The sequence below is a fragment of the Rubrobacter tropicus genome, assembly GCF_011492945.1.
GTDB lineage: Bacteria > Actinomycetota > Rubrobacteria > Rubrobacterales > Rubrobacteraceae > Rubrobacter_D > Rubrobacter_D tropicus.
In genome coordinates, this window is the sequence record NZ_CP045119.1 from 800,954 (window position 1) to 857,837 (window position 56,884).

At 66.4% G+C, this 56,884-nt stretch carries 55 protein-coding genes and 1 tRNA gene (2 of these 56 cut by a window edge); 37 read left to right on the plus strand and 19 right to left on the minus strand.

Annotated features, from left to right (window positions below; genetic code table 11):
- The 6 genes from GBA63_RS03750 to GBA63_RS03775 all read left to right on the plus strand — a co-directional run.
- Nucleotides 1-577: the 3' portion of a M20 family metallopeptidase gene (locus GBA63_RS03750; protein ID WP_207957064.1), read on the plus strand. It extends 659 nt beyond the left edge of the window; 577 of the gene's 1,236 nt are visible here — the last part of the coding sequence; the start codon falls outside the window, past its left edge; the stop codon is at nucleotides 575-577.
- Between the two features lie 2 nt (nucleotides 578-579).
- Complete coding sequence (locus tag GBA63_RS03755) at nucleotides 580-1,362, plus strand: SDR family NAD(P)-dependent oxidoreductase (protein ID WP_166173609.1); 783 nt, start codon at nucleotides 580-582, stop codon at nucleotides 1,360-1,362.
- A gap of 283 nt (nucleotides 1,363-1,645) precedes the next feature.
- Nucleotides 1,646-2,260 carry an ECF transporter S component gene (locus GBA63_RS03760; protein WP_228282298.1) on the plus strand — a complete coding sequence of 205 codons (615 nt, stop codon included), beginning with the start codon at nucleotides 1,646-1,648 and terminating at the stop codon, nucleotides 2,258-2,260.
- 18 nt (nucleotides 2,261-2,278) lie between these two features.
- A complete protein-coding gene (locus GBA63_RS03765) occupies nucleotides 2,279-3,139 on the plus strand; it encodes an ATP-binding cassette domain-containing protein (RefSeq protein ID WP_166173610.1) in 861 nt (286 codons plus the stop codon).
- Nucleotides 3,136-4,014, plus strand: coding sequence for an ATP-binding cassette domain-containing protein (locus GBA63_RS03770; RefSeq protein WP_166173611.1), 879 nt, complete (start codon nucleotides 3,136-3,138; stop codon nucleotides 4,012-4,014). Before GBA63_RS03765 ends, GBA63_RS03770 begins: the two co-directional genes overlap by 4 nt.
- A complete protein-coding gene (locus GBA63_RS03775) occupies nucleotides 4,014-4,820 on the plus strand; it encodes an energy-coupling factor transporter transmembrane component T family protein (protein WP_166173612.1) in 807 nt (268 codons plus the stop codon). Before GBA63_RS03770 ends, GBA63_RS03775 begins: the two co-directional genes overlap by 1 nt.
- A 153-nt stretch (nucleotides 4,821-4,973) precedes the next feature.
- On the opposite strand, the gene GBA63_RS03780 is transcribed toward GBA63_RS03775, so the two are convergent.
- The gene (locus GBA63_RS03780) at nucleotides 4,974-6,080 is read right to left on the minus strand and encodes a Glu/Leu/Phe/Val family dehydrogenase (protein ID WP_166173613.1); all 1,107 of its coding nucleotides are present in this window, start codon (nucleotides 6,078-6,080) and stop codon (nucleotides 4,974-4,976) included.
- 167 nt (nucleotides 6,081-6,247) lie between these two features.
- Between GBA63_RS03780 and GBA63_RS03785 the strand changes: the two genes are divergently transcribed.
- From GBA63_RS03785 to GBA63_RS03820, 8 genes are all read left to right on the plus strand, one after another.
- Nucleotides 6,248-7,336, plus strand: a complete 1,089-nt coding sequence (locus GBA63_RS03785; RefSeq protein WP_166173614.1) for a DUF3644 domain-containing protein — start codon at nucleotides 6,248-6,250, stop codon at nucleotides 7,334-7,336.
- Between the two features lie 99 nt (nucleotides 7,337-7,435).
- Nucleotides 7,436-9,010, plus strand: a complete 1,575-nt coding sequence (locus tag GBA63_RS03790; protein WP_166173615.1) for an acyl-CoA carboxylase subunit beta — start codon at nucleotides 7,436-7,438, stop codon at nucleotides 9,008-9,010.
- An 83-nt stretch (nucleotides 9,011-9,093) separates the two neighbouring features.
- A complete protein-coding gene (locus tag GBA63_RS03795) occupies nucleotides 9,094-9,573 on the plus strand; it encodes a hypothetical protein (protein WP_166173616.1) in 480 nt (159 codons plus the stop codon).
- Nucleotides 9,570-9,791: a hypothetical protein gene (locus GBA63_RS03800; RefSeq protein ID WP_166173618.1), complete on the plus strand. Its 222-nt coding sequence runs from the start codon at nucleotides 9,570-9,572 to the stop codon at nucleotides 9,789-9,791. Before GBA63_RS03795 ends, GBA63_RS03800 begins: the two co-directional genes overlap by 4 nt.
- The gene (locus GBA63_RS03805) at nucleotides 9,792-11,528 is read left to right on the plus strand and encodes an acetyl-CoA carboxylase biotin carboxylase subunit (RefSeq protein WP_166173619.1); all 1,737 of its coding nucleotides are present in this window, start codon (nucleotides 9,792-9,794) and stop codon (nucleotides 11,526-11,528) included.
- Nucleotides 11,529-11,540: 12 nt separating this feature from the next.
- The gene (locus GBA63_RS03810; RefSeq protein WP_166173620.1) at nucleotides 11,541-12,641 is read left to right on the plus strand and encodes a hypothetical protein; all 1,101 of its coding nucleotides are present in this window, start codon (nucleotides 11,541-11,543) and stop codon (nucleotides 12,639-12,641) included.
- Nucleotides 12,642-12,643: 2 nt separating this feature from the next.
- Nucleotides 12,644-12,922 (plus strand): hypothetical protein, encoded by a 279-nt coding sequence (locus GBA63_RS03815; RefSeq protein ID WP_166173621.1) that lies wholly within the window; start codon nucleotides 12,644-12,646, stop codon nucleotides 12,920-12,922.
- Complete coding sequence (locus GBA63_RS03820) at nucleotides 12,912-13,178, plus strand: DUF5654 family protein (protein WP_207957065.1); 267 nt, start codon at nucleotides 12,912-12,914, stop codon at nucleotides 13,176-13,178. The genes GBA63_RS03815 and GBA63_RS03820 overlap by 11 nt, the downstream gene beginning before the upstream one ends.
- Nucleotides 13,179-13,319: 141 nt before the next feature.
- Here the strand turns inward: GBA63_RS03820 and GBA63_RS03825 are convergent, their stop codons facing one another.
- A complete protein-coding gene (locus GBA63_RS03825) occupies nucleotides 13,320-13,826 on the minus strand; it encodes a bifunctional nuclease family protein (protein WP_166173623.1) in 507 nt (168 codons plus the stop codon).
- Between the two features lie 158 nt (nucleotides 13,827-13,984).
- Here GBA63_RS03825 and GBA63_RS03830 point away from each other — a divergent pair.
- The 3 genes from GBA63_RS03830 (at nucleotide 13,985) to GBA63_RS03840 (ending at nucleotide 16,735) form a co-directional block, all read left to right on the plus strand.
- A tRNA-Ile gene (locus GBA63_RS03830) sits at nucleotides 13,985-14,061 on the plus strand.
- Nucleotides 14,062-14,530: 469 nt separating this feature from the next.
- Nucleotides 14,531-16,180 (plus strand): BCCT family transporter, encoded by a 1,650-nt coding sequence (locus GBA63_RS03835; RefSeq protein ID WP_166173624.1) that lies wholly within the window; start codon nucleotides 14,531-14,533, stop codon nucleotides 16,178-16,180.
- Between the two features lie 93 nt (nucleotides 16,181-16,273).
- Complete coding sequence (locus GBA63_RS03840) at nucleotides 16,274-16,735, plus strand: Hsp20/alpha crystallin family protein (RefSeq protein ID WP_166173625.1); 462 nt, start codon at nucleotides 16,274-16,276, stop codon at nucleotides 16,733-16,735.
- A gap of 189 nt (nucleotides 16,736-16,924) precedes the next feature.
- Here GBA63_RS03840 and GBA63_RS03845 read toward each other — a convergent pair whose 3' ends face one another.
- The 3 genes from GBA63_RS03845 to GBA63_RS03855 are packed head-to-tail and all read right to left on the minus strand — an operon-like array spanning nucleotide 16,925 to nucleotide 18,027.
- Entirely contained in the window at nucleotides 16,925-17,398 is a 474-nt protein-coding gene (locus tag GBA63_RS03845) for a DUF1772 domain-containing protein (protein ID WP_166173627.1), read from the minus strand.
- 13 nt (nucleotides 17,399-17,411) lie between these two features.
- The gene (locus GBA63_RS03850; RefSeq protein ID WP_166173629.1) at nucleotides 17,412-17,699 is read right to left on the minus strand and encodes a hypothetical protein; all 288 of its coding nucleotides are present in this window, start codon (nucleotides 17,697-17,699) and stop codon (nucleotides 17,412-17,414) included.
- The gene (locus GBA63_RS03855) at nucleotides 17,686-18,027 is read right to left on the minus strand and encodes a MarR family winged helix-turn-helix transcriptional regulator (RefSeq protein ID WP_166173631.1); all 342 of its coding nucleotides are present in this window, start codon (nucleotides 18,025-18,027) and stop codon (nucleotides 17,686-17,688) included. Before GBA63_RS03855 ends, GBA63_RS03850 begins: the two co-directional genes overlap by 14 nt.
- Before the next feature lie 833 nt (nucleotides 18,028-18,860).
- On the opposite strand from GBA63_RS03855, the gene GBA63_RS03860 reads away from it, so the two are divergent.
- From GBA63_RS03860 to GBA63_RS03895, 8 genes are all read left to right on the plus strand, one after another.
- Nucleotides 18,861-21,305 carry a GcvT family protein gene (locus GBA63_RS03860; protein WP_207957066.1) on the plus strand — a complete coding sequence of 815 codons (2,445 nt, stop codon included), beginning with the start codon at nucleotides 18,861-18,863 and terminating at the stop codon, nucleotides 21,303-21,305.
- 185 nt (nucleotides 21,306-21,490) lie between these two features.
- The gene (locus GBA63_RS03865) at nucleotides 21,491-22,690 is read left to right on the plus strand and encodes a glycine cleavage T C-terminal barrel domain-containing protein (protein WP_166173635.1); all 1,200 of its coding nucleotides are present in this window, start codon (nucleotides 21,491-21,493) and stop codon (nucleotides 22,688-22,690) included.
- Nucleotides 22,691-22,749: 59 nt separating this feature from the next.
- Nucleotides 22,750-23,622, plus strand: coding sequence for a methylenetetrahydrofolate reductase (locus GBA63_RS03870; protein ID WP_166173637.1), 873 nt, complete (start codon nucleotides 22,750-22,752; stop codon nucleotides 23,620-23,622).
- On the plus strand, nucleotides 23,619-25,334 hold the full coding sequence (locus GBA63_RS03875; RefSeq protein ID WP_166173639.1) for a formate--tetrahydrofolate ligase: 1,716 nt from the start codon (nucleotides 23,619-23,621) through the stop codon (nucleotides 25,332-25,334). Before GBA63_RS03870 ends, GBA63_RS03875 begins: the two co-directional genes overlap by 4 nt.
- 82 nt (nucleotides 25,335-25,416) lie before the next feature.
- Complete coding sequence (locus GBA63_RS03880) at nucleotides 25,417-26,712, plus strand: aminomethyltransferase family protein (protein ID WP_166173641.1); 1,296 nt, start codon at nucleotides 25,417-25,419, stop codon at nucleotides 26,710-26,712.
- A complete protein-coding gene (gene solA / locus GBA63_RS03885; RefSeq protein ID WP_228282299.1) occupies nucleotides 26,709-27,962 on the plus strand; it encodes an N-methyl-L-tryptophan oxidase in 1,254 nt (417 codons plus the stop codon). Before GBA63_RS03880 ends, solA begins: the two co-directional genes overlap by 4 nt.
- 55 nt (nucleotides 27,963-28,017) lie before the next feature.
- Nucleotides 28,018-28,857: a hypothetical protein gene (locus GBA63_RS03890; RefSeq protein WP_166173643.1), complete on the plus strand. Its 840-nt coding sequence runs from the start codon at nucleotides 28,018-28,020 to the stop codon at nucleotides 28,855-28,857.
- Between the two features lie 70 nt (nucleotides 28,858-28,927).
- Nucleotides 28,928-29,701, plus strand: coding sequence for an IclR family transcriptional regulator (locus tag GBA63_RS03895; RefSeq protein ID WP_166173645.1), 774 nt, complete (start codon nucleotides 28,928-28,930; stop codon nucleotides 29,699-29,701).
- A 95-nt stretch (nucleotides 29,702-29,796) separates the two neighbouring features.
- Here GBA63_RS03895 and GBA63_RS03900 read toward each other — a convergent pair whose 3' ends face one another.
- The 5 genes from GBA63_RS03900 to GBA63_RS03920 form a co-directional block, all read right to left on the minus strand.
- Nucleotides 29,797-31,254, minus strand: coding sequence for an aldehyde dehydrogenase family protein (locus GBA63_RS03900; protein ID WP_166173647.1), 1,458 nt, complete (start codon nucleotides 31,252-31,254; stop codon nucleotides 29,797-29,799).
- The gene (locus tag GBA63_RS03905) at nucleotides 31,254-32,423 is read right to left on the minus strand and encodes an iron-containing alcohol dehydrogenase (RefSeq protein ID WP_166173649.1); all 1,170 of its coding nucleotides are present in this window, start codon (nucleotides 32,421-32,423) and stop codon (nucleotides 31,254-31,256) included. The genes GBA63_RS03900 and GBA63_RS03905 overlap by 1 nt, the downstream gene beginning before the upstream one ends.
- On the minus strand, nucleotides 32,420-33,919 hold the full coding sequence (locus GBA63_RS03910; protein WP_166173651.1) for a sulfatase: 1,500 nt from the start codon (nucleotides 33,917-33,919) through the stop codon (nucleotides 32,420-32,422). Before GBA63_RS03910 ends, GBA63_RS03905 begins: the two co-directional genes overlap by 4 nt.
- A 939-nt stretch (nucleotides 33,920-34,858) precedes the next feature.
- Nucleotides 34,859-35,158, minus strand: coding sequence for a hypothetical protein (locus tag GBA63_RS03915; protein WP_166173653.1), 300 nt, complete (start codon nucleotides 35,156-35,158; stop codon nucleotides 34,859-34,861).
- Between the two features lie 97 nt (nucleotides 35,159-35,255).
- Nucleotides 35,256-36,059 carry a FadR/GntR family transcriptional regulator gene (locus GBA63_RS03920; protein WP_166173655.1) on the minus strand — a complete coding sequence of 268 codons (804 nt, stop codon included), beginning with the start codon at nucleotides 36,057-36,059 and terminating at the stop codon, nucleotides 35,256-35,258.
- A 360-nt stretch (nucleotides 36,060-36,419) separates the two neighbouring features.
- On the opposite strand from GBA63_RS03920, the gene GBA63_RS03925 reads away from it, so the two are divergent.
- From GBA63_RS03925 to GBA63_RS03935, 3 genes are all read left to right on the plus strand, one after another.
- Nucleotides 36,420-37,823, plus strand: coding sequence for an MFS transporter (locus tag GBA63_RS03925; protein ID WP_166173657.1), 1,404 nt, complete (start codon nucleotides 36,420-36,422; stop codon nucleotides 37,821-37,823).
- An 89-nt stretch (nucleotides 37,824-37,912) separates the two neighbouring features.
- Nucleotides 37,913-38,659: a 3-oxoacyl-ACP reductase family protein gene (locus GBA63_RS03930; protein ID WP_166173659.1), complete on the plus strand. Its 747-nt coding sequence runs from the start codon at nucleotides 37,913-37,915 to the stop codon at nucleotides 38,657-38,659.
- Nucleotides 38,660-38,697: 38 nt separating this feature from the next.
- Nucleotides 38,698-39,465 (plus strand): SDR family NAD(P)-dependent oxidoreductase, encoded by a 768-nt coding sequence (locus tag GBA63_RS03935; protein ID WP_166173661.1) that lies wholly within the window; start codon nucleotides 38,698-38,700, stop codon nucleotides 39,463-39,465.
- 80 nt (nucleotides 39,466-39,545) lie between these two features.
- Here GBA63_RS03935 and GBA63_RS03940 read toward each other — a convergent pair whose 3' ends face one another.
- The 5 genes from GBA63_RS03940 to GBA63_RS03960 form a co-directional block, all read right to left on the minus strand.
- Complete coding sequence (locus tag GBA63_RS03940; RefSeq protein WP_166173663.1) at nucleotides 39,546-40,232, minus strand: class I SAM-dependent methyltransferase; 687 nt, start codon at nucleotides 40,230-40,232, stop codon at nucleotides 39,546-39,548.
- A 119-nt stretch (nucleotides 40,233-40,351) separates the two neighbouring features.
- A complete protein-coding gene (locus GBA63_RS03945; protein WP_166173665.1) occupies nucleotides 40,352-41,365 on the minus strand; it encodes an ornithine cyclodeaminase family protein in 1,014 nt (337 codons plus the stop codon).
- Nucleotides 41,366-41,390: 25 nt separating this feature from the next.
- Complete coding sequence (locus GBA63_RS03950; protein ID WP_166173667.1) at nucleotides 41,391-42,041, minus strand: isochorismatase family protein; 651 nt, start codon at nucleotides 42,039-42,041, stop codon at nucleotides 41,391-41,393.
- 106 nt (nucleotides 42,042-42,147) lie between these two features.
- A complete protein-coding gene (locus GBA63_RS03955; RefSeq protein ID WP_166173669.1) occupies nucleotides 42,148-43,413 on the minus strand; it encodes a Zn-dependent hydrolase in 1,266 nt (421 codons plus the stop codon).
- Nucleotides 43,414-43,466: 53 nt separating this feature from the next.
- Complete coding sequence (locus GBA63_RS03960) at nucleotides 43,467-44,459, minus strand: asparaginase (protein ID WP_166173671.1); 993 nt, start codon at nucleotides 44,457-44,459, stop codon at nucleotides 43,467-43,469.
- 182 nt (nucleotides 44,460-44,641) lie between these two features.
- On the opposite strand from GBA63_RS03960, the gene GBA63_RS03965 reads away from it, so the two are divergent.
- From GBA63_RS03965 to GBA63_RS03980, 4 genes are all read left to right on the plus strand, one after another.
- Complete coding sequence (locus GBA63_RS03965) at nucleotides 44,642-45,592, plus strand: polysaccharide deacetylase family protein (protein ID WP_166173673.1); 951 nt, start codon at nucleotides 44,642-44,644, stop codon at nucleotides 45,590-45,592.
- Between the two features lie 11 nt (nucleotides 45,593-45,603).
- Nucleotides 45,604-45,975, plus strand: a complete 372-nt coding sequence (locus GBA63_RS03970; protein WP_166173675.1) for a hypothetical protein — start codon at nucleotides 45,604-45,606, stop codon at nucleotides 45,973-45,975.
- Nucleotides 45,976-45,979: 4 nt separating this feature from the next.
- Complete coding sequence (locus GBA63_RS03975) at nucleotides 45,980-46,999, plus strand: CobW family GTP-binding protein (RefSeq protein WP_166173677.1); 1,020 nt, start codon at nucleotides 45,980-45,982, stop codon at nucleotides 46,997-46,999.
- 78 nt (nucleotides 47,000-47,077) lie between these two features.
- Nucleotides 47,078-47,596 carry a MaoC family dehydratase gene (locus GBA63_RS03980; protein WP_166173679.1) on the plus strand — a complete coding sequence of 173 codons (519 nt, stop codon included), beginning with the start codon at nucleotides 47,078-47,080 and terminating at the stop codon, nucleotides 47,594-47,596.
- 174 nt (nucleotides 47,597-47,770) lie between these two features.
- Here the strand turns inward: GBA63_RS03980 and GBA63_RS03985 are convergent, their stop codons facing one another.
- The 4 genes from GBA63_RS03985 to GBA63_RS04000 all read right to left on the minus strand — a co-directional run bounded on the left by GBA63_RS03985 (nucleotide 47,771) and on the right by GBA63_RS04000 (nucleotide 51,558).
- Entirely contained in the window at nucleotides 47,771-48,535 is a 765-nt protein-coding gene (locus GBA63_RS03985; protein ID WP_166173681.1) for a GntR family transcriptional regulator, read from the minus strand.
- A 70-nt stretch (nucleotides 48,536-48,605) separates the two neighbouring features.
- The gene (locus tag GBA63_RS03990) at nucleotides 48,606-50,117 is read right to left on the minus strand and encodes an aldehyde dehydrogenase (protein WP_166173683.1); all 1,512 of its coding nucleotides are present in this window, start codon (nucleotides 50,115-50,117) and stop codon (nucleotides 48,606-48,608) included.
- 139 nt (nucleotides 50,118-50,256) lie between these two features.
- A complete protein-coding gene (locus GBA63_RS03995) occupies nucleotides 50,257-51,120 on the minus strand; it encodes an alpha/beta fold hydrolase (protein WP_166173684.1) in 864 nt (287 codons plus the stop codon).
- 15 nt (nucleotides 51,121-51,135) lie between these two features.
- Nucleotides 51,136-51,558, minus strand: coding sequence for a hypothetical protein (locus tag GBA63_RS04000; protein ID WP_166173685.1), 423 nt, complete (start codon nucleotides 51,556-51,558; stop codon nucleotides 51,136-51,138).
- A 499-nt stretch (nucleotides 51,559-52,057) separates the two neighbouring features.
- Here GBA63_RS04000 and GBA63_RS04005 point away from each other — a divergent pair, with 499 nt between their 5' ends.
- From GBA63_RS04005 to GBA63_RS04025, 5 genes are all read left to right on the plus strand, one after another.
- Nucleotides 52,058-53,443 (plus strand): MmgE/PrpD family protein, encoded by a 1,386-nt coding sequence (locus GBA63_RS04005; RefSeq protein WP_166173686.1) that lies wholly within the window; start codon nucleotides 52,058-52,060, stop codon nucleotides 53,441-53,443.
- The gene (locus GBA63_RS04010; protein ID WP_166173687.1) at nucleotides 53,440-54,603 is read left to right on the plus strand and encodes an acyl-CoA dehydrogenase family protein; all 1,164 of its coding nucleotides are present in this window, start codon (nucleotides 53,440-53,442) and stop codon (nucleotides 54,601-54,603) included. The genes GBA63_RS04005 and GBA63_RS04010 overlap by 4 nt, the downstream gene beginning before the upstream one ends.
- A gap of 1 nt (nucleotide 54,604) precedes the next feature.
- Nucleotides 54,605-55,783 carry a CaiB/BaiF CoA transferase family protein gene (locus GBA63_RS04015; protein WP_166173688.1) on the plus strand — a complete coding sequence of 393 codons (1,179 nt, stop codon included), beginning with the start codon at nucleotides 54,605-54,607 and terminating at the stop codon, nucleotides 55,781-55,783.
- A gap of 88 nt (nucleotides 55,784-55,871) precedes the next feature.
- Nucleotides 55,872-56,591: a haloacid dehalogenase type II gene (locus GBA63_RS04020; RefSeq protein ID WP_166173689.1), complete on the plus strand. Its 720-nt coding sequence runs from the start codon at nucleotides 55,872-55,874 to the stop codon at nucleotides 56,589-56,591.
- Between the two features lie 204 nt (nucleotides 56,592-56,795).
- Nucleotides 56,796-56,884, plus strand: the beginning of a protein-coding gene (locus tag GBA63_RS04025; RefSeq protein WP_166173690.1) for a lipase family protein. 811 nt of this gene lie beyond the right edge of the window; 89 of the gene's 900 nt are visible here — the first part of the coding sequence; it begins with the start codon at nucleotides 56,796-56,798; its stop codon lies off the right edge, out of view.

Below are 56,884 nucleotides of genomic sequence, written 5' to 3' on the forward strand. Positions count from 1 at the left end.
GGTGACGCGGGCCGCCCGGTTCGTGGTGGCGGTCGAGGAGTTGGAGCGGGAGGAGATCGGGCGCTGCGGCGAAGATCCGTTCGTCGGCTACCCTAGCCTGACGCCGACGATCCTGATGGGCCCCGAGTTCGGGGAGCCCCAGATCAACGTGGTCCCCGCTAGCGCCTACGTCGCCCTCGACATCCGCACCACCCCCGCCCAGTCGCACGGGGAGTTGGTCGGCAAGCTCGAAGGGATCTTGAAGCGCCTCGCCGACGAGGACCCGGACTTCGACGCGACGCTTGAGGTGATCGAGGAGCGCCCGCCCACCGAAACCCCAAAGGACGAGCCCCTCGTCCGGGCCACGGCCGCCGCCTACCGGAGGCTGACCGGCGCGGAACCCCGCTACAACGGCGTGCCGGGCGCGACAGACGGCACGTTTCTGCACGCGTGGGCCGGCATTCCCATAATCACGACGGGGGCCGGAGACCGCGAGATCCCGCACCACAAGGACGAATGGGTGGACGAGGAGGAGCTCTTCACGGCCTGCAAGCTCTACGCCGCCACCGCCATGTACTACGCCTACGGAGAGGACTGAAGATGTTCGACTACCGCTCGATGTTCGATTTGACGGGAAAGACGGCGCTCGTCGTCGGGGCCGGCAGCGGCATAGGGGAGGCGAGCGCCCAGGGGCTCGCCGCCTTCGGGGCCGAGGTGTACGCGGCCGACGTGAATGCCGAGGCGGCCGAGGCTACTGCCGACGGCATCATGGAAAACGGTGGGAAGGCCATAGCCATCGGGCTGGACATGCTCGATTCCAAGAGCGTCGCGGCGGTGGCGGAAGGTATAGGGACGCCCGACGTGCTCGTCAGCACGCCGAGCGTCAACGTCAGGAAGCCGGTGTTGGAGATCACGGACGAAGAGTTCGACAGGATAGTGGACCTGAACCTCAAGGGCACTTTCCGGCTCGTACGGCAGTTCGGGCGGGGCATGGCGGAGCGCGGCTCGGGCAGCATCATCGCGTTCTCGAGCATCCGGGCGCAGGTCGTCGAGCCGGGGCAGGGCGTCTACGCGGCCACGAAGTCGGGGACGGTCCAGATGCTGCGGGCCCTGGCAGCCGAGCTCGGGCCCAGCGGGGTGCGGGTCAACGCGATAGCCCCCGGTGTGGTCGAGACGCCGCTCACGGCCCAGATCAAGGACAGCCCCGACTGGTACGGCTCGTACGCCGAAAAGAGCATCCTCGGCCGGTGGGCCCAGCCGCACGAGATGGTCGGCATGGTCGTCTACCTGGCCTCCGAGGCCGCCTCCTACGTCACCGGCGGCTTCATGCTCGTCGACGGCGGCTGGACCGCCGCAGACGGGCGCTTCACGCCACCGCTGTAGCGGTTCGCTTCGCGAACCGCGCTTTCAGCTTTTGGCTATCAGCGGTCAGCTTCTTTGTTGCTGGAGAGGCTTGGTTTCGTCAGAGAACCGGACAAACGTGGTGGCTCCGCGGGGCGACGTGGGCGTTTGTCCAGTCTCTCCACCTCAGGAGGAAGCCGAAAGCCGACCGCTGATAGCTGACGGCGCGCCGAAGGCGCCACCCGTTTGACAGCGAAAGCACGGGTGCGGATACTTCGGCCGATGATGACATCCGGCCGAAGCCCGGAGAAGGAGAAGGTGATCGGTGGCGAGCCCCGGCAGAGATAGAGGCAGTTCCATATTCGACTTCAGCACGCGGGAGATCGTGATATCCGGGATCATCGGCGGCGTCGCCCTCTTCCTGGGCGCGACCCGGCTTGGCCTGATACCCGTTCCTATACCCTTCGTCGGGAACGCCACCCTGCTTCACATACCGGCCGTCCTCGGGGGGGCGCTGGAAGGCCCCGTAGTCGGCCTGCTCGCCGGCGCGATATTCGGCGCTTTCTCCTTCTTGTACGCCGAAGTGCCCCTGTTCAGGGACCCCATCGTCGCCTTCGTGCCCCGGCTGCTTATCGGCGTCGTGGCCTGGATGGTCTTCGCCAGCCTGAGGCGGTGGAACATAGACTTCGCCTCCGTCGCCGCCGGGCTCGCCGGATCGCTGACCAATTCCATAGGCGTATTGGGATTGGGGCTCATACTGCCAATAGGCCCCGAGGCCTACCTGCCGGTAGAGGCGGTGGTTGCGAGCCTGCCGCAGGTGATCATCGAGGCGATCCTCGCGGCCATCGTCACGGTCGTGGTCGTACGCGGCGTCCTGCTCGTCCGCAGCGGCCGGACGACGGCGTCTGAGACGGGTTCCGACGAAGAGCGGCGCTATTAGAGGGACGTTCGCGACGCCGTGATCGAGATCGAGGGCGTCTCCTTCTCCTACCGCACGGGCGAGGAAGACGCGGTCAGGGCCCTGCGGGATCTGGACCTGCGAATCGAGCCGGGGCAGTTCGTCACCATCATCGGGCACAACGGCTCCGGGAAGAGCACGCTCGTCAAGCTTCTGACCGCGATCCAGTACCCGACCGAGGGCGAGATCCGGATAGACGGCGTCCCCGTGGACGAGGCGAACCGGTGGGAGATCCGCCGCAAGGTCTCCGTGGTCTTCCAGGACCCCGACGACCAGCTCGTGATGAACCGCGTCGAGGACGACGTGGCGTTCGGGCCAGAGAACCTGGGGCTGCCCAGGGGGGAGATTGCGGAGAGGGTCGAGGCCTCGCTCGGGGCTCTCGGGTTGGAGGAGATCCGGGGGCGCCTGATCGAGGACCTCTCCTCGGGACAGAAGCAGCGGGTCGCGATAGCGGGGGCGCTTGCGATGAGGCCGCGCTTTTTGATCCTGGACGAGCCGACCTCGCTCCTCCCCGTCCCCGTCGCGATGCGCCTGGTCGCCACGATCCGGGACCTGAACCGCCGCGAGAACATGGGCGTCTTGCACGTCACCCACTCGATGTACGAGGCCGCCCTCTTCGACCGGGTCGTGGTGATGGACTCGGGGCGCATGGTCCTGGACGGACCCCCGAAGGAGGTCTTCCGCCACGTCGAGCGCCTGCGCGAAGTAGGCCTCGACGTCCCCCTCGCCGCCAGCCTCGCCCACCGCCTCCGCGCCCGCGGCATCCCCCTGAACGGCGACGTCCTGAACGAAGAGGACCTTCGCACCGCCATAGCGGGACTCGGGGATGCGAGCCGTCGCGCCGCCGGATCGTCGGGATGACGCGCTCTGACGGAGACCGCCCGATCCTGGAGTTGCGGAACTTCGGCCACACGTACCTGGAGGGGACGCCGCGGGCGAGCGAGGCCGTCAGGGACGTGTCGTTCGAGGTCGGGCGCGGCGAGCGGGTCGGGATCGTGGGCGCAACCCAGTCGGGCAAGTCGACGATCGTCGACTCCTTCGCCCACCTCTTGCGCGTGAAGCCCGGGCAGGTCTTCTACGAGGGGGAGGACGTCGCGGCCCCCGGCTACGACCGGGCGCGGCTCAGGCGGGAGGTCGGCATCGTCTTCCAGCGGCCCGACTCCCAGATCATAGAAGACGTGGTCGGCGCCGACGTGGCCTTCGGACCGACCGCGGCCGGGCTCCCGGCCGCCGAGACCCGCGGGCGCGTCGAGGAGAGCCTGAACACTTTAGGGCTCCCGTACCCGGAGTACCGGCTGCGCTACGTCCACGCCCTCTCGGGCGGCCAGCGCCGGCGGGTCGCCATAGCGGGCGTCCTCGCCATGCGCACCCCGGTTTTGGTCCTCGACGAGCCGATGGCCGGCCTCGACCCGCGCGGCAGGCGCGAGCTGCTGGAGCTCCTGGTCCGGCTGCAGGAGGACAGGGACCTGACCCTCATCGTCTGCTCCGCCAGCCTCACGGACGCGAGCCTCCTCTGCGACCGCCTCGTCGTCCTGGACGCTGGCACGGTCGCCATGGACGGTCCGGTGCGCGAGGTCTTGCGCGAGGCCGACCGCCTGGCTGAACTCGACGTAACGCTGCCCGAGCCCGTCGTCGGGGCGCGGGAGATGAAGAAACTGTTCCCGGATTTCCCCACGGACGTCCTGACGGAGGACGAGCTTGAGGCGGAGCTCGTGAAGAGGCTCGGTGTGGCGTAGTGCTGGAGTTGCAGCGCAACGTCATCTTCGGCCAGTACGTGGACACGGGCTCGTTCGTCCACCGGATGGACGCGCGGGTAAAGCTCGTCATCACGTTCATCTTTATAGTGGCGTCGTTCTTTGTCGACGACTTTCTCGGTTTCGGGTTGGCGTTCTTGCTTCTCGGCGTGTTCCAGGTATCTTCGCGCATCCCCGCTGGTTACCTGTTGCGCGGGTCCGCGTTCTTCTTCGGCTTCCTGCTCTTTATCCTCGTCTTCCAGGTCCTCTTCTACCCCGGTGAGTCGTCGGGATATCTGTGGCGGTGGGGCATACTCTCCGTCTCGACCGAGGGGCTCTACGCCGCCGGCATCCTGGGCCTGCGCGTGGTCTTCCTGTACTACGTCACCACGATGCTGATGCTGACGACCTCCCTCGTCGACCTCACCAACGGCCTGGAGCTTCTCTTCCGTCCCCTGCAACGGCTCCGCTTGCCCGTCAACGAGCTGGTGCTGGTTTTCGTGATCGCCATAAAGTTCGTCCCGATCTTCATAGAAGAGGTCGAACGCCTCGCCAGGGCCCAGACCGCCCGCGGCGTCCCCTTCGACGAGGGCGGCGCCGTAACCCGCGCCCGCCGCATCGGACGCCTCCTCGTCCCCATCTTTATCAGCGGCTTCGCCCGCGCCGACACGCTAACCACGGCCATGAATACGCGCTCCTACCGCGGCGGCCAGAACCGCACCAAGTTCCGCGTGATGAAGGCCACCGCGGGCGACTGGGCGATTCTGGTTCTCGTCACCGCCTGGATGGTCGCCGCATGGACTTTGTAGCTGTCAGCTTTCGGCCATCAGCTTTCAGCAATAACATTGTCGGTGTGCCACCCTGGTGCGGGAGGGCAGTCTCTCAATACCGAGCAAAGCATCCGCGGTGAACCCTGGTGTCATACCGAGAAGCTGAAAGCTGACCGCTGATGGCCGAAAGCTCTAGATCGTCTCCCGCCGGCGCTGTAGTTGGCCGTACGGGTGGCCCGTGTGCAACCGCTCCATCGAGCTTATGGCCGCTATGCGTTCGAGGGCTAAGGTGTCGGCGGCGACGTTGGTCGGGACGCCGTCGCGTTTGGAGATGGCGATGATCTTGCGGATGCGGTCCTCTATGCGCATAACCCTCTTGGTGGCTCGGCGTTCGTTGTAGCCTTCTAACTCGTCGGCGACGTTTATGAGGCCGCCGGCGTTTATTACGTAGTCGGGTGCGTAGAGGATGCCGCGCTCTGCCAAAGCTTCGCCGTGACGCGCCTCGTGCAAGACGTTGTTGGCGCTGCCGGCGACGATCCGGCACCCGAGTCTCGGAATAGTATCGTCGTTCACCGTGGCGCCGAGGGCGCAGGGTGCGTAGACGTCGCAGGCCAAGGCCAGGATCTCATCCGGCTCCACGGCCTTCGCGCCGAACATCCGCACCACCCGCTCGACGGCCGAGGCGTTCACGTCTGTGACGATCAGGCGCGCACCGGCCTCGTGGAGCAGCCGGCAAAGGTGATACCCCACGTGCCCCACGCCCTGCACGGCCACCGTCCGGCCGGCGAGCGAGTCGTCGCCGAAGACCTCCTCCACGCACGCCCGCATCCCCTGCAAAACGCCGAGCGCCGTGAAGGGCGATGGGTCCCCCGATCCCCCGCGCGTAACGTCCACCCCGACGACGTGCCCGGTCTCGACCCGGATAAAGTTGGCGTCCTCCGTCGAAGTGCCGACGTCCTCGGCGACGATGTAGCGGCCGCCGAGCGTCTCGATGTACCGGCCGAAGGAGCGGAAGAGCGCCTCGGTCTTGTCCGTGCGCGGGTCGCCGATTATTACCGACTTGCCGCCCCCGAGGTTGAGCCCGCTGGCCGCGGCCTTGTAGGTCATCCCCCTCGCCAGGCGCAGCACGTCTACTATGGCCTCATCCTCCGAAGCATAGGGGTACATGCGGCAGCCGCCCAGCGCCGGACCAAGCGTGGTGTCGTGGACGGCTATGATGGCGCGCAGCCCCGTCGCCTTGTCGTGGCAGAAGACCAGCTGCTCGTAACGGTACTCCGCTAGCTTCTCGAAAATTTGCATGTCCTCTCCCTCTCAAGCCGGTGCGATGAGCCGGAACCACATATTACTATGCAGTGCGTCTACCTCTAATACCGAAATCCTTCAGCTTGCTGCAGGAAAAGGCAGAGATTATGATACGGAAACTCGGATAACCGTTTTCCTTGAATCCATGTACGTGCGAGGTGTAGGTGCGGCTTCGAAAAGGAAAAACTAAGACTACTCTTCAATCAGCAATCGACGCAGCGCTATTAGCTGTAGAGATCTACAACAAGCCAAGGACAACATTCAGGAGCGAAGCCTATATTGCAATGATGGTCATCGCATGGACAAGGCTCTTTCACGCACACTTCAACGTCACCATCGGGGACCGTTACTACTATAAAGATAAGAATGGCGCCAGGTATCAAAAAATTGACGGAGAAAAGAAAGCTTGGGAGCTCGCGACGTGTATGTCCGAGTATGGCAGTCTAAGTGAGCCAGTCACGAAGAACTTGCAATTCTTTATCAAGTTGCGCAATAAGATTGAACATCGCCACATCGATAAGAGAGAAGTTGACACCTTGATCTTCGGAGAGTGCCAAGCACTACTCTACAATTTCGAGACTACGTTAATACAACTGTTTGGTAAGGAGTATGCACTCAACGAGGCCTTAGTCTATAGCCTTCAACTATCGCATCTGCGCACTTCCGAGCAAGAGGCAGCCAGCAAAGCGGCTTTATCTAAAGATCTGAAGAACATCGTTAACTATGTGAATCAATATCGTTCGACTCTTTCTGATGAAATATTTCAGTCACAAGAGTACAGTATTAGGCTGTTGCAGATCCCGAAAATTTCGAACACTAATCGGTCTGACCTAGCTGTAGAGTTCGTCCGTTGGGATAAGTTATCTGAGGGAGATAGAGAGGCCTTCGAGAAGATCACCGCAATAATCAAAGACAAGAGCCTAAGATTAGAAGGCATCAATGTAGGCAAGCTCAAACCGAGCGAGGTAGTTGGTCGCGTTAAGAACGCGCTTCCAGCAACCAGTTTTACGATGCACACTCATACTTGTTTGCACCAATTGCTGGGTATAAGACCTGCACCCGATGCCGATGACCCCTTCGACACTAACACAGCCTACTGTCATTATGACGAAGCACACGGTGACTATTTGTACCAAGACGAGTGGCCTGACCTGATTGTCGACTTACTGCAGTCAGGAAGGCTAGTAGTTGAAGATGTACATAACGCTAAACGAAATGGCGAACAGTGGGATATCAACGCGTACGTTGGTTGAGGGCGTCTTCGTATCAAAAAATCTAGCCGTTCCACATAGATCAGAGCCTGGCGCTGTGCGACGGAATTCGCAACTTTCTGCGTGCTAGAATGCCGAACCATGCAGGGTGAGAGGCTTGGCGAGGACACGACCGCCGGAAAACTGGAGGGGCTCGAGAAGCTGCGCGAGCGTGCGGCCCATCCCGCCCCCGAGCAGGCCGTCGAGCGGCAGCGCGAGAAGGGCAAGCTCACGGCGCGCGAGCGGATCGATATCCTGCTCGACGAGGGGACCTTCGTCGAGCTGGACCGCTACAGGGTGCACCGCTCGAACAATTTTGGGCTGGAGCAGAACAAGCCTTTAGGCGACGGGGTGGTTACCGGCTACGGTGAGGTGATGGGGCGGAAGGTCTGCGTCTTCTCGCAGGACTTCACGGTCTTCGGCGGTTCTCTGGGCGAGGTGTACGCCCAGAAGATCTGCAAGGTCATGGACCTGGCGCTCAGCACGGGATGCCCCATCGTCGGGATCAACGACTCGGGCGGGGCGAGGATTCAGGAGGGCGTCGTCTCTTTAGCCGGGTACGCCGACATCTTCCACAGGAACGTTCTGGCCTCCGGTGTTGTGCCCCAGATCTCGGTGGTCATGGGCCCTTGCGCCGGGGGGGCCGTCTACTCGCCGGCGATCACGGACTTCGTCTTCATGGTCGAGGGGACGAGCCACATGTTCATCACGGGCCCCGACGTCATAAAGAGCGTGACGGGCGAGGAGGTCACCCAGGAGGACCTCGGGGGGGCCGCCACCCACAACACCAAGAGCGGCGTCGCCCACTTCTCCTCCCCCGACGAGGAGACTTGCCTCGAAGACGTGCGGTTCCTCCTCTCGTTTCTACCGGAGAACAACCTCGAAACCGCCCCGTACTATCCGCCCGACGACGACCCGGGACGGATGGAGGAGGAGCTCGCCTCGCTCGTGCCGGACTCGCCGCGCCAGCCCTACGACATAAGGGAGGCCGTCTCCCTGGTCGTCGACGACGGGGAGTTCTTCGAGGTGCAGGAGGGGTGGGCCCAGAACCTCGTGGTCGGGTTCGCCAGGATGGACGGCCACGCCATCGGCGTGGTCGGGAACCAGCCGATGGTGCTCGCGGGTACTTTAGATATAGACGCGAGCGTCAAGGGGGCGCGGTTCGTGAGGTTCTGCGACGCCTTCAACATCCCTCTGCTCACGTTCGTGGACGTGCCGGGGTTCATGCCCGGGACGGGGCAGGAGTGGGGTGGGATCATCCGCCACGGCGCCAAGCTTCTCTACGCCTTCTCCGAGGCCACGGTCCCCAAGATGACCGTTATAACCAGAAAAGCCTACGGCGGCGCCTACGACGTCATGAACTCCAAGCACATAGGCGCCGATGTGAACGTCGCCTGGCCGACGGGCGAGGTCGCGGTGATGGGGGCCTCGGCGGCCGTCGGCATCATCCACCGCAGGCGCATCGCGGAGGCGGAGGACCCGGAGGCCGAGCGGGAGTCGCTCATCGCGGACTACGAGGAGAAGTTCAACAACCCGATGGTGGCCGCCGAGATGGGTTTCATAGACGACATCATCGACCCGCGGGAGACGAGGCCCTACCTCGTAAAGGCCCTCTCGATGGTAAGGACCAGGCGCCCCGAGCGCCCGCCGCGCAAGCACGGGAACATCCCCCTCTGAGCACCATGGTCGCAAGGGGCGCCACCGCTCTACGCAGGCTCTGGCCGAGGACGCGCCGGGGCCGGGTTCTCGCGGCGGTCTGCGTGCTGGTCTTCTTCGTCCTCAACGTGCTCGTGCTGCGGGGATCGGAGCTCGCGCTGGACCTCTTGATCTTCCTCTCGGGCATGGTCGTTGGCTTCATCGCGGCCCGCCTAGCGACGTACCCTTTCAGGAAGATCGGCGGCCCCGGCATCGAGAGGACCGTCGGGCTCTTCGTGGGGTTGGCCCTGGTATTCGTGATCATCTTCGGCGGCACGGCGCTCGCCGGCATCCCGCCGTATCCGACCGCCGAAGGCGGCAACGTTGGCAACATGATCTACGGTCTCGCCCTCGGGTTTCTCGTCGGCCTGCCCGGCGGCCTGGTCTCGGACGAGGCCGGATCCCACCTGCCCCTGCCGGGCTCGAACCTCAAGGTGGTAGCCGTGATCCTGGGAACCGTCGCCGCGTTGTTCGGGCTTCTCTTCGTGCTCTTCCTGCTGCTCGAGTACGCGCTCGTGCCCCTGATCCGGGCGTTCGCGGGATGACCGGCGCGCGGCGGACCAGGATAGACCCCCCGCCGTCGCCGGAGGAGGCCGCGGCGATCGTGGCCGCGCTGGGGGTGCTGCGGGAGGAGAGCCCCGAGGCCGGGGTTCCGGCCAGGAGCCGGTGGAGGTTGGCGGGGTTGCTCGGGCACCCCGTGCCGCCCGGGATGGGGCTCGACGGGTCGTTGTGGTCTTACTCCAGTTGGGAGGGTGGTTTCTAGGTGTTCGGGAAGATCCTTATCGCGAACAGGGGTGAGATCTCCGTCCGCATAGCCCGCGCCTGCCGGGAGTTGGGCATCGCGAGCGTCGCCGTCTACTCGGACATAGACAGGGGCGCCCTCCACACGGTCGTCGCAGACGAGGCCTACCATATAGGTCCAACACCTGCCACCGAGAGCTACCTGAACATCGAGAAGTTGATCGAGGTGGCGAAAGAGAGCGGCGCCGAGGCCGTCCACCCGGGGTATGGCTTTCTGGCCGAGAGCGCGCCTTTCGCGAGGGCCGTGACGGAAGCCGGGCTCGTCTGGATCGGGCCCCACCCCGAAGCAATAGTGGCGATGGGCTCGAAGGTCGAGTCGAGGCGCATCATGGCGGCTGCGGGCGTCCCGATCACACCGGGCACCGAAGGCCCCGTCGATTCACCCGACGCCGTCCTGGAGTTCGCCGCTGAGCACGGCTTTCCGGTCGCCGTGAAGGCGTCGGCCGGCGGGGGCGGCAAGGGCTTCGCGGTCGCCAACGACAAGACCGAGGCCGAGGCGGCCTACTCGCGGGCTTCCCGGGAGGGCGAGGCTTACTTCGGGGACGGGTCGGTGTACCTGGAGAAGTACTTGCCGGCGCCCAGGCACGTCGAGATCCAGGTCTTCCGAGACAAGCACGGCAACGCCGTCCACCTCGGCGAACGCGACTGCTCTATCCAGCGCCGCCACCAGAAGCTCGTCGAGGAATGCCCGAGCCCGGCCCTCGACCCCGAAACCCGCGACGCGATGGGCCGCGCGGCCGTCGCCGCCGCCGACGCCGTGGGCTACGACTCGGCCGGCACCGTCGAGTTCCTGCTTCAGGACGACGATTTCTTTTTCCTCGAGATGAACACGAGGGTCCAGGTCGAGCACCCCGTAACGGAGGAGGTCACGGGCGTGGACGTCGTCCAGACCGGCATCCGCCTCGCCGCCGGGGAGCCGATGCCGATAAGCCAGGAGGAGGTCTCCTGGCGGGGCCACGCCATCGAGGTCCGCGTCAACGCCGAGGACGCCGCGCGCGACTTCGTCCCGAGCCCCGGCGCCGTTACCGCCTACGGGGAGCCCGGTGGGCCCGGGGTGCGGGTAGACTCGTCGCTGCGGGGGCCGGGGTCCGTGCCCGAGTCCTACGATCCGCTCTTCGCCAAGCTGATCGTGCGCGCTTCGGACCGCGGGGCGGCCCTCGCCCGGCTGCGGCGCGCGCTCTCCGAGTTCCGCGTCGAAGGTATTGCGACGACGCTGCCGTTCTTCCGCGCTATCCTGGACGACGAGGTCTTCGTCTCCGGCGACTACACGACGGGCTTCGTGGCGGAGAGAATGGAGGGCCTCGTCATAGAAGCCACCCAGCCGGCCGGCGGGGCGGCGGAGGACGAGAAGGCGCCGCGCGAGGTGGAGGTCGAGGTAAACGGCAGGCTTTTCAGGGTTCGGGTCTTCGGCGACGAGGCCGGGGCGGGCGGCCGGGCAACCCCGCCGCGGCGCAGCGGGAGGACGACGCGGCGGGCGGCGGGCGGCGAGGGGGCCGTCGCCTCCCCGATGCAGGGGACCATAGTGAAGGTGCTCGTCGAGGAGGGCCAGGAGGTCGCCGCGGACGAGGCCGTCTGCGTGCTCGAGGCCATGAAGATGGAGAGCGAGGTCAGGGCGCAGAAGGCCGGCCGCGTCTCCGAGGTACTCGTCGAGGCCGGCAAGACCGTCCGCTCCGGCGAGCCTTTGGTCGTCCTGGAATAGGACCGGGACGCCGTGGTGGAGCAGGCAGAGGAGTACGGGTGGAGCGGCGAGGGCGAGGGGGCCGAGATCCTCGTCTACGCCCCCGACGAAGAGACGGCCGAGAGGGCATTCCAACGAGCCCTACCTGCCGCCCTCCTCCCCAACGTCCAGAGCCCCGTCTTCGCCGCGGCCTCCGGGAACGATGTCGGTTACGTCGCCGCCTCGACGACGCATGTGGCCCCTGACCTGATCTCACCCCCATCCCGCAACCTCTTCCTGGTCGCCGACGCGACCGCCGAAAACCTCGGGATGCCCCCCCGAGACGTGCGCGACTTCGTCCTGCGCGGCCTCGCGGAAGCGGGGCCATCGCTGCCATCGCCGAACGAGGCCGGGATACGGAGGTTCTGCGAAGCGGGGGCGGCCGCGGCGGCCGAAGACGGCCTTATCGAGGAAGAAGATTTGGCATACCTCGCCCCCGTCGAGGGCGACCCGGACGCGCTCGGGCGGCGGGCGCTATCCGCCGGCGCGCGGGACTGGGAAGGCCGGTTCGGGCTCGACGTGGCCGTGGTCGGAGAGGTGCTAGACACGGACGGGGCCGAGACACTCGATCTCCGAGCAGGGATGCTCGCGCTCGTGGTCCGGGTTGGCGGCGGGGACCTCGGGCGGCTCGCGGTGTCCCTTCACCGGGACCGGATCTTCACCCGCATAAGGGCCGGCACGGACCTCGGCGCCGGAGACGACCTTCCCGCCGCGCCCGAGGGTTCCGAGGAGGCCTCCGACCTCCAGGCCGCCGTCCGGGCCGCCTCGAACCTCGCCGACGCCAGGGCCGCCGGGGCCGTGTACGCCCTGCGGCGGGTTCTACGGGATCTTGCCGGCGGCCTGGACCCGCGCGCCTCGTGGAAGGTCGGCGGCGTGGAGGCGCGCGACGGGTTCCTGGCCCACCGCAAGGACCTCGCCTCGGCGGGGGAGGGGGAGGCGCTGATCTCGGGTGGTATCGTGGTGGCCGGGACGGGTAATATGTGGCGGAGCGCGCCCCCGTTCGGCGCGCCCGGGGACGAAGGCCGCTGGCCCTGGGAAGAGGCGGGCCTGCTGGGCCGGTGGGCGGTCCTCGATCCAACCGGAGGAGAGAGCTAGCGTTGGACTTGCTGATGGTCAGGGACCGGGCGACGGGCCGGTTCCTGTACGCCGAGCGCCTGGAGCGCCGCCAGGGGGAAACCTCCTGGGAGTACGTCCGCCGCAGCGTCCGCCGGGAAGCCCACATCCGGGACCGCTTCTCGTCCGAGACCCAGCAGGTAATAATGGGCTGGGGAGCAGGCTCCGTCGAAGACTTCCTGAAGTCCTACCCCGAATACGGCCCGACCGACGGCGAGGCCGATGGCAGATCCGAACCCGAAGGAGAGACTATTGACCGCTGAAGTCCTCGACAAGTTCTCGACCCTCATAACCACGGCCTTAGGCCTCGTGGCCGCCCTCGCCTGGAACACGGCCATACAAACGTTGTTCACGGAGATATTCGGGGAAGCAGGCAGCAAACTGGCGGGCCAGTTCTTCTACGCCATCCTCGTAACCCTGGTCGTCATCTTCGCCACCATCTACGTCGGCCGCGCCGCCGAACGCGCCAAAAAAGCCGAAGAAGAGAAAGGCGGCCTTTTTAGCAGGTCAAAGGAATAGAGCCGTCAGCTGTCAGCCAAAACACCGAAGGACCGCCCCCGCACGCTGGTATCACCCGAAGGAAGGTCGGATCAACCGGGACCAACCTGCTCGGACCAAAAGCTGAAAGCTGACAGCTAAAAGCGCGGCCCAAAGGGCCGCCTACTTAAAATCTTCCGGCGAGACGCGGTTCATCCAGTCCTTGAACTTGTCGACGACCTCGTCTTCTGGGGCGTCCTCCATCGCTTCTGCCTCTTCGAACTCGACGCCGGCCTCCTGGATGACCTCGTCGGAGGCGAAGATCTCGGCTCCGGAGCGGATGGCTAGCGCTATGGCGTCTGACGGGCGGGAGTCTACTTCCACGGTCTTGCCGTCTATGTCCAGGCGGATGGTGGCGAAGAAGGTCTGGTCCCTGAGGGCGGTGACCGTGATCCTCTCCATAGAGGCGCCGAGCTCGTTGACGAGGTTCAGGGCCAGATCGTGGGTAAGGGGGCGGACGAATTCCTGGTTCTGGAGCTTCATGAGGATCGAACGGGCCTCGGGCTGGCCGATCCAGATGGGCAAATAGCGGTTCTCGTCCTCCACCTTGAGGATGACGATCGGGCTAGAGGAAAAGAGGTCCATGTTCATGCCGTAGATGGACATCTTGGTGAAGCCGTCGGCGCTCACTGGCTGTACGCTCCTCTCACTCCGCGAATCACTCGCGGCTGATATTCAGAGTTTGGCCGATTTTACTTCCCGCCCACCTGACCTGCAATCGGGTTGTCAGGGACGTGGGCGTGTTGTACATTATTCCGGCGGCGCGCGTCTGTCGCGTCGATTACTCCGGGCCTGTAGCTCAGGTGGTTAGAGCGCTTCTCTGATAAGGAAGAGGTCCCTGGTTCGAGTCCAGGCAGGCCCACCACGAAGACCGCCCGTTTGCAGACAAGCTGCAGAATCGCAAGAGGTTCTTGGGGTTGTTCCTGAGGGACCTTCGAGACTAACGCGGCGGAACCATACATCTTGTCGGCACCCGCATCCGGCGCGTGGCGCCCGCAGTGCCCAACCGGGGCTCGCTCCTCGTACGGGATCGGGTCGCGCCCCTCGTGAACGCCCGGCATCACTGACCGACGGAGTTCCTGTTCCTCCCGGAAGCCTGTTCGGAGGGCGTGGGAGTGGCTCTCGGAGAAGGCGCGCGAACCCGGGCTCTCCGTTACGCCCCGTGGCACGGGGACGGCTTCGACGGGGGAGCGACCCCTATCGTATCACCCCGGATAACCATCAATGACATTATTGAAGCAAGTTGCGCTATGCGCTACAGTGCCCGCAACGTTCTCGGGGGGGCAGGAGAAAGCGGCGTCCGAAAACCGAAGATAGGGAAGGGGTAGATAGGTATGCAAAGACCGGCGAATCCGAGGATCGACCCCGCGGTGTTTTGGATCGCGGCGTTCGCATCGGCTGCGTTCGTGGCGTGGGGGATCCTGGGTACGGAGAGCTTGGCCGCCGTCTTCGAGGCGGTCCTGTGGAGCTTCCTGGTGCCCAACTTCGGCTGGGTGTTCATCTTGTCGTCGTTCGGGTTCCTGGCCTTCTCGGTCTATCTGGCTTTCAGCCGGTACGGGAAGGTAAGGCTTGGTGGGCAGGACGAGCAGCCGGAGTTCAGCACCGTCTCGTGGGTGGCGATGATGTTCAGCGCGGGGATGGGCATAGGGCTGATGTTCTTCGGCGTCGCCGAGCCCCTCTCCCACATGGGCGCTCCGCCGTTTGGGCTGGCGGAGCCCAACACCAGGGGCGCCGCCCAGGTGGCCATGCAGTACACCTACTTCCACTGGGCGTTTCACCCCTGGGCCATCTACGCCATCATGGGGTTGGCTTTGGCCTACTTCACCTTCCGAAAAGGAATGCCCAACCTCATCAGCTCGGCGTTCTACCCCCTCCTGGGTGACAGGGTCTACGGGCCGATCGGCAAGACCATCGACACTTTAGCGATCTTCGCCACCCTGTTCGGCTCGGCCACCTCCCTGGGTCTCGGCGCCCTGCAGATCAACCAGGGTTTGAACGCGGTGTTCGGGATCGGCGGACGGGAGGCGGTCGGGCTGGCGATCGTGGTCATCGCCGTCCTGACGCTGGCGTTCGTCGTGTCGGCGACGAGCGGGGTGCACCGCGGTATCCAGTGGATCGCCAACACCAACATGGTGCTGGCCGTGTTCCTGCTCGCCTTCGTGTTCCTGTTGGGGCCGACGGTGTTCATACTCAACACCTTCACCGAGTCGCTCGGGGCTTACCTGGCGAACATCATCCCGATGAGCTTCAGGACGGCCTCCTACGGCGACTCGGACTTCGTCTCCGGCTGGACCATCTTCTACTGGGCGTGGTGGATAAGCTGGGCGCCGTTCGTCGGGGTGTTTATAGCCAGGATCTCCCGCGGGCGCACCATCCGGGAGTTCGTATTCGGCGTCGTTTTGGCGCCTAGCGTCGTCAGCTTCGTGTGGTTCGCCATCCTCGGCGGGTCGGCCATAGACCTGCAGCTCACGGGGACGGCGAACATCGCCGAGATCGCCGCGAACAACCAGCCGGCGGCGCTGTTCTCCACCCTGCAGCAGTTCCCGCTGTTTCTGCCGATGGCCCTGATCACGATCATCCTGGTCGCGCTGTTCTTTGTCAGCGGGGCCGACGCGGCCTCGGTGGTGATGGGGATGCTCTCCTCGAAAGGCAACCTGCATCCCGCAAGGTGGAACATCATCGTGTGGGGCACGTTCACCGGGGCGGCGGCGGCGATCTGCCTGCTGTCCGGGGCGATCCAGGGTTCGGTCGACGCGGCCCTCCTTGCCCTGCAATCCGTGGCGATCGCCTCTGCGGCGCCGTTCGTGCTGATCCTGATCGGGCTGTGCTTCTCTATCTTGAAGGCGCTGCGCGCGGAACGGCTGCCGGACGGGCGGCCCGCGGCTCCGGAGCCGGGCAGGGCGATGTCCCGTCCGAGCGGGGCCCCCGCCCCGCAGCGGATGTCCGGGCAGAACCCCCGAAGGGACGATCAAAGCCGCGCCTAGCGGGATCCCGACGCCCGTCCGTCACGCCAGCGGTCGAGGGCGGAGGTGCGGGCTGGAGCAGACCGGCCGTAACCCGGAGAAGAAGGAGGGAGAATGGGAAAAGCGCGCAACCCGTTCCGCGGGCTTATCGACCACATGAGCGAGATGGCCCGGATGCGGGAGTACGCCGAGGGTGGCGGCCAGGCGCAGGAAGACCAGCGCAGGACCCACGCCACCGCGTGGGTCCCGACCACCGACATATTCGCCAGGGGCGACGACCTCGTGATCCGCTGCGAGCTCGCCGGCGTGCGCCAGGAAGACATAGACATCTCGCTCGTCAACGGCGTGCTGAGCATATCCGGCGAGCGCCGGAGTGGGCTGGACGACGAGGAACTGGAGTTCTTCACGCGGGAACGCTACTTCGGTCACTTCCGGCGCACGATCGCGCTGCCCGATGGCGTGGACGCGAGCAGGCTCGACGCCGGGTTCGAGGACGGCCTGCTGGAGATCAACGTCAAAGGCGGGGCCAACCTGCCCGAGCCCCAACGCGTCCGTATCCGAAGCCAGGTCGGCTGATTTAGGTAGGGGGTCTCGCACGTCGAGGTTCCCCTTCCTCCCGAGATAACCCCGACCACTGGACGACGGCTGGCTCAAGACGCTCGGGCTGGAGGTCCACGCCTGCCAACGAGTGCACAAGGCCCTCTTCGCCCACACGGACGCCGTCCAGGAACCGCCCGCGGGAAAGCCCGGCGGGTCCCGGCGGATCTACTTCGGCGTGCGCTCGGCTCGCTCTCGGCCCAGGCCCCAACCGCCGAAGGCGACCGCCAGGACGGCCAGCGCCGTCCTCAGCCACTGCCAGCCCTGCCAGGACGCGAGCTCGGCGCCCACCTCCCGCGCCCCCATGTTCCCCTCGATCATCCGCGCGTTGGCCCCGGCGAAGTAGAGGGGAAGCAGGACCAGCGTCGCCACGATGCACAGGCTCGACAGCCCCCAGGGCAACCGGCCGTTCGACCCCCTCCTCACGGCGCCGAAGAACGCCAGGACCGCGAATAACGCCCCGGCGACCTCCAGCGGGAACAGCGTCAGGCCGAGCCGGGGGCCGTTCTCCTGAAACCAAGCCAGGAACGCCTCCGGGTCCATCTCCCGCCATGTCGGCACCAGGACTACGGACACCACCAGGCAGCCGCCGGCGAAGGCGCCCGCGCACGCGACCGAAACGGTCCGGCTGAAACTCGACACGGTCGCGGACCTCCTAACTTCTCGCCGCGGGCGCGCGGGCCGCCCCGGCTTCTTTCGCGCTCGCTTTCGCGCTCGCCCTATCCCGCAGCCGCTTGCGGAGGCGCGGCAGTTGCCACATCAGGAGGCCCGTCGCCGTGACCAGGGGGAAGACCACCGCCTGCATGAGCGACTCGGCCACCTGTGGGGCGGGACCGCCGATCAGGGGCAAGTAGATGTAGAAGCCCAGCATCAGGCCGCCCAGGAGGTGGGCGGCCCGTTGGGCGTCCCGCAGCCTCCTATTCGACACCTTAGATCCGTTCACGATCGCTTTCTCCTTTCCCGCGCGCGGAAGGCGCGGCGTCGAGCGCCGAGATCATCCGGCGCATGAGGTCCTTCGCCTGCTCCAGCTCGGGCCCGGTGAGCGCCCGCGTCGCCGCCTCGTTCGCGGCGACGGCGCACGGCACCAGCGGATCCCTGAGATGCCGCCCCTCCTCGGTGAGGAACACGTTGACCCGCCGGCGGTCTTGCGCGTCCCGCTCGCGCCGGACGAGGCCGTCGCGCTCCATGCGGTCTATGGTGCGCACCATCGTCGCGTCCTCGATGGCGACCAGACGGGCGAGCTCCCCTGGGACCGGCCGTCCCGCGCCCACAGGAACAGGAGCACCCCCACTGGCCCAGGGAAGCCCCGCGCGCCGCGAGCCGCCCCGCCAGCTCCCGGGCCATCGCCTTCGCCAGGAAGTTCACGAGGTAGCCCACGCTTTCCTCGATGACGAACGGCTCCCCTCCGGAGACCCCCGCCCGCGAGAACGGGCCCGTCAGGCCCCTCCACCACCCTGTACCCTGATGTCGAATTTTCTTGCATAGCTAAAGATTAGCATAGCAAATATTGGTCGTCAACCCGCCCGGGGCGTAACGGGTGTCTCCCCCAGAACCGCCTCCGGTGCTGATATTCCTGCCAAGCCCGGCCGCGACCCCGCGCTGCGTCCTTGGAGGCTCGATTCATGCCGCGGACCCGGGAGTGGCCGTCGACCGAAGGATCCGGGCGGAAGTGAGAGGACGTGTACGGTGGTAAACGCCGAGGAGATCCTTCTCAGCGTGGCGACAGCCATGCTTCGCACGGTTTGCGAGCGGGTCTGACCGGCCGGCGAATCCCCTGCATCCGTGAGAAGGATTGCGGGGACGCGCACCCCTGCTCCCGGTGGGATCGGCGCCCGCAACCCCCACACTGTTCCTCGAAACGGCCCGGGGCGCCGAGCGCCCTCGGCCCCCGCTTCCCGTGCCGCCAGGGGCCGCCGAGAGGTGGCGCGCCATCGGAAGGCTCGACCACCCTTGACTCACTTGCGGACATATGTTACTAGTGCCGTATATAGGAAAACGGTGCGCAATACGCAACAGGAACCGGCGACGGGCCCCGATCGGCGGGGGCGCGGTCTATTCTCTCTCGATCACGCGGGGCGACGGCGGAGCGGACGGAGGATCGGCCGTGGAACACAGTGCGAGCGTGGTGGTCATCGGGGCCGGCATCGTTGGCTGCAGCGCCGCCGAGCACCTGACGGGGCTGGGGTGGCGGGACGTCGTGGTCTTGGACCAGGGCCCGCTTTTCGAGGCGGGCGGTTCGACCTCGCACGCCCCCGGGCTCGTCTTCCAGACCAACCCGTCCAAGACCATGACGGAGCTCGCGGCCTACGGCGTAAAGCGGTACTCGGGGCTGGATGTGGACGGCGAGCCTTGCTTCTATCCCGTCGGAAGCATCGAGGTCGCGGCGACACCGGAGCGCCTGAAAGACCTCAAGAGGAAGCACGGCATCGCGACCTCCTGGGGGGTGGAGTCGGGGTTGCTCTCGCCCACGGAGTGCGCCGAGAAGAGCCCGCTGCTGGACAAGGATAGGATCTACGGCGGCCTCTACGTCCCCTCCGACGGGCTTGCGAAGGGCGTGCGGGTCAGCGAGGCGATGGCCCGCGAGGCCCGGGGCCGGGGCGCGAAGTTCTACGGCGAGACCGAGGTTACTGGGGTAGAGGTTCGCAACGGGCGCGTCAGGGCGGTCGAGACATCGCGCGGTCGCATCGAGACCGAGAACATCTTGAGTTGCGCCGGGATGTGGGGGCCCAGGGTCGGGCGGATGGCGGGGGCCTTCGTGCCGCTCCTGACGCCGATGCAGCACCAGTACGCGTGGACCACGCCCGTGCCTGGGCTGGAGGCGGACTCCGAGGAGTCGGATCACGTCATCCTCAGGCACCAGGACCACTCCATGTACTTCCGGCAGGAGGGGGAGCGGTACGGGATCGGCTCCTACAGGCACCGCTCGATGCCCGTCTCGCCGGAAAAGATCGGGGGGTACGAAGCCGGAGAGACCATGCCCTCGCTCATGCCTTTCACGCCCGAGGACTTCGAGGGGCCGTGGGAGGAGTCGCGGAGGCTGATGCCGGCCCTGCGGGAGACGCAGATAGAGCGGGGCATAAACGGGCTCTTCTCCTTCACGCCCGACGGCGGGTCCCTGCTCGGCGAGTCCAGGGAGGCGCGCGGCTTCTGGATGGCCGAGGCAGTGTGGGTCACCCACGCGGCGGGCGCGGCAAGGATGATCGCGGAGTGGATGACCGACGGCGCCCCGAGCATCGACCCGAGCGCGGTGGACGTCCACCGCTTCGACGAGTTCCAGAGGAGCCCGTCCTACGTGCTCGCGCGCAGCTCGCAGTCCTTCCAGGAGGTCTACGACATCATCCACCCCCAGCAGCCGATGGAGGAGCCGCGTCCCCTCAGGACGAGCCCCTTCTACATCCGCCAGAAGGAGCTCGGCGCGTACTTCCTAGAGGCCTCCGGCTGGGAGCGCCCGCAGTGGTACGGGGCCAACGATTCGCTGCTCGCCGAGTACGAAGTTCCCGAGATGGAGGAGTGGGCCGGGCGCTACTGGTCGCCCATCGTGGGGGCCGAGCACCTCGCCGCCCGCGAGAGGGTCGCCCTCTTCGACATGGCCTCGCTCAAGAAGGCCGAGGTCACGGGACCGGGGGCGCTTCGGTTCCTGCAAAAGCTCAACACAAACCAGCTCGACAGGCCCGTGGGCAGCGTCACCTACACCCTGATGCTCGACGGGAAGGCCGGCGTGAGGAGCGACATCACCGTCGCGCGGCTCGCGGAGGACCACTTCCAGCTAGGCCTCAACGGACCGCGGGACATCGAGTGGATGGGGCGGCACCTGCCGGACGACGGCTCCGTGCGGGTGCGGGACATCTCGGGCGGGACCTGCTGCGTCGGGGTCTGGGGTCCCTACGCCAGAGAGCTCGTGCAGGAGCTCAGCCCCGACGACCTCTCCAACGAGGCGTTCGGGTTCTTCAAGGCCAGGAGGATCCACGTCGGCGAGGTGCCGGTCGTGGCCCTGCGGGTCTCCTACGTCGGCGAGCTCGGGTGGGAGCTCTACGCCTCCGCAGACCTGGGGTTGAGGCTCTGGGATCTCCTCTACCGGGCGGGAAGGCCGCTCGGCCTGATCCCCGCCGGCCGCGGGGCCTTCAACGGCCTGAGGCTCGAGAAAGGCTACCGGTCGTGGGGCGCTGACATGACCACCGAGCACGACCCCTACGAGGCCGGCCTCGGCTTCGCGGTGAAGCCCGACAAGGGCGACTTCGTCGGCAGGGAGGCGCTGCTACGCCGCAGGCAGGAAGGGCCGCGGCGCAGGCTCTCGTGCCTGCTACTCGACGACCCGAACGTCGTGGTCATGGGCGGCGAGCCCGTCTACGCGGACGGGGCGCCGGTCGGTTACGTCACCAGCGCGGCCTACGGGTACTCCATCGGGCAGAGCATCGCCTACGCCTGGCTGCCGCCCGCACTCTCGGAGGAGGGCCAGAAGGTCGAGGTCGAGTACTTCGGCGAACGCCACGGCGCGACGGTGGCCGGGGAGCCGCTCTTCGACCCGGCGATGAAGCGGATGCGCGGCTGAGGAGCCTGGCCGGTGACGAGCACGCAACACGCGAGCGCCTCGGGTTCGCCGGACGGCATCCCGTCGAGGACGAGAAGTACACGAGGGAGGGATGGATGCGGCGAAGTAGTTGAGACCCTGATAGGTGAAGCGCACGGGCGGCCCTGTCGGAGGGCCGCAGAGAACCAGGAGAGGAGTCGTCCGCTATGGCGGTAAACGAGAACCCGGGCATCCTGCAGTACACGAGGATCTTCAAGTCCCCTTACTTCTACGGCTCGCGCCGGCACGGGGTCCAGAAGTACAGCGTCTACAACCACCACTACCACCCGCGCCACTACAGGGACCCGGTGGAGGAGTACTGGCAGCTCCTCGAAGGCGTCACGTTGTGGGACGTGGGGGGGGCGGAGCGGCAGGTCGAGATCACCGGCCCCGACGCCTTCGAATTCACGAACATGCTCACCCCGCGCGACCTCAACAAGTGCGCCGTTGGGCAGTGCAAGTACGCCTTTATCACGAACGCCGAGGGCGGCATCATCAACGACCCGGTCCTCCTGCGACTGGACGAGAACCACTTCTGGCTCTCGCTGGCCGACAGCGACGTGCTCTTGTGGGCCCAGGGCCTCGCCTACAACTCCGGGATGAACGTCCAGATCCGGGAGCCCGACGTCGGCCCGATGCAGGTCCAGGGGCCCAAATCCAAGGAGGTCATGACAGACCTTTTCGGCGAGGGAATCCTCGACGTGCCCTACTACTACATGGAGCACCACGAGCTCGACGGGATGGAGCTCGTCATCTCCCGCACCGGTTACTCCGGGGAGCTCGGTTACGAGCTCTACCTCAAGAACGCCGGCCGCGACGGGCTCAAGCTCTGGGACCGCGTGATGCAGGCCGGCGAGCCGTACGGGCTTTCCCCCATCGGGCCTTGCCACATCCGCAGGATCGAGGGCGGCATCCTCGCCCTCGGTTGCGACATGTGGTACGACACCAACCCCTACGAGGTCGGCTACGGCTACAAGTGGATGGTCGAACTGGAGCAGGAGCAGAACTTCGTGGGCAGGGAGGCGCTCAAGAAGGTCAGCGAGGAGGGCGTCAGCCGCAAGCTTGTGGGTGTGGAGATCGGGGGCGCGAACCTCGGCTCGTACAACGACGGCTCCATGATCGACTACTTCCCCGTGCTTGCGGACGGCGAGAGGATAGGCAAGGTGACCTCCGGTTGCTACTCCCCGCGCCTGCGGAAGAACATCGGTTTCGCCATGGTGCCCGTCGAGTACGGCGAGATCGGCACCGAGCTTACGGTGGAGCGCCCGGAGGAGACGGTCCCGGCCGTCGTGGCCGACCGGGTCTTCTTCAAGCCCGAGCACGCCGAGCAGACGTTGAGCGCCACGAGCTCCAGCAAGGGGGCATAGCCGGACAGCGACGAGAAGCGATGGCGGGATCGCCTGGGCGACAGGTAGAGGTTCGTGTGATGCAGGACAGGAGAGGCGCGCTGGTCGGGGCGCTGCGGAGGCCGAGGTACGAGGTGATCCCGCTCCCCGGTATCGAGGACGGGGTCGTCGAGCACGTCCCGAAGCACATCAAGATCACGGTGACGGCCTCGCCCAGGAAGGGCCTCGAACCCACCCTGGACCTTGCCGGGCGACTCTCTGCGGAGGGTTTCGCGGTCGCCCCTCACCTCTCGGCGCGGCTCATCCGGGACGGGGCGGAGCTGGGCGAGATCCTCGCCCGGCTGCGCGAGGTGGGCGTTCGGGACGTCTTCGTGGTGGCCGGCGACGCGCCCGAGCCCGCCGGCGAGTTCGAGGGATCCGGCGCGCTGCTCCGGGCGATGGACGAGATCGGGCACGGTCTCGATGAGGTGGGCATCACCGGATACCCGGAGAGCCATCCGCTTATCAGCGACGAGGTCACCATACAGGCCATGTTCCAGAAGGAGCCCCACGCGACCTACATCGCCAGCCAGATCTGCTTCGATACGAGGATCATCAACGAATGGGTCTTGCGGGTGCGCCGGCGGGGTGTCGGGCTCCCGATCTACGTCGGGATGCCAGGCGCCGTGAGCATGACGAAGCTCGTGCGGATCTCGTCGAAGATAGGCCTCGGCGAGTCGGCCCGCTTCCTGCAGAAGTACGGCAACTGGTTCTGGCGGATGTTTATGCCGGGCGGCTACAGCCCGGACGCCCTGGTCGAGGGCGTCTCTCTGGACCACCCGGAACTCAAGGTGCGCGGTTTCCACGTCTACACGTTCAACGAGGTGGAACAGACCGAGGCGTGGCGACGCGGGGCGCTGGAACGATTCGGGGCGACGCCCCGCGAGGAGAGACACGAGGAGTCCACCGTATGACCTTCCCGACAAAAGAGTTTCCGAACGACCTCGAGATCGCCCGCCGGTCGAAGCTGAGGCCGCTGCCCGAGGTAGCCGGGACCATGGGCATAGGCCCGCACTTGCTGGAGCCCTACGGCGACGCCGTGGCGAAGGTGAAGCTCGAAGCCATCGAGGAACTCTCGGACCGGCCGAGGGCGAAATACGTGGTGGTCTCCGCCATAACGCCGACGCCGCTCGGGGAGGGAAAGACGACGACGACGGTGGGCCTGGGGCAGGCTTTCTCCCACCTCGGGAAGACGGCGACGGTCGCGGTGCGCCAGCCGGCGATGGGGCCGACGTTCGGCATAAAGGGGGGCGCCGCGGGCGGCGGCTACAGTCAGGTCGTGCCGATGGAGATGCTCAACCTCCACCTGACCGGGGACACGCACGCGGTCACGTCGGCCCACAACCTGCTCTCGGCCATGATAGACAACCACGTCCACCAGAACGACGACTTTTTCCACGTGGACCGGCACAGCATCACCTGGCGGCGGGTCCTCGACGTCAACGACCGCGCCCTGCGCAACATCATCGTCGGCCTCGGACCGCGAACGGACGGTATCCCGCGCGAGACCGGCTTCGACATCACGGCCGCCTCGGAGGTCATGGCGATCCTCGCGCTCTCCACCTCCTTGCGGGATCTGAGGGAGAGGCTCGGCCGCATCGTGATCGGGAACACCGTGGACGGCGAGCCGATAACGGCAGAAGACCTGAAGGCCGCCGGCGCCATGGCGGTGATGCTGAAGGAGGCGATAAAGCCGAACCTGATGCAGACGCTGGAGAACACGCCGGTGCTGGTCCACGCCGGCCCCTTCGGCAACATCGCCACGGGCAACTCCTCCATCGTGGCGGACAGGATCGGCATAAGGGGTGGGGATTACCTGATCACCGAAGCGGGCTTTGGCGCGGACATGGGCGCCGAGCGTTTCTTCAACATCAAGTGCCGCTACTCGGGGCTCAAGGCCGACGCGGCGGTGCTGGTGGCCACCGTGCGCGCCCTCAAGGCCCACTCCGGCAGGTTCGAGGTCGTCGCCGGACGTCCGCTGCCCCCCGAGCTGCTGGAGGAGAACCCCGACGACGTGTTCGCCGGGGCTGACAACCTGAGAAAGCAGATCGAGAACATAAGGCTGCACGGCGTCTCGCCCGTCGTGGCGATCAACGCCTTCCCGACCGACCACGACTCCGAGCACGCCGCCATTCGCGAGATCGCCGAGGAGACCGGGGCGCGCGTCGCCGTCGCCAACCATTTCTCCGAGGGCGGTGCCGGCGCGACCGACCTGGCCGAAGCCGTCGCCGAAGCCTCCGAAGAGCCCACCGAGTTCGGCTTCCTCTACCCCGAGGAGGCGAGCCTCAGGGAGAAGATAGAGACCATAGCCACGAAGGTCTACGGGGCCGACGGCGTGGCCTACGACATGAAGGCCTCCCAGCAGCTCGACTCCTACGAGAAGAACGGTTTCGGGAACCTGCCCGTGTGCATGGCGAAGACGCACCTCTCCATCTCCTCGGACCCGACGCTCCTCGGGGCGCCGAAAGGTTGGACGCTCCCGGTGCGGGAGGTGCGCGCCTCCGTGGGCGCCGGCTTTATCTACCCGCTGTGCGGAGAGATGAGGACCATGCCGGGCCTGAGCGCAACGCCGGCCGCCACGCGCATAGACATAGACGAGAACGGCGAGATCGTGGGCCTCTCGTGATGGAAGACGGCAAGGCAAGTTTTGTTGTGAAAGACGGTACTATCTCTGTCGATGCTTCCGCGGGGAGCGAAAGGACCTTCCGATGACCGAGAGAAGAACGCCGCTGTACGACTTCCACCTCCGTTCGGCGAGGAACGTGGTCAGGGGGGGCGGGGGCTTTATGTTCCCGGCCTCGTACACCTCGCCCGTCGAGGAGCACCTCAACGTGCGCCGCAACGTCGGGATGCAGGACCTCTCGACGATGGGGGAGGTGGACATAAAGGGGCCAGGGGCCGAGAGGCTCGTCAGGCGCCTGCTCGTCAACGAGGTCCAGGACATGGAGCCGGGGCAGTTGCGCTACTCGACGATGTGCAACGAGCGGGGCGGCATCGTCGACGACGTGACCGTATACAAGTTCGACGACGAGCACTTCATGATCGTCGCCAGCTCGGGGCCGCGCCTCAAGACCTTTCGTTGGATCTCCGACCACGCCAGGGGCGCGAGCGCCTACGCGACCGACGTGACCGCGGCGGTGGCCCTCCCGGTCGTCCAGGGTCCGCGCTCCCGGGGTTTCCTCAAGAGCCTCGTGGACGACGTGGACCTCGACGGGCTCCGCTTCTTCCGCTTCGCCCCGTGCCGCATCGGGGAGGTCGAGCTCCTGGTCTCCCGCTCCGGATACACGGGGGAGCTCGGCTACGAGCTATATACCCCGGCTGACCAGGCCGGGGTCCTGTGGGAATTCCTCCTGGAGAAAGGCCGCGAGTTCGACCTCAGGCCCTACGGCGTCGAGGCGATGCAGTCCTTGCGCATCGAGAAGAGCCTGCCGCTCTACGGCCCCGACATAAGCGAGGACGACACCCCGTTCCACGTGGGTCTCTCGCGCTGGATCCGCTTCGGCAAGCGCGACTTCGTCGGACGCGAGGCCCTGCTGCGCCTCCAGGAGAGGGGCCTTGAGAGGCGCTGGGTCGGCCTGACCCTGGAGAGCGCGGTGCCGGCCGCGTCGGGCGCGAAAGTCCACGGCGTCGGCGACGTGGCGACGTTTCGCGAGATGATAGAGACGGGAGCCGAGGCCGGCGAGTACGAGGATGCCGTCATGCCCGGGGAGAGGCAGGTCGGGCGCGTGACCTCCAGCGCCATGGGCCACACCGTCGGCCGGATGCTCGCGATGGCCTACGTGGACACGGCCCACTCCTGGCCCGGCAACAACCTCATCGTCGAGGTAAACGGCCGCCCCGTACCCGCCAAAGTCTCCCCGACGCCCTTCTTCGACCCGGAGAACGCCCGCGTCCGCTCGGGGCCCACGGAAGACGGGCACCGGCCCGGGCCAGCGTCGCGCGCGGTGGCGGGCACCCGTCCGGGCGCGCCCGGGCGGTCGACCAACGGGGGCCCCGGCTCGTGAGCGTCACCTACTCCGGCCGCTACGACGCCATCGTCGTCGGCGTGGGGGGGATGGGGAGCGCCGCGTGCTACTACCTCGCCCGGCGCGGCAGGCGGGTGCTGGGTCTCGAGCGTTTCGGCATCCCGCACTCGATGGGGTCCTCGCACGGCCACACCCGCATAATCCGGCTGGCCTACTACGAGCACCCTTCCTACGTGTTGCTCCTCAAGCGGGCCTACGAGCTGTGGCGCGAGATCCAACTAACGTCCGGCGAGCGTCTCCTGCACATCACGGGGTCCGTTGACGCGGGCCCCGAGGACTCCTGGGTCTTCAAGGGCTCGTGGGAGTCCTGCAAGCTGCACGACCTTCCCCACGAGGTCGTCACCGGCGCCGAGCTGCACCGCCGCCACCCCGGATACCGCCTGCCCCCGACCCACCTCGCGCTCGTTCAACCCGAGGGCGGCTTCCTCACGCCCGAGAAGTGCATAGTCTCCTACGTGACGGGCGCGCAGGCGCACGGGGCCGAGATCCACGCCCGCGAGAGGGTCCTCGAGTGGGAGCCGCTGGAGGGCGGGGTGCGGGTTCGCACGGACCGCGGCGCCTACGAGGCGGAGAAGCTCATCGTCACCGCCGGCGCCTGGGACGGCGAGCTTCTCGACGTGCTCGACGGCCTCGCCGTCCCCGAGAGGCAGGTCCTGGCCTGGCTCCAGCCCACCCGCCCCGAACGCTTCCGGCCCGGCGACTTCCCCGTCTTCAACCTGCTCGTTGACGAGGGACGCTTCTACGGCTTCCCGGTCTTCGGCGTCCCCGGCTTCAAGTTCGGGAAGTACCACCACCTCGAAGAGGTCGTAGATCCCGAGACACTCGACCGCGAGACCCACGACTACGACGAACGGTTGCTGCGGGATTTCGCCGAGCGCTACTTTCCCGACGGCTGCGGGCCGACGATGGACCTGCAAACCTGCATGTTCACCAACACGCCCGACAACCACTTCGTCATCGACCTGCACCCGGACTACGAGCAGGTCTCGTTCGCCTCGCCCTGCTCGGGGCACGGCTACAAGTTCGCCAGCGTGATAGGCGAGATCATGGCCGACCTGGCCGAGACCGGTATGACGCGCCACGACATAAGCCTCTTCGGCCTGGATCGCCTGCGACGCCCCTCCCGGAGGCGTCCCTCACCGGCCGGAGGCGTCGACGGGCGGGCCCGGGAGCAGAACGGTCGTTCCCAATATTTTTCGCGGGTGCCCGACGTGAGGCCGTTCTGGTAGACCAGCTTGCGGAGGGTCGAGGAAGCGGACCTATGAGCTTGAGAGAGGGGACCTTGTGTCGATCCTGAGGGTAGTCTCGGGCGCGCTCGAGGACGGTGCGCGGCGCGAGTCGGTCTACGGTGGTGACCTGCTCGTCTTCAAGAAGGTGCCCCCGATGGAAGAGTTCTGCGCGTTGACGGATGCCCTGATCCGGGAAGTCTTCCAGACCGGGGACCCGGTGAGGGCGCAGTCGGAGTTCGACCGGGACGAGTACCTTTCCAGGGTAGAGACGCTCCAGAAGCGGTTCCGGAAGGACGGCGCGGCCAGGGAACTCTTCCTCGCGGCGCTCGGGCACGTCGGGGTGGAACTGGGGCGAACCTTCGGGGACTGGTTGCACCTGCGCGTTTCGCCCCACGGCGAGGAGCACGCCGGCCGCCGAACCGCCAAGTTGGGCTTCCACCGCGACACCTGGTCTTCCAACGTATACGCGCAGACCAACTGGTGGGCCCCGATCTACCCGATTACCGCGGGACGCACCATAGCTTTCTACGGGGAGTACTGGGACAGGCCCCTCGAGAACACCAGCGGAGGGTGGGATCTTGAGGAGATCAGGGCCGGCAGGTCGGGCGCCCCCGTGGTGCCCGGGCCTACCGAAACCGTGGACACCGCCTCAGAGCTGCGGCCGGTGATCGAGCCCGGGGACCTCCTGTGCTTCTCGGGGGCGCACTTGCACGCCAGCGTCCCGAACTCTACGGGCGTCGCCCGGTTCAGCGTCGAGTTGCGCACGGTCGATGCCGGGGACGCGGCGGCCGGTCGCGGCGCGCCCAACGTGGACGGCGAGGCCCCCCGCGTGGCCTGGGACTGGTTTCGCCACGTGGACGACGGCACGCTCCTACCCGCGGCGGCCGGGAGATGAGGCCCTCTCTCGGACTCGTCTCCCTGGTGGGGCGGGTTCGGCCGCGCGGCGGGGTGTAGAATACGCCGTCATGGAGACAGTGAAGCGCAGAAACGCTTTCGTCCAGTCTGTCGACCGGGCGATTACCGTTCTGGAGCTCCTGTCGCGGCGGGGGTGGTCCGGCGTGACGGAGGTGGCCAACGAGCTAAAGATCCACAAGTCGACCGCCTACCGGTTGCTCACCACGCTGAGAGACCGGGGTCTGGTGGAGCAGGACGCCGCGACCGAGAAGTACAGGCTCGGTTTCGGTCTCGTCGCGCTCGCCAGCTCGGTTACGGCGGACCTGGACGTCGCGCGCTGTTCCCGACCGGTTTGCGACCGCCTGGCCGAACAGACGCGGGAGACGGTCACCGTCGCCGTCCTGGAGGGCGACGACGGCATCATCCTCCACCAGAGCAACTCGGGTTCTTCCGCCTTGAGCGTGAGCTGGGAGGGCCAGCACACGCCGCTGCACGCCACGGCGGCGGGCAAAATCTTCCTGCACTACATGCCCGAAGACCAGCGGCGTCGCCTGTCCAGAAAGCCGCTGCAGCGCTACACCGGGAGCACCATCGTGGAACCAGCCGCCCTCAAGGAAGAGCTACGCGCCAGCAGGGACAGGGGCTACTGGCACACCGTCGAGGAACTGGAGGACGGTCTCAACGCGGTTGCCGCGCCGATCCGTTGCGCCCAGGGTGCGGTCGTGGCCGCGGTGAGCGTGTCGGGGCCTGCGTTCCGGCTACCGGAGGAGTCGTTCGACGAGGTTGGCGGGCTCACCGTCGAGGCCGCGGCGGAGATCTCGCGCTGTCTCGGATTCCGCGTTTAGAGCTTTCAGCCGTCAGCGATCAGCATTCAGCAAAATAGCTGACAGCTGACAGCGGAGGCCTGCGGAGCAGGCCGCAGCGGGCCGAAGGCTGACGGCTACCCCACGTTCATTATGACGGTCTTGAACTCGGTGAAGGTCTCCATCGGGTAGCGGCCACCTACGCGTCCCACGCCGGATTTCGAGCCTGCTCGCCCGCCGAAGGGGAGGTGGCTCTCCCAGTGGTTGGAGGAGGCGTTGATGTTGACCCAGCCGGTCCGCACCGCCTCGGCGAAGCGCAGGCCCCTCGCCAGGTCCCGGGTAAAGACCGCTGAGAGCAGGCCGTAAGGCGAGGAGTTGACGGATCTGATCGCCTCCTGCTCGTCGTGGATAACGGTCGCGGGGATTATGGGGCCGAAGGTCTCTTCCCTGGAGACCCGCATCTCGCCGGTGACCTTGCCGAGCACGGTCGGACGGTAGTAGAGGTCCGTTGGGTAGCCCTCGGCGCGGGAGCCGCCGGAGATCAACTCCGCGCCGCGCTCGAGCGCGTCGGAGATATGCCGGTCCATCTTCTCGGCCGTCGGCTCGTTGTTGAGGGGCCCGAGCGTCGTGTCCGGGGCGAAGGGGTCGCCCAGACGGACCCCGCGCTCGATGGCGAGGCCGAGCCTCTCGATAAAGTCGTCGAAGATCCCCTCGTGAACCAGGAAGCGCTCCCCGGCGGTGCAGCTCTGCCCCGCCCCGAGGAAGGCCGATGTGAGGCTCTCCTCCGCGGCGACCGCAAGGTCGGCGTCGTCCAGGATCACCATCGGCCCGTTGCCCCCCATCTCCAGGAGAAGCGCCTTCCCGGCGGCCCTCGCGGCCACCTTCTGCCCGGTCTCGATAGACCCGATAAAGGCGACGGCCTGGGTGCCGGGGTTGGCGGCCACCTCGTCGCCGACGACGGTTCCGTGGCCGGTGACCAGGTTGAAGACGCCGGGCGGGAGTTCGGCGTCCACTATGCACTCGGCGAGCTTGACCGCGCAGACCGAGGTCGTCGAGGCGGGGTTCCAGACGACGGCGTTGCCGGAGGCGAGGGCCGGGGCCAGCGCCTCGGCCGGCATGGTGTAGGGCCAGTTCCAGGGCGAGATCACGCCTACAACCCCGCGCGGGACGCGGTAGAGGAAGACCCGCTTTCCGGCATCGATCGAGGGCGGCATCGAGCCTTCGAGCCGCGTGGCGTCGGCGCTCGCCATTCGGAAGTACTCGATCAGCTCGTCCACCTCGTCGTAGGATTCGGCCGCCAGCGGCTTGCCCTGATCCAGGGTCAACGTCTCCGCCAGGTCGTCGCGGCGCTCCTCGATGGTCCGCGCGATCCGGGCCATCGCCGCGGCGCGCTCGAACGCGGAGAGGGCGGCCCATTCCGGCCAGGCCCGGTTCGCCGCGGCTATCGCCCGGCGGACGTCCCCGCGGGTCCCTTCTGGTACGCTCCCGATCCGCTCGCCGGTCGCCGGGCTCGTGGCCTCTATGCGGGCTTCGGACTCGCCGCCGGCCCACCCGCCGGCGACGTACATCGCGTAGTCTTTGGTCTGCGTGTACATCACTTCCCCCTCGCGAAGGCGTTGCGGTAGATCTCCTCGTAGTCGGCGACCGTGACCTCGCGGGGGTTGCCGATCGTCTGCGGGTCCTCGTGGGCGATCCGGGCGAGCATGGGGATCTCGTCTTCCGAGAAGCCCAGCTCTTCCATCGTCGGGATGCCCACGTCCTCGGTCAGGCGGTAGAGCTCCTCGATACCCGCCCGCGCGGCCTCCAGCGGGTCGAGTCTCCTGGTGTCCGCGCCCATGGCGAGCGCGATGCGCGCGTAGCGCCCGGGGTCGGCCGGGGCGTTGTACTCGCACACCGGGCCGAGGACGCGGGCCGTCAGGGCGCCGTGGGGGCAGTCGTGGACGCCCCCCGCCGACTGGCTCATGGCGTGGGCGGCCCCCGCGCTCTCCGTGCCGTAGGCCATCCCTCCGAACGTGGCCGCGTGCGCCATGAACGTGCGGGCCTCCATGTTCGAGCCGTCCTCGCAGGCTGCCCGCAGCCACCGCGCCACGTACTCGATGGCGGTCAGGGCGAAGGAGTCGGTGAAGGGCTGGTGGTAGTCGCAGGTGTAGCACTCGATCCCGTGCGAGAGCGCGTCCATCCCCGTAGCCGCCGTGATGGCGGTCGGCAGGCCCGCCATCAGGGCCGGGTCCACGAGCGCCACGTGGGCGCCGATCAGGGCCGTGCCGCCGACGTTGAACTTGATCTTGCGTTCGTGGTCGGTAATGACGGCCCACAGCGTGACCTCGCTGCCGGTCCCGGCGGTCGTCGGCACGGTCACGAGCGGCGGCACGCGCCGCGTGATGGGCTTCCCGCCGTCCTCGTAATCCAGGATCGACCCGCCGCCCGTGACCTCGATCCCGACCCCCTTGGCCGTGTCCATCGAGCTGCCGCCGCCTAAGGCCACGAGCCCGTCGCAGCCCTCGTTCCGGTAGACCTCGCGCGCCCGTCCGATCAGTTCCACGTCGGGGTTCGGCCTGACCCCGTCGAAGACTACGGCGTCCGTGAGGCGCCCGACGGCCTTCTCCGCAAGACCGGCGGCGGCCACGCCCGCGTCGGTTACGAGCAACGGGCGCCTCACGCCCAACTCCTCCACGATCCCGCCCAGCCTGCCGATGGCCCCCTGTCCGTGCACGATGCGGGTCGGGACCTCGACGGTGCGTATGGTCTCTACTTGGACGCTCATACGGCCTCCTCGCTTGCGTTGTGCATCCGGCGCTGTTCGTTGTCGGCCAACTTCGGGCCGGAACCCCGCGTGAAGTCCGGCGCGAACCTCTTTAGGGCGAGGCGGCGGGGGGCCAGGTAAAGCTCCGGCGTTCCCTGCCGCTCCAGGAACGAGAGCGCCCGCTCTCCCAGCCCGGCGCCCTCCTCGATGCCGGACTCCCACACGTTCGACTGCTCTCCGGGGTCGCTAACGAGGTCGTAGAGCTCGGGCATGTAGGCGGGGCCGCCGAGGATGAGGGACCGCTCGCGGGTGGTCACGGTCATGGGCATGTAGCTCGCGATGCGCCGGGGCCGGGAATCTACCGCGGTGGTGAACTCGCCCGCCGCCATGTAAAGCGGCCACGAGCTGACGACGAAAGGCCGGTGCTCGTCCCTATCTCCGACCAGAACGTCCCCGAACGACTCTCCCTGCATGGAAGGGGGACGCCTGACGCCCGCGAGGTCGAGGACCGTGGGCGCGAGGTCGGGCGCGGTCGTCAACGCCGACCGGCGGCCGGGCTCCAGTCCGGGAGCGCGGACCATCAGGGGTACGTTCGTCAGCTCCTTGTAGAGGGGCGACCATCCTACGGTGAGCAGCCACGACTCGGGTAACCAGTCAGGGACTACCGAGTCCTCGGCCAGGACGGCGTTCTGGTCGTTGATCCACTCTGCCTTGCCGAAGTAGCCGTGCTCGCCGAAGTAGAAGCCGTGGTCTGAGGTGAAGACGACTATGGTGTCGTCCGTGAGGTTCAGGGCGTCGAGCTTGCCCAGGAACCTCCCGATCCAGAAGTCCACCATCGTCACCTCCCCGCAGTACGTCGCGTGCGCCAGCCCCACGTCGTCCTCGGTGAGGCCGGCCTCCCGCCAGTCGCCGTAGGCCGGGTAGATCTGGGTCCCGTCGTAACCCTTCCTATACTGCTCGGTGTAGTAGTCGGGGGCGTCCCAGGGCTCGTGCGGGTCCCAGGTGTCGACGTACAGAAAGAAGGGCCCGTCGTCGCGGTGGCGCTCCAGCCACCTCTCGGCCTCGGTCATGGTGCGGGCCACGAGCCTGTCCTCTTCCCTGGTCCACGTCGAGCGGGCGTCGGAGCGCTCCTGGGGCCTGGTGTCGTCGCCCTGGCCCCTGACCCAGATGAAGTCGTCGAAGCCCCTGTCGTAGCCGAAGCCGTTCCTTATGTAGAAGGGCGTGTCGACGACCCCCATCGTCGCGTAGCCGGCCCTCGACATGACCTCGGGCAGGGTCGTCAGGTGCCCGGGCAAGGGCTCCCAGCCCATGTGGGTGTACGAAAAAGTCCCGGTAAGGATGTCGGCCCGCGCCGGCATGGTCGGGAAAGACGACACCACGTGGTGGTCGAAGACCGCCGACTGGCGGGCGAACGCGTCGAGGTTGGGCGTATGAATAGCGGTGTTTCCGTATGCTCCTAGATGGTCTCGACGGAAGGTGTCCGAGACGATGACCACGACGTTGGGCCGGGTCGACATTTAATACCTCCTGCGTAAGGCGCGGCTCTAGCGGTTACCGGTGCAGGAGGGGCGGCGCGCGTCGGCCGGCCAGGTACTGGTTGCCTTCCAGCTGGCCTTTCCTGGCAAAAGCTCCGTAAGACCACCAGTTCAACCGATTCCGGGACTCAAAATCGTCCGATTCACCGATCAAATAGGGTGTGAGCCGCGAAGATCCAGGAAGGCCGCGAAGCTTCACCTTCCGGCCGCCGAAAAAGTCGAGGAGGCCGCGACGCCGACGATGAAATACGCCCGAAAGTCCCGAAGGCCGTAAGGCCGCGCCTCCGATCCTCGTGTTGCGTATAGCGCTCGCGGTTGTCATACAAGGAACGATTACCACTTTGTGGTAATCGTGTCAAGGACGGCGTAGAGATTGATTCTATTCGGAGGTGCTCTTGCTGTCGGGGTGGGCCCTGGCCGGTACTTGATGAACTCTATTGGCCGTCGTTTCGTGTCAAATTTCCAAAGCCCGCGGCCCCGGCACGCGGTTCCGCTCGGTCGACGTCCCGGTCCTTGCCCCTGGCCTTGATCGGGGCCCCGGTCGTCCTGTATGTCGGCTGGAACCGGAAGGCTGATAGAACTTGCCGGCCGTTGCCTTGGGATCGGGATGGGGACCTTCGGGGCTCCGGTCCTCTCTGTTCCGGTAGTATTCGGACAGCGAGTCTCGTGAGGAGACGTTCCAGAGCGGGGAGGCGGCCGTGCGAAGCAACAAGGTTACGATCATCTGGGGGATCCTGACCCTGGTCTCGCTGGTGGTCGTCCTGGTCCTGATGCTTCTGGGCGTCGTTAGCCTGTAGATCCAGGGATCTCACCGCCGCGATGGCTGACGGGGCCGGACCACCCGAAGCGGACCTACGCCAGGGACCTGCCGCCCCGAAGACGGGCGGCGTGAGTCCCCGGGTCCGGCGGCCCCTTGCGGCCTTACCTGGCCTTACCGCTCCCATCCTCGCCCGTAGGATCGGCCGGCGCGTAGGACGCGTTCTCCAAGCCGAAACTGAAGATGTGGGCGCGAGCCGGGCCCCCGAGTTCGCCGGCTTCCCGCCCGTCGGTACCGGCTGTCGCGACGACTTCGGCCCAGGGCTCCGCGAAGACCGCGCCGATGCCGGCCATGGCGAAGACCGCGACGAGCGAGACGCAGCCGGCCATGCACAGCAACCCCGCGCTCGTGGACGTGCCCCTGCGCCTGTGACGGTCGATGTCCAGTATCCCAAAGGTCCACAAGGCCAATATCGCGAAGGTGAGCGAGGGCCACAAGGCGTAATGCAGAACCGAAGTCGCCAGGGCGCCTATCCTAACTCACCTCCTCGACGGGCTGCTTTCAGGACGCCCCGGGCCGGAAACCGTCTGGGGGAACGTCTGTAGAGGCGTACCCGGCTCTCTGGGCGGGAAGGTCTTCCGCGCTCCTGGGCACCGCGTGCCGGTAGACCTCGTACGCCATCCGTAGGTGTTCCTCCATCCGGGCCCTCGCCAACTTCTCGTCGCGGTCGAGTATGGCCTCGTAGACCAGGCGGTGCTGATCCTGGGATACCTGCTTGGATTTGGACGGCAGGACGTAGCGTTCGGCGAGCGTCCTGAGCGTCAGGTGGATGGAGAGCATGAACAGGCTGAGCAGCCTGTTCCCTGAGGCGTCAGCGATGGCCCTGTGGAACGTTATGTCGGGGAAGTAATCGTCGAACTCTCTGTACTCGTCGCTCTCGATGGTCCCCCACATCGTCGCGAGGTCCCCCTCCGTTCGCCGGACGGCGGCCAGCCCGACCGCCCGCGTCTCTATGGCCTCCCGCGCCGCCCACAACTCTTCGAGGCTCAACTCGTCCACGTCGAGCAGCAGCGTTATGGAGTCCTTGAGGCTGTCCGCCACCCCCACCCCGCTGAACGCCCTGACGAACGTGCCGCCCGTCGGTCCCGTCGAGCTCTCCAGCAGGTTGAGCGCCTCCAGCACCTTGAGGGCCTCCCGGACCGTCGGCCGGCTGACCCCGAGGCTCCGGGCCAACTCGGTCTCCGGTGGCAGCCTGTCTCCGGGACGCAGCTCGCCGGACGAGATGGCGCCCCTGATGTGCATGATTATCTGCTGGTAAGTCTTGGGACTCTTGCGCGTCTCCTCCGAACCAGCCGCTGTGCCCATGTCACCGCTCCTTCGAGATAGCCTTGAAAAGGAATTCTAAGGCCATTTTCCATCTCGTGTCGGAACTTCCGTTTCATTGTCCGCGGATCTTCCGTCCCCATCTCTCCCCTCGCGCGGACCACACACCGCATCAGGCGACGACGAGCTCCCGATCAACGCCGATCCCAGAGGCCCGAAAAAGATCCGCGAAGGACGTTCGCGCGTCCCGACGAAGCCCGGGTGATCGGGGCCAAGGGCTTTTGTTTGACAAATTAGCGTGGTTTGGCTATCTTGCCGTTTGGGTGTCTGGTGCGGTGGCGTGAATAGCGCGTAGCGTCGGGCCACCGGATGGTGAGGGACTAGAAAAGGAGGACCGCGAGTATGGTTGACCGACCAGGCCGTGGGGGTGGGGACACTGCCGGAAACTCAGGTAGGGTGCCCGCCGACGCCCCGGCGATCGACACCAACATCACCAACAAGACCCTGATCTACTCTTCGGTCGTCTGCTTTCTGGCGTGGGTCTTCTCCGTCTACGACTACACGTTGTTCGGGGCGTTGCTTCCGGTCATCTCCGAGGAGTTCGGGTGGTCGACCTCGTTCGGCACCTTTATTGTTACTCTTGTAGCTATAGGGACCATCCTTGTGGCGTTGGCGGTTGGGCCGATGCTCGACTACCTGGGCAGGAAGCCGTCTCTAGTAATCGCCACCGTCGGCGCGGCCATAAGCTCCGGCCTCACGGCCCTGGCGCCCGCGAGCATCGCGGGGGCCTACATGACCGTAGTGAGGACCTTCTCCGGCCTCGGGTATTCCGAGCAGGCCGTAAACGCGACGTACCTAAACGAGATGTACGGCAACCACCCTCGGCGGGGGTTCATCTACAGCCTGGTGCAGGGTGGGTGGCCGATCGGGGTTTTGCTTGGGGCCGCGCTGTCCGCCGTGTTGTTGCCCGCCATCGGGTGGCGCAACACCTTTCTCGTGGCCACCTTCCCGGCGATCGTGATCGCCGTCCTCGCCATCAAGCTTCGGGAATCCCCGAAGTTCCAGGCCATGAAGTACGTCAAGAAGTTGGAAAGGGAGGGGCGTCACGAGGAGGCCGTCGAGTTCGGGCGGGGCTTCGACATAGACGTCCACCACTCCGAAGAGTCGACCTTCAAGCAGCTCTTCGAGCCCGACCTCAGGAAGCACACCATCTTTATAAGCCTGGCCATGCTCTGCAACTGGGTCGGCATCCAGGTCTTCGCCGTGCTCGGCACCACCGTGCTCACGGAGGGCAAGGGCGTTGAGTTCTCTAGCTCCCTGATCATACTCGTCATCTCCAACGCGGCGGCGTACATCGGCTACCTCTGCCACGGGTTCGTCGGGGACCGCCTCGGGCGGCGCCTGACCATCGCGGGCGGCTGGCTGATCTCGTCCCTGGCCTACACCCTCATGCTGTTCGGGCCGGATTCGACAGCCTTCGTGCTCACGATGTACACCGTCGGCCTCTTCTTCATAATCGGCCCCTACGCGGCGCTCCTGTTCTTCATGGGCGAGTCGTTCCCGACCCGGGTGCGCGGCACGGGTTCCTCGTTCGTCAACGCCATGGGCCCGGCCGGCGCGATCGTCGGGTCTGCCCTGTTCAGCCTGTTCACCGGCCTGGGCCTGAGCGTGGTGCTCACGGCTTTTCTTGCCGGCGCCGTCGCGACGTTCCTCTCTGCCTTCCTCATGCTTGGCACCCGCGACGTGAAGGGCCCGCATCAGTCCGAGGTGACGGATGCGGATTCCACGGTGGCCCGGGTGACGTGATCGGCGCCACCGGCACCAGATAGGGGAGCGGGGTGGGCCAAAGTCGGCCCACCCCGCCGTAGTTGAGGACCCAGCAAAGGAGGTGGGTAATGGCGCTCGAACGCTCCCGGGTCGCCCTGATCACGGGCGCGGGCAGCGGTATAGGCCGCGCCATCGCCGAGAAGCTGGCGAAGGACGGGGAGCGCGTCGTCGTCAACGACCTTAAGGACGCCAGCGCAGAGGAGGTCGTGGCCGGGATAGAGGAAGCCGGGGGGGAGGCCACGAGCGCCCCCGGTGACGTCTCGGACTCGGAGGCCGTGGGCAGGATCGTGGAGAGGGCGCGGGAGGCGTTCGGGCCGGTCGAGATCCTGGTCAACAACGCCGGCTACGGCCAGCAGAAGCTGTTCGTTGACCTGACCGTAGAAGACTTCGACCGCATGATCGGCGTCCATTTGCGCGGGACGTTCTTGTGCACCAGCGCCGTGCTGCCCGAGATGCTCTCGGGGGGCGGGGGCGTGATCGTCAACGTCGCCTCGCAGCTCGGCCAGATCGGGGGTGTGGAGCTCTGCCACTATAGTGCTGCGAAGGCCGGCATCATCGGCCTGACGAAGTCGCTGGCGCGCGAGGTCTCGGCGCGGGGTGTCAGGGTAAACGCGGTGGCGCCGGGCCCGATCAACACGGACCTCGTCCTCGGCCTCTCCGAGGAGTGGCGCCACAACAAGGCGGCGGAGCTCCCCCTGGGGCGCTTCGGAGAGCCCTGGGAGGTCGCCGAGACCGTCTCCTTCCTCGCCTCCGACGGGGCCGCGCTCTACGTGGGGCAGACGCTCGGCCCCAACTCCGGGGACGTGATGCTGTGAGGGCCAGAGGAAGATCCGTTTAGAGGAGCGAGGTTCGTGTGGAGAACTCGGGGAGAGAGACGGTCCTGATCACAGGCTCCGGCATCGGTATCGGCGCGGCCACGGCCCGCGCCTTCGCCGGCGCGGGCTACCGGGTGATCGTTACCGACGTGCTCGACGGCGAGGGACAGAGGTTGGCCCAGGAGATCGCGGAAGGGGGCGGCGAGGCCGAGTACCACCACCTCGACGTGACGAGCACCGGGGAGGTCGAGCGCGTCGTCTCCGGGGCCGAGGAGCGCTACGGGCCGCTCGGTTGCGTGGTGGCGAACGCCGGTATCGCCCACAAGGTGCCCCTCGCCGAGCTCACCGACGAGAAGTGGGACCACACCCACGAGATCGACCTCAAGGGCGTCATGCGGGTCTGCCGGGCGGCGGCCCCGGCCATGCGGGAGGCGGGCAGGGGGAGCATGATCGCGGTCTCCTCCATCATGGGCGTCGCCTACGGGTGGGACGAGCACGTCCAGTACTCGGCCGCCAAGGCCGGCATCGTCGGCCTGGTTCGTGGCCTCGCCGTGGAACTCGCCCGCGACGGGATAAAGGTCAACGGCATAGCCCCGGGCTACATTCGTACCGCCCAGGCCCTCTCCGAAAAGCACTCGCTAGGTCCCGAGGGACTGGAGAAGGCCGCCGAGTTCATACCGATGGGCAGGGTCGGAGAGCCGGAGGACGTCGCCGACGTGATCCTCTTTCTAGCCTCCGACGCCGCCCGCTACCTCACCGGCCAGGTCCTCGTGGTGGACGGCGGCCTGCTCGTGGGCAGGTACTAAAGCGGAATGCAGTGGCTACATGCCACTGCATTCCGCGCTGTCAGCTATCAGCCGTCAGCTTTCAGCCCTCTATGTGGACTTCAGGTTTTGGGTCTCAGAACGTGGGCGCGCATGGGCTGCTCGAGGGTCGTGCGGCCGTCGGCGACGCGCGCGTGGAGCCTGAAGGCGGCTTCGATCTCGGGGCGGTTCTCTGCCACCACCGGCGCGCGGGCCGGATCCACGGCGACGACGCGGGCCAGGAACTGCTCCAGGCCCTCGAACAGTTCGCGCCGCAGATAGTCCACGCGTCTTTGCTGCTCGAACGCTCCGCTCTCGACGGCCTGACGGAGAGCGTACTGCGCGGCGGTGCGAACCTCCGTCTCGTCTTCCACCGGACGCAACGCGAAGAAGAACGAGCCCTCGGCGAGGGGCTCGACGACGACTATGGGCCCCGCCGGCTCTACGACGCGGGCCGCCTCGTGGAGAGCCTGGCGCATGGCGGGCTTTGGGACGTGGTGGAAGGAGTTGAGGAAGACCGCGCCGTCAAAAGAGTCGTCCGCGAAAGGGAGCGACTCCGCGCCGGCCACGTGAAACGTCCCCCCGGGTACCGCCTCACGCGCGAGCGCCAGCGCTTGTGCGTTGGGGTCTACCCCGCCAACGTGCGCCCCCCGGTCCGACAACAAACGCGCCAGGGCGCCGGAGCCGCAGCCGATGTCCAGGAGCCGCTTACCCGCCAGCGGCTCGAACGCCTCCACGATAATGGACGTAGCATCGGTCTCCGGCGGCAATCCATCCTCCCTAATAGTCGTCCCGGTCACGAGGCCCGACGGACACGTGACGCGGGGGCTCCACGCCCGACGGAGGTGTCACCGACAGTCAGATCAAACCTGATACCTGAAGCCTCCTTTCAGTTCGAGATCATCTTCTTCTCGATGCCGACCCCGGCGGCGAGGGCCCGCTCGTACTCCAGCGGGACGGTCGCCGAGTCCTGGAGGGCGAAGCCGGTAGAGTCGAAGACGGTTATCTCGCCCTCCGAGGTGCGGCCTCGGAGCTTGCCGGCGACGACCTGACCGATCTCGCCTGCGACGTCTTCCTCCGAGATGATGCCCTCGCTCAAGGGGACGTTGATCTCCCCGTCCGTCCGGCACTGGCGGATGTCGTCGACGAAGATGCGGGCCCGTGTGAGAATCCGGGGGTCGAGTTCCTGGTCGCCTTCCTTATCCGCGCCCACGGCCGCGATGTGGGTGCCCTCGGAGATCCAGGCGCTCTCGACTATCGGGCCGCGCGCGGGCGTGACGGTGACGACGACGTCGGCGCCACGTACGACCTCTTCGAGGTTCGTCGAGGCCCGGATCTCGAACCGCTGGTACTTGGGCTGTTGTGTGGCCACGAATTCATTCAGAGTGTCTTGCGAGCGGCTCCAGACGCGGACGTCTTCCCAGGCGAAGACCTCGTCGCAGGTCGCAAGGACCCCTTCGGCCATGTTCCCGGCCCCTACGATGGCGAGCGTCTTGCTGTCCGGGCGGGCGAGGTGTTTGGCTGAGACTGCCGCCGCGGAGCCCGTGCGCATGACGGTGTGGTAGCTCCCGTCGCAGATGGCGAGCGGGAAGCCGGTCTCCGGGTGGGTGTAGATCAGGATCGAGAACACGGTAGGTAGGTCGAATTTCGCGCGGTTCTCCTCGCGGATGGAGACCCACTTGCAGGCGGCGGCCTCGGGCTCCTCGATGTAGGAGGGCATCACCTCCCACTCGCCGGGGTACTTGTCGAGGACGATGTGGCCCTTGGGCTCCATGTAGTAGCGGCCCTCGCCGTGCATCCGGTAGGCGTGCTCGACGCGGTCGTTGTACTCTCCTGGCTCCAGCAGGCCCATCATGTCGGTGCGGCTCAGGATCAGGGTCTTGCGGTTCCTCCAGCTCTCCATTGCCCTCCGTTCGATCTTGTTCCTTCTACTTCCTGGCTTCGACCTTCTCTGCGACGCCCTCCAGATACGAGAGGGCGTCCTCGACGGAGACCACGTCGGCGTACTTGGCCTGTATGTCGACCAGGTTGGCCTCGTGCGGCGCCTGGGCCCGGTCCCCGACGCACTCGCGCGGGACCAGCGTAGGGTAGCCGTACTGCAGGAGGTCGACGGCCGTCGCCCGGATGCAGCCGCTCGTCGTCGCGCCGCAGAGGACGATGGTGTCAACGTTCTGGGAGACCAGGATGGAGGGGAGGTTCGTGCCGAAGAAGGCCGAAGCTCCTTTCTTCAAGATCACGGTCTCCCCTTCCCTGCGTTCGAGGCGCGGGTCTATCTCGACCCATTTCCCGCCGACTTGGAGCTCCGCCAGGCCGGGCGCCTTCTGGAGCCAGAGGGAGCCGTCCTTCAGGTTCGATTCGAAACCGATGGTTGTGAAGATGACGGGTATGTCCTTCTCGCGCGCGGCGGCGAGGAGGCGGTTCGTCGCCCCGACTTCTTCGGTGAGGTCCGAGCCCATGGTGGACTCGGGGTCGGTGAAGCCGCGGCTGAAGTCGACGACCAGCACGGCCGGGTGCGAGCCCGGGGTAACGCTCTGCCCGAGTCGGGCGCGCTCGTAGATCTCCCTGGTATCGTCGCTCACCGAAGACCCTCCCTGACGCAATTGCCGGCGGCGATGGCGATGCGGCCACCCTTTATCAGCACTGACATCTGCTTCACGCTCCTATCCGAAAAGAAGGACTTCGACGCTAGACCTCGTTCTCCACGAACTTTTTTATGGCGCCCAGCATGACCTCGGCCCCCAGAGCCGCGTCGGCCGGATCGGCGTCCTCCTCCGGCGAGTGGCTTATGCCGTCCCGGCACGGGACGAAGACCATCGCGCTCGGGACCCTGTCGGCGATGCTCATGGTGTCGTGGGCGGCACCCGAGTGCATCACCATGTACGGCTCTCCGCCCGCCTCGGCGGCTTCTTCTAGAAGGCCCGCCACGCGGTCGTCGAGCGGCGTCGCCGGCAGGGTCTGGCGCCGGGCGTAGTCGGCGGTCATGCCGCGCCTTTCGGCCGCCTCTTTCGCGAACGCCGCGATGTCGCGGGCGACGCCGCGGAAGCCCTCCTCGTCCACGCCCCGGATGTCGAGCGAGAACCTGGCCTCTCCGGGGACGGCGTTGATGAGATTCGGCCGGAGCTCCACCTCACCGACCGTCCCGACGGTGCCTTTGCCGGCCTCGCGCGCGAGGCGTTCGAGCTCGAGCATGCACTCGGCCGCGACGAGGCCGGCGTCCTGGCGGAAGTCCATCGGCGTCGCCCCGGCGTGGTCGCCCCGGCCGTGGATGGTTACGTCGGCGTGGACGTATCCCGCAACCGCGTTGACCACGCCGATGCGGTTTCCCGTGTCCTGCAGGACGCGGGCCTGCTCGATGTGAAGCTCGATCCAGCCGATCAGGTCGTCGAGAACGTGAACCGCCTCCCGCCAACGCCCCGGCTCGTAGCCCGCCTCTTCGGCGTGCTCCCAGAAACTCCGTCCGTCGTCCACCGCGCGGAACCCCCCGCGCAACTCTTCCTCGGTCACCCTCTGCGCGATAATGCGGCTGCCGAGAAGCATCTGCCCGAAGCCCGAGCCCTCCTCCTCCAGAAACGAGATGAGCTGGAGCGGGAGGCCGAGCCCCAGCTCCTCGTTCAGGCGGCAGACCTCGAGCGCGGTGACGACGCCCATCGTGCCGTCGTACCGGCCGCCGTTGCGGTTCGAGTCGCAGTGAGAGCCGACGCCGAAGACCTTCTCTCCCCCGGGGCGGTTCCGGGCGACGAGCGTGCCGACCGGGTCCTCGTAGTGCTCGAAGCCTAAAGCCTCCAGCTCCCGGATAAAGTAGTCCAGGGTGTTACGGTACTCGGGCGTGTAGGCGTAGCGCCGGATCGCCTCCTCGGAGCGCGTGTAGTCCGGCCCGGCGAGTATCTCTATGTCGCGCCCGATCCGCCCGGCGCTCCTGACCCGGTCTATGGCCAACGGCTGGGTGCCCATCCTGATCCTTCCTCCTAGCCTCGACTTCCTGCCCGGCGGCGGCCTACAGGTTCTTACCCCTCAAGCCAGGTGTCGAACGTCGCCGCGATCTCCTCCCTGCCCGCCCCGGACTGCAGCAGCAGGGTCAGGAGGAGGCGCGCCTTGCGGCCGTCGAGGGGGCCGGTGTGGATCAGGCCGCGCTCGATCAAATCCGTCTCCGAGCCGATGAACCCGTAGGTGGAGCGGAGGACCTCTCCGCCCCCGGTGCGGGACGCGAGCATGACGGGCATCTTCGACGCGAGTTCCTCCAACGTTTCGACCATAACAGACGGCACGTGCCCGCCGCCCATCGCCTCCACCACGAGGCCGGCGTACCCTTTCTCTTCTATCTCGGGGAGGAGCCTCCCATCGTCGCCGAGTGCTATGTGGTAGAGAGCCACGGGTCTGTCTTGCGCGTTTTCGGGGAGGGTTACCTTGTGCTTTCCGGCCGGGCGCACGACTACCCTCGGGACGTCTTCGGAGATCCAACCCACCGGGCCGACGGGGTCGGAGCGGAAGGTCGCGGGGTTGGAGGTGTGGGTCTTGCGGACGAAGCGCGCGGCGTGGATCTCGTCGTTCAAGACGACCACCGTACCGAGCCCCCGGGCCGCGTCGCTGACCGCGACCCGGATCGCCGCCAGCAGGTTCGCCGGCCCGTCTGCCCCCGGGAGCGTCGGGTTGCGCATCGCGCCCGTCACCACTACCGGCGCCCCGCGGTCAACCAGAAGGTCCAGGACAAAAGAGGTCTCCTCTATGGTGTCGGTCCCCTGCGTGACGACCGCCCCCGCGGCACCACCGTCGATCCGGCCCTCGATCTCCGCCGCCAACTCGACGAGATCCCCCACCCCGAGCTCGCCCGATGCCGCCTGGCGGAACGAGACGGCCGATACGTCCGCGACCCCGGCTATCTCGGGCACGTCCGAAACCAGCGCCTCACCGGTCAACGTCGGCTCGACGCCTTTGCCCCCGGAATCGACCGAAGAGATGGTCCCACCCATCGAGAAAACTGCCACCCGCGGAAGCCCCACCGCTCCTCCTTACGCGTCCGTTTCAATCACCCCTTATTTGTCTGACAATTATAGAGCAACCTGACGGGGGGCGCCCGCCGGGAGGGCAGAAGCCGCCGGCGCGGGTTGAGCGGGGGGCGCGGGTTCTTGTACAATCACTTTGGTCAGACAAAAGGGGAAAGAAGAAAGGGAGGGAAGGCTGTATGGCCGAGAAAGAGATCTTTTGTTCTATAGGCATAGACATAGACGCGGTGGCCGGTTGGCTCGGGTCCTACGGGGGGGAGGACTCGCCCGACGACATCTCGCGCGGCATGTTCTCCGGTGAGGTCGGGACGCCGCGGCTTTTGAAGCTCTTCGAGAAGTACGACCTCCAGACGACGTGGTTCATCCCGGGGCACTCTATTGAGACGTTCCCGGACCAGGTCAAGATGGTGGTCGACGCGGGGCACGAGGTCGGGAGCCACGGCTACTCGCACGAGAACCCGGTCGCGATGACGCCGCAGCAGGAGCGGGACGTGCTGGAGAAAAGCATCGAGCTTATCGACGGCCTCACCGGCAGGGCGCCCGTGGGCAACGTCGCCCCCTGGTGGGAGGTTTCAAGCGTCTCCAACGACCTCTTGCTCGAGTACGGCTACAAGTACGACCACTCCTTGCAGCACCGGGACTTCACGCCCTACTACGCGCGCAAGGGCGACACGTGGACCAAGATCGACTACTCCAAGACCGCCCAGGAGTGGATGAAGCCCTTGGTGCGCGGCGAGGAGATAGACCTCGTCAAGATCGGGGGCAACTGGTACCTCGACGACCTGCCGCCGATGATGTTCATAAAGACCTCGCCCGCCACCCACGGCTTCGTCAACCCGCGCGACATCGAGGAATTGTGGCGCGACGAGTTCGACTGGGTCTACCGCGAGATGGACTACGCGACGTACTGTTTGACCATCCACCCGGACGTCTCTGGCAGGCCGCAGGTGCTGCTGATGCTGGAGCGTCTGATCGAGTACATAAACGGCCACAGCGGAATAAAATGGGCGACGATGGAGCAGATAGCCGACGACTTCGTCCAGCGCCACCCGAGAAGCCAGCCGAACCACGACCCCGGGATCAACATGTACGGCATCGACACCCCGGCCGCCGAAGGGGCCTCCTCCTAGGAGAATTCTCTATGTGCGTTCTCTGCGGACAGGATTTCGTCGCCCAGGTCCACTGGACCGACCGGCACCTCGAAGACCGGGCGCGGGCCGCCGCGCCCGGCTCCGACCCGGTCGCCTTTCAGGGCGACCGGAGGCGCGACCGGGCCCACAGGGTCGCCTTGACCAACGAGATCCTGCGCCACTACGGCCTCAAGCTCGCCGACTGGGGCGGGAGCAAGTACGTGCTCCGCGACCGCAAGGGGCGCTCCGAGATCGTCCAGGACCTCGGCTCCCTCTGGCCCGCGGCCGAAAGGCTCGCCGGCCGGGTCCTCGACCCCCTGGAACCCGCCCTCGGGGAGACGCTGGCCGGGGAGCCGGTGGTCGGCGCGGCGGGCAGGGGGTAGCCTCGTGGCCGACGGACGCGCCACGCGGCCCGTGACGATCGTGACCGGCTTTCTCGGCAGCGGCAAGACGACGCTGCTCGGCCGGGTGTTGTCGGAACCTTCCATGCGAAACACGGCCGTCCTCGTCAACGAGTTCGGGGAGGTGGGATTGGACCACCACCTGCTGCGCCGGGTCGACGAGCGCGCGGTGCTGCTCGGGAACGGGTGCGTCTGCTGCACGACCCGCGAGGACCTCGTCGAGGCGCTATTGGAGTTGTTGGATCTCGACCAGCGGGGCGAGATACCGCGCCTCGACCGCGTCGTCGTCGAGACGACCGGCCTCGCCGACCCGGCCCCGATCCTGCACACCATCTTCGTCGACCCCGTCTTGCAGCACCACTTCTCGGTCGACCTGGTCCTCACGACGGTCGACGCGGTCAACGGCGACCTCCACCTGAATCGCAACCCGGAGTCGGTCAAGCAGATCGCCGCGGCCGACAAGATAGTCGTGACGAAGACGGACGCGGCCGACCCGGGCTCCGCGAAGAACCTCCGCTCCCGCCTCGGCGCGATCAACCCGTCCGCCCGCGTCATCGAGGCGTCCTTCGGGGAGACGGACGTCGACGAGCTGTTCCGCCCCAACGGCGCGGGATCCCACGCCGTGCCGGAAGTCCCCGCCGGGGAGGCCCACGACGTGGGCGAGACCCACTCCGTCTCGTTGACCTTCGACGGGTCTGTTGATTGGACGGCGTTCGGGATCTGGCTCAGCATGCTGCTCCACGCCCGCGGGGAGGACGTGTTGCGCGTCAAGGGGCTTTTGGACGTCGGGGAGGCGGGGCCCGTCGTCGTCAACGGCGTCCAGCACACCATCCATCCCCCCGAACACCTCGACCGCTGGCCCGACGAGGATCACGGCTCGCGGATCGTCTTTATCACTAAGGGGATCGGCCCCGAAGAACTGGTGGGCTCCCTCGACGCGTTCCGCGGGCTGCTCGGGGCGCGACCGTTGCCGCTCGGGGCCGGGCAGGCCGTACCATCCTCGTAGCCATCCGACGAGTTTCGAGGACTCGACGCAGCGGAACTCTCTCATGTTACAGGCGGGAAAAAGATCGAAGGGAGTCTCATGGCGGTAAAGGAAGGCTGGAGGGGGCGGTTCTTCGAGGACTTCGAGGTGGGGGACGTCTACGAGCATCCCCTGGGACGGACGGTGACGGAGACGGACAACGCCTGGTTCACGCTGCTCACCCAGAACACCGCGCCCATACACTTCGACCGGCACTACGCCGCCCAGACGGAGTTCGGCAGACCGCTCGTCGACTCGACCTTCACGGTGGCGCTGGTCACCGGCCAGAGCGTGACGGACGTCTCCCAGAACGTCATGGCCAACCTCGGCTGGGACGAGGTGAGGTTGCCGGCGCCGGTCTTCGAGGGGGACACCATCTACTCCCGCTCGGAGGTGCTAGAGAAGCGCGAGTCGAGGTCCCGGCCGAACGTCGGGATCGTCACCGTGAGGACGGTCGGGTACAACCAGGACGGGGTGGTCGTGATCACCTTCAGGCGCACCGTCATGGTCTACAGGCGGGGACATTCCCCCGGGGCCTCTAGGCCAGAGCCCCAGGGCCTGGCGGAGGAAAGTTCGTGAGGACGGGGTGTGGGAAAATCGTACGCACCGGAGACGCCGGCAGAGGCGGTTTTCACGAGGGCGGTCTGTCGGCTCCTCTGCCACGGAAGACTATAGGTTCGTTTGGGATGCTGGAGGACCATTTCTAGCCTCTACTAACGAGGCATACTCTTCGTTTTTGGAGGCGGGATCGCCCTACGTCGCTCTGCGGCGCATCTGGAGTCGGTAAGCGTAGCGATCCGGGTTGTAGAAGCTTACCGCCAGTTCGACCGGCGTGCCGTGAGCATCGAAGTAGGTACGCTCCGCGCGGAGGCACGGTTGACCGGCACCGTACTCGATCTGCGGAGCGACATCCGGGGGCACCGGCACGGCGGTGATAACCTGATTCGCCCCAGCGATAGAACCCGGCATGAAGCTTTCGAGGGCGCCTATGACCGTCCCTGGGCCTTTGGTCGGCAACGCTTCGGATTCCGCCAGCCGTTGTCCCAACTCAGGGGGAAGAAAGACGCGGGTCAAGCCGAAAGGTGCGTCTTCGTACAGACGTCTCAGTACAAGGGCCGCCACCACCTTGGATGGTAGTTCGAGGCGCCGCGCGATCTCCTCTTCGGACCGCAACTCGATCCGCTGGAGCAGCTCCATCTCCGTGCCGGCGAAAGCCTGGAGATCCTCGATGGCGCCGATCGACCGCACGTAATGACCGTGCCTCAGAAAGTTGCTGGCAAAAGTGCCTTTACCCGGCACCCGGTACACCAGGCCCTCGGCCACGAGATCCTGAAACGCCCGCCGGACCGTCTGCCGGCTCATGCCGTACCGTTCCGAGAGCTCGGCTTCGGTCGGCATACGAGCACCGTCGGCGAAGCGCCCCTCTTCGAGCTCCGAGCGCAGGTCCGCGTAGAGCCTCTGGTATGCGGGCTTCTCCCGTACGTTCCGAGGAACGCGTCTGCTTGCCGAATCGGTCATTACATGAAGTCTACCAAGTACGGCCAAATCGAGGCGCTTGCCAGAAGCGACTATCGCGTTCTTGGCGCGTCTAGCCGAGCGTGAACGGGTCGCGCGTTTTGCCCGAGAGCTCGACCCAGACGGTCTTGGTCTGGGTGTATTCGCCCACGGACTCCAGCCCGTTCTCCCTGCCGATGCCGCTCGACTTGTAACCGCCGAACGGCGCGGTGAAAGAGACGGTTCGGTAGGCGTTGATCCAGACCGTTCCGGCCCGCAGGGCGTGGGCCACCCTGTGGGCCCGCTGGACGTCCTTTGTCCAGACGGCCCCGGCCAGCCCGTAGGGCGTGTCGTTGGCCTGCCGGACGACCTCCTCTTCGCTCCCGGCGCGGATAACGGAGAGGACGGGGCCGAAGATCTCCTCCCTCGCCACCTTCATCCCGTTGTCCACGCCCGTGAGTATGGTCGGCTCGATAAAGTAACCGTCCTTCAGCTCCTCCGTGTCGGGCCTCTTGCCGCCGAATGCGAGGTCGGCCCCCTCTTCCTGACCCTCCCTGATGTAGCCTTGGATCTTCTCCAACTGCTCCTGGAAGGCGACCGGCCCCATCTCGGACTCCGCCTCCAAGGGGTTGCCGAGCTTTATGGTCTTCGCCTTCTCGGAGAGGGCCCCGACCAGCTCGTCGTGGACCTTCTCGTGCACTATGAGCCTGGAGCCCGCCATGCACGTCTGGCCCGTGGCGGCGAAGATGCCGGACACGACGCCATTGACGGCGGCCTCGATGTCCGCGTCCTCGAACACGATGTTGGGGGACTTGCCGCCGAGCTCGAGCGTCACCTTGGCTAGGTGGTCAGCCGCGTCTTTCATTACCAGTTTGCCCGTCTCCGTAGAACCGGTGAAGGCGACCTTGTCCACCATGGGGTGCCGGGCCAGGGGCGACCCTGTCGCCGGGCCGTACCCGGTCACGACGTTGAAGACACCGGGCGGGAAGCCCGCCTCCTCGAAGAGCTTCGCGAACTCCAAGGTGGACGCCGGGGTCTGCTCGGCGGGCTTGGCGACGAAGGTGCAGCCGGCCGCCAGGGCCGGGGCGAGCTTCCAGGTGAGCAGCAGTAGGGGGGAGTTCCACGGCACGATGGCGCCGACCACCCCCACGGGTTCCCTCCTCGTGTACACGAAAAAGTTGGGGTTGTGGGAAGGGATGGTGTCGCCCTGGATCTTGTCGGCTGCGCCCGCGAAGTAGTAGTACCACTCGGGCAAGGCCCTCATCTGGCCTTCCATTTCCCTGAGTAGCTTGCCGTTGTCGGTGCTCTCGATGATGGCAAGCTCCTCCGCGTTCTCCGCGATAAGCTCCGCCAAACGCCGCATCAAACGCGCTCTCTCGGTTCCGGTCATCCTGGACCACGGCCCTCCGTCGAAGGCCGCCCTGGCCGCCCGTACCGCCCGATCCACGTCCTCCTCCCCGGCCTCGGGCGCCGTGGCCCATGCCCTGCCCGTGTAGGGGTTTACGCTCCTGAACGCCTTGCCCGAACGGGCTCCGACCCATTCGCCCCCGACGAGCATGCGGTACTCCCTGGTCTCCTCTGCCAGAGGGGCCTCTATCGGTCGCATATCCCTCTCCTCTCGCTGCACCGCGCCGCGACGGTTACACCCCTCCCCAAACTAACAGAGGCCCCCGCTCCGGGCCAGGACGAGGCGGGCCGGCGGGTACAACCTCCTCGCCGGCCCGCCGCCTTCTCCGGGATTCTTCTCAGGCCCTTGCGGTCTCGCGCTCCGTTGCTTTCACCTTATCCAGCACGGGCATGAGGTACTTCTTGAACGTCTCTGGGTTCTCGCACATGGGGAAGTGCCCTATCTCCTCCATGATGATGCACTCGGACCCCTTGACCTTCTCTGCCGTCTTCTCGGTCATCTCCGGCGTGCAAGCAAAATCGTAGACGCCCGTCATGAAGTAGATGGGAACGTTGCCCGTGATCTTATCGTTCAGCTCCCGGAAGTCGTGGTCGACGCTGTAGAAGTGGAGGTCGCCTCTGAAGATCCCGGGCCCACCCTGGCTGTAGTACCACCAGGTCTCCCACCTGTAGTCCTCCGGGCTCTGCGGTGCCATCAGGCCGAAGATGGACGTGGCGCAAGCCTCCCCTCCGTGCACGTGCGGGTGCTCGAGCCAGGAGATGTACCAGCCGGGAGAATGGTCGCACGCCTCGATCGCGATAAGCGCCCGCACCCGCTCCTCGAAGTTGAGCGCCAGGTGCAGGCAGATGTTGCCGCCCATGGAACTGCCCATGATGACGGGCTTCTCCAGCTCGAGGGCCTCGCAGAAGGCCATCACGAACTCCGAGTAGAACTTCGCCGTGAGACGATACTCTTCCCTCTCGAAACCCACAGGCGGTATGGACTTCCCGTGGCGCGGGAGGTCGAGCGCGATGACGCGGAAATCGCCGTTGATGTCGGGGTCGCAGAGCTGGTGCCTGTACTCGCGGGAGTCCGTGCCAGCCGTGTGCAAACAAACCAGGGGGATCCCCTCGCCGGCCTCCTCGTAGAACACCCGGTATTCGTACCCGCCGTAGGGCACGTGGACGTACCTGCCCGTGATCGGCTCGTGGGTTGCGCTCATCTCGTTGCCTCCTTCCTACACCCTCGTGGCACGCTCTTCGACCACCGCGTGATCCGGGACCTCCCGCATCCGGGCGAGCATCCACGTCAGGGCGCGTATGTTCTGCCACATGATCTTGACGTTGCCGTCCATCTGCAGACGTCCGTGCAGGGGATGCGCCATGGCCCAGATGTCGTTGTACATTGGCGGCGGCACCTTCTGCGTGAACCTCTCCCACGACTCGACCGGGGCACGCAACGCGAAGGTCCACGGCGTCTCTATGCTCAGGTTGTCGGTGATGCGCTCGATGCGTCCCTCACGAACGGAGACGCGGTACTCCTTGTCGCCAAAACCAAGCAAGAAATCTGTCGTGAAGTACCTGCCGATCATCGGCAACGTCGAATCCTCGTTGACGTCGTCTTGCCAGGCATTCATCCACTGCGAATCGAACTGCGCCACGGGCTCCTCCTTCCAGCCATGGCCTTACATTCCCACCGAAAGCCCCACGCGTCGATCACATGGCGTCCTCCTTGTTACCCTTCTTCCTTGCAGGGTAATGTACGTATAAATAATTGTCAAGTTGGTAATGTACATATTTTTGTATTGAACATGATCATTAAAATGTACATAATGGCGATCGATTGATGGGCGTCTTCATGAGCTCGTGTGCCATGAGGTAAACGTTGTTCGGTGTAAGACAGGCAAGGAGAGTCGGATGGAAGTTATGGAGAACCGGAGAGTCCTATCATACGAGCGTTTTGGGGGTGAAAGCGCCGGTGGTCATCGCCCAGGGTGCTTTGCTGCCCGATCAAACGTGGCTCGGCGCACGGTCGCACGACCTGCCAGGAGACGGGGGATTTGATGAAACGAGCTTTTTATTCTCGTGGGAACGCCGGGGTGCCACGATGAATACTGGCACGTCTCGCCCGTACACCGATATCGCGGAGGGAAAGAGATCATGAGCGAAACCGTTACCGTTCGTCATTCGACCCGGGAGCTTGCCTCTTTCCTGGCGCGGCTTCGCTTCGACGACATCCCGGACGAGGCCGTGGAGCGCACCAAAGACCTCTTCCTGGACTGGGTCGGCTCCGCCCTCGCGGGCAGCAACGAGCGCCCGGTACGCACCCTCGAACGTTTCGCCAGGGAGATGGGGCCGGCCGGGGGACCCAGCGAAGACCTGACCTCGCGCCGGCGCACATCGCCGCTCTTCGCCGCGCTCGTCAACGGCGCCGCCTCGCACGTCGTCGAGCAGGATGACCTGCACAACGCCTCCGTCTTCCACCCGGCGACCGTCGTCTTTCCGGCCGCGCTCGCAGCGGCCCAGCAGACCGGGGCATCAGGAAGGGAGTTCCTGGCCGCCTCCGTCGCCGGCTACGAGGCGGGGGTGAGGGTCGGTAGATTTCTCGGCCGCTCCCACTACAGGGTCTTCCACACGACCGGAACGGCGGGCACGCTCGCGGCCGCTGCTGCCGTCTCGCACCTGCTCGGCGCCGGCGAAGAGACGACGCTTCACGCTTTGGGCTCGGCCGGGACCCAGGCGGCCGGGCTCTGGGAGTTTTTGCGCGACGCCGCCGACTCCAAGCAGCTCCACACCGCCAAGGCCGCCTCGGACGGGCTCCTCGCGGCCTACCTCGCCCGCGACGGCTTCACCGGCGCCGGGCGTATCCTGGAGGGGGAGAGGGGGATGGCCGCCGGCATGTCCTCCGACGCAGATCCGAACAAGCTGGTCGAGGGGCTCGGGGCGAGCTGGGCCGTGCTCGAGACCTCCTTCAAGTACCACGCCTCCTGCCGCCACACCCACCCCGCCGCCGACGCGCTGCTAAAAGGGATGCGGGAGCACCGGCTCGCGGCCGACGACATCACCCGTGTCCGGGCCTGCGTCCACCAGGCGGCCATAGACGTGCTCGGGCCGGTCACGGACCCGCGTACGATCCACCAGTCCAAGTTCTCCATGGGTTTCGTGCTAGCCGTGATCGCGCGAAACGGCAGCGCCGGGATAAACGACTTCACCGAGGAGGCGCTCGGGGACGCGGCGTTGCGTCGATTCAGCGACAAGGTCGAGATGGTCCTCGACTCCGAAGTGGACGCGGCCTATCCGCGGCGTTGGATCGGTCTCGTGGAGATAGAGACGAAGGGCGGCGGGCGATTCACCTCGCGCGTCGATGTGCCGAAGGGCGACCCGGGGAACACGCTGGGCTGCGAAGAGTTGGAGGAGAAGGCGCGGAACCTGGCCGCGTACGGGGGCGGGGCATCGGAGGGGGAGATGGATCGGATAGTGGCCCGCATCTGGGGCCTGGAAGAGGAGACGGACGTGCGAGATCTTCTACCGGAGGGTTCGGAGTGAGCCGTCCCGACCAGCACGAGCAGTTGCGCCGGTCGGTCCGCGAGGTGTGCGCGGCGTTCCCGGACTCCTACTGGCGCGGGCTCGACGCGAAGAGGGAGTACCCGGAGGAGTTCGTCCGGGCCATGTCGGAGAAGAGGTACCTCGCCGCCCTGATCCCCGAGGAGTACGGCGGTCTGGGGATGAACCTCACCCAGGCCTCGGTCATCCTCGAAGAGATCAACCGCTCCGGCGGCAACGCCCAGCCGGCCCACGCCCAGGTCTACACGATGGGGACCCTGCTCAGGCACGGTTCGGAGGAGCAGAAGAAGGAGTACCTGCCGAAGATAGCGAGCGGCGAGCTCAGGCTGCAGGCCTTCGGCGTAACGGAGCCCGAGGCCGGTACCGACACCACCCAGTTGACGACGACCGCCCGGCGAAGCCCCGACGGCGACCACTACGTCATAAACGGGCGCAAGATCTACATCTCTCGCGTCCGGCACTCGGACTACATGATCCTGCTGGCCCGCACCACCCCGCTCGACGAGGTGAGACGGAAGTCCGAGGGACTCTCCGTCTTTATCTTCGATTTGCGCGAGGCCGTCGGCAACGGCCTCACGGTCAAGCCCAGGCGGGTGATGATCAACAACGAGACCAACGAGCTCCTCTTCGAGGACCTGCGCATCCCGGCGGGCGGCCTGATCGGCGAGGAGGGCAAAGGCTTCCGCTACATACTCGACGGTATGAACGCCGAGCGCATCCTGATCGCCGCCGAGTGCGTCGGCAACGGCCGGTGGTTCGTGGACCGCGCCACCGAGCGGGCCAATGAACGCGCGGTCTTCGGCCGCCCGATAGGACAGAACCAGGGCATCCAGTTCCCCCTCGCCCGGGCGCACGTAAGCGTCGAGGCCGCCGACCTAATGCGCTTTCGGGCCGCGGAGTTGTTCGAGGCGGGCGAGCCGTGCGGCGCCGAGGCGAACATGGCCCTGTACCTGGCCGCCGACGCCTCCTGGGAGGCCGCGAACGCGGCGATGCAGACCTTCGGCGGCTACTCCTACGACGCCGAGTACGACGTGGAGCGCAAGTTCAGGGAGACCCGGCTCTTCCAGGTGGCCCCGATCTCGACGAACCTGATCCTCTCCTACGTCGGCGAGCACGTCCTGGGCCTGCCGAGGTCTTTCTAAAGTGTTGCCCCTGGACGGCATGACCGTCGTCGCTTTAGAGCAGGCCGTCGCCGCCCCCTTCGCCACCCGCCAGCTCGCCGACCTCGGCGCCCGCGTGATAAAGGTCGAGCGCCCGGGGGTCGGGGACTTCGCCCGCGGCTACGACGAGACGGTAAACGGCCTCGCAAGCCACTTTGTCTGGCTCAACCGCTCGAAGGAATCCCTGACGCTCAACCTCAAGGAGGACGGCGCGAAAGGGGTGCTGCACCGCCTCATCGAAAGGGCCGACGTCTTCGTCCAGAATCTGGCCCCCGGGGCGGCCGAACGCCTGGGTCTCGGGGCCGATGAGCTTAGGAGGGAGCATCCGCGCCTGATCCACTGCTCCATCTCCGGCTACGGTGGGGGCGGCCCCTACGCCCAGAAGAAGGCCTACGACCTCCTCGTCCAGTGCGAGGCGGGACTCGTCTCGATCACCGGGACGCCCGAGACCCCATCGAAGGTCGGTATCTCGATAGCGGACATCGCGGCGGGGATGTACGCCTACTCCGGCATCCTCTCCGCGCTGCTGCGCCGGGAACGCGCCGGCGAGGGTGCTGTGCTGGAGGTCTCGATGCTGGAAGCCCTCGGCGAGTGGATGGGCTTCCCGGCCTACTTCGCCGGCTACGGCGACAAAGAGCCGCAGAGGAGCGGGGCGAGCCACGCCGCCATCGCGCCTTACGGGCCATTCGAGTGCGGCGACGGGGGGGTGATCTTCCTCGGCATCCAGAACGAGCGGGAGTGGGAGAGCTTCTGCGAAGTCGTGCTCGGCCAGCCCGCCCTCGCCCGGGACGAGCGCTTCGCGACCAACTCCGAGAGGGTCGCCAACAGGGACGTCCTGCACCGGGAGATCGAAGCCATCTTCGAAGGGCTCTCCTCCGAGGAGGCGATCGAACGCCTGGAAACAGCGAAGATTGCAAACGCCCGGATGAGGACCGTCCGGGACTTCCTCGACCATCCCCAGCTGGAGGCCCGCAATCGCTGGCGCGAGGTGGGCTCGCCGGCGGGCCCGCTTCGGGCCCTCATCCCCCCGGTCAGTATGCGGGGCGTGGAGAGCGCCATGAAACCCATCCCGGATGTAGGGGAGCACACAGACGCCATCCTCGAAGAACTCGGCCTCGACGCCGGGACGGTCGCCGATCTGCGGGATAGGGGCGCAGTCTAGGTCAGCTGGAAGTGGGCGTCTCCGGTACATCGTCTTGACGTCGGTTCTGCAGGAAGCGTCCGGAAAGCGTTCAGAAGGAGCAACACGGATGGAACCGAATCTCGAAGGGGTAAAGGCGCTCGCGTTCGACGTGTTCGGGACCGTGGTCGATTACCGGACCACGATCGTCGCTGAGGGCCAGCGCCTCGGTGAGGCCGGGGGAATAGAGATCGACTGGGCCGCCTTCGCCGACGCCTGGCGCGGGCGCTACCGCCCTTCGATGGACCGCGTCATGCGCGGCGAGCTTCCCTGGACGAACCTGGACGCCCTGCACCGGGCGGCCCTCGAAGAGTTGCTCGCGGAGTTCGGCGTTTCGGGGCTCTCGGAGGAGGAGAAACAGCGCCTCAACGGCGTGTGGCATCGCCTGCGGCCCTGGGGGGACTCCGTTCCCGGGCTGCTCCGGCTCAAGACGCGCTTCGTGCTCGCCACCCTCTCCAACGGCAACGTCCGGCTCCTGGTCGACATGGCCAAAAACGCAGGGCTGCCGTGGGACCTGATCTTCTCCGCCGAGCTCGCGCGGGCCTACAAGCCCGACCCGAGGGCCTACCGGATGCTCCAGGAACTCCTCATGCTGAATCCGAACGAGATAATGATGGTGGCCGCCCACCAGGACGACCTTCGCGCGGCGCAGGATCTGGGCTTCAAGGCGGCGTTCGTCATGCGCCCGCTGGAGCACGGCCCGCAGGCCGTCCCGGACCTGACCGCCGACCCCTCCTTCGACGTGGTCGCCACCGACCTCGTCGACCTTGCCCGCCAGCTCGGGTTGTAGCGAGAAGAAAGAGACCGGGAGGTTCCGGTCAGTACAGCCTTCAGCTTTCAGCCATCAGCTTTCAGCAAGAACGAAAAGCTGATGGCTGAGAGCGAAGGCCGCAAGGCCGGAGCGGGCTGATGGCTGACCGCGCGGATTGTGGAGGCGGCGCCTCCACAATCCGCTCTAGGGCGGAGGATGCCCGGATCTCGTATCCTGTCACGCGTGACGGGATCGAAGAAACCGCTGCCGCCCGGGTCTTTGGCGGAGCTCGCCCCGCCGAACGAAGACCGGACTTACTTCGAGAACGGCGG

What these genes read in the sequence shown, in the direction of transcription:
- GBA63_RS03980 (WP_166173679.1), top strand. Translation starts at nt 47,078, where the DNA reads ATGGCGGTAAAGGAAGGCTGGAGGGGGCGGTTCTTCGAGGACTTCGAG.
- GBA63_RS03930 (WP_166173659.1), top strand. Translation starts at nt 37,913, where the DNA reads ATGGCGCTCGAACGCTCCCGGGTCGCCCTGATCACGGGCGCGGGCAGC.
- GBA63_RS03920 (WP_166173655.1), bottom strand. Translation starts at nt 36,059, where the DNA reads ATGGGCACAGCGGCTGGTTCGGAGGAGACGCGCAAGAGTCCCAAGACT.
- GBA63_RS03905 (WP_166173649.1), bottom strand. Translation starts at nt 32,423, where the DNA reads ATGAGCGTCCAAGTAGAGACCATACGCACCGTCGAGGTCCCGACCCGC.
- GBA63_RS03865 (WP_166173635.1), top strand. Translation starts at nt 21,491, where the DNA reads ATGGCGGTAAACGAGAACCCGGGCATCCTGCAGTACACGAGGATCTTC.
- GBA63_RS03840 (WP_166173625.1), top strand. Translation starts at nt 16,274, where the DNA reads ATGGGAAAAGCGCGCAACCCGTTCCGCGGGCTTATCGACCACATGAGC.
- GBA63_RS03880 (WP_166173641.1), top strand. Translation starts at nt 25,417, where the DNA reads ATGACCGAGAGAAGAACGCCGCTGTACGACTTCCACCTCCGTTCGGCG.
- GBA63_RS03910 (WP_166173651.1), bottom strand. Translation starts at nt 33,919, where the DNA reads ATGTCGACCCGGCCCAACGTCGTGGTCATCGTCTCGGACACCTTCCGT.
- GBA63_RS03835 (WP_166173624.1), top strand. Translation starts at nt 14,531, where the DNA reads ATGCAAAGACCGGCGAATCCGAGGATCGACCCCGCGGTGTTTTGGATC.
- GBA63_RS03970 (WP_166173675.1), top strand. Translation starts at nt 45,604, where the DNA reads ATGTGCGTTCTCTGCGGACAGGATTTCGTCGCCCAGGTCCACTGGACC.
- GBA63_RS03800 (WP_166173618.1), top strand. Translation starts at nt 9,570, where the DNA reads ATGACCGGCGCGCGGCGGACCAGGATAGACCCCCCGCCGTCGCCGGAG.
- GBA63_RS03945 (WP_166173665.1), bottom strand. Translation starts at nt 41,365, where the DNA reads ATGGAGAGCTGGAGGAACCGCAAGACCCTGATCCTGAGCCGCACCGAC.
- GBA63_RS03925 (WP_166173657.1), top strand. Translation starts at nt 36,420, where the DNA reads ATGGTTGACCGACCAGGCCGTGGGGGTGGGGACACTGCCGGAAACTCA.
- GBA63_RS04020 (WP_166173689.1), top strand. Translation starts at nt 55,872, where the DNA reads ATGGAACCGAATCTCGAAGGGGTAAAGGCGCTCGCGTTCGACGTGTTC.
- GBA63_RS03780 (WP_166173613.1), bottom strand. Translation starts at nt 6,080, where the DNA reads ATGCAAATTTTCGAGAAGCTAGCGGAGTACCGTTACGAGCAGCTGGTC.
- GBA63_RS03875 (WP_166173639.1), top strand. Translation starts at nt 23,619, where the DNA reads ATGACCTTCCCGACAAAAGAGTTTCCGAACGACCTCGAGATCGCCCGC.
- GBA63_RS03995 (WP_166173684.1), bottom strand. Translation starts at nt 51,120, where the DNA reads ATGAGCGCAACCCACGAGCCGATCACGGGCAGGTACGTCCACGTGCCC.
- GBA63_RS03870 (WP_166173637.1), top strand. Translation starts at nt 22,750, where the DNA reads ATGCAGGACAGGAGAGGCGCGCTGGTCGGGGCGCTGCGGAGGCCGAGG.
- GBA63_RS04005 (WP_166173686.1), top strand. Translation starts at nt 52,058, where the DNA reads ATGAGCGAAACCGTTACCGTTCGTCATTCGACCCGGGAGCTTGCCTCT.
- GBA63_RS03895 (WP_166173645.1), top strand. Translation starts at nt 28,928, where the DNA reads ATGGAGACAGTGAAGCGCAGAAACGCTTTCGTCCAGTCTGTCGACCGG.
- GBA63_RS03790 (WP_166173615.1), top strand. Translation starts at nt 7,436, where the DNA reads ATGCAGGGTGAGAGGCTTGGCGAGGACACGACCGCCGGAAAACTGGAG.
- GBA63_RS03900 (WP_166173647.1), bottom strand. Translation starts at nt 31,254, where the DNA reads ATGTACACGCAGACCAAAGACTACGCGATGTACGTCGCCGGCGGGTGG.
- GBA63_RS03985 (WP_166173681.1), bottom strand. Translation starts at nt 48,535, where the DNA reads ATGACCGATTCGGCAAGCAGACGCGTTCCTCGGAACGTACGGGAGAAG.
- GBA63_RS03770 (WP_166173611.1), top strand. Translation starts at nt 3,136, where the DNA reads ATGACGCGCTCTGACGGAGACCGCCCGATCCTGGAGTTGCGGAACTTC.
- GBA63_RS03755 (WP_166173609.1), top strand. Translation starts at nt 580, where the DNA reads ATGTTCGACTACCGCTCGATGTTCGATTTGACGGGAAAGACGGCGCTC.
- GBA63_RS03965 (WP_166173673.1), top strand. Translation starts at nt 44,642, where the DNA reads ATGGCCGAGAAAGAGATCTTTTGTTCTATAGGCATAGACATAGACGCG.
- GBA63_RS03955 (WP_166173669.1), bottom strand. Translation starts at nt 43,413, where the DNA reads ATGGGCACCCAGCCGTTGGCCATAGACCGGGTCAGGAGCGCCGGGCGG.
- GBA63_RS03990 (WP_166173683.1), bottom strand. Translation starts at nt 50,117, where the DNA reads ATGCGACCGATAGAGGCCCCTCTGGCAGAGGAGACCAGGGAGTACCGC.